This is a genomic window from Nostoc sp. JL31 (assembly GCF_017114965.1).
Taxonomy (GTDB): domain Bacteria; phylum Cyanobacteriota; class Cyanobacteriia; order Cyanobacteriales; family Nostocaceae; genus Nostoc; species Nostoc punctiforme_A.
In genome coordinates, this window is sequence record NZ_JABXKO010000087.1 from 1 (window position 1) to 43,895 (window position 43,895).

The 43,895-nt window shown below is 42.0% G+C and carries 23 protein-coding genes and 1 pseudogene; 11 read left to right on the forward strand and 13 right to left on the reverse strand.

The window, feature by feature from the left end:
- Positions 1 to 345 precede the first annotated feature (345 nt).
- Positions 346 to 1,092, reverse strand: coding sequence for a response regulator transcription factor (locus HWQ43_RS19955; RefSeq protein ID WP_094347548.1), 747 nt, complete (start codon positions 1,090 to 1,092; stop codon positions 346 to 348).
- A gap of 157 nt (positions 1,093 to 1,249) precedes the next feature.
- Here HWQ43_RS19955 and HWQ43_RS19960 point away from each other — a divergent pair, with 157 nt between their 5' ends.
- Positions 1,250 to 2,314 (forward strand): alpha/beta fold hydrolase, encoded by a 1,065-nt coding sequence (locus tag HWQ43_RS19960; RefSeq protein WP_292737270.1) that lies wholly within the window; start codon positions 1,250 to 1,252, stop codon positions 2,312 to 2,314.
- A 93-nt stretch (positions 2,315 to 2,407) separates the two neighbouring features.
- Here HWQ43_RS19960 and HWQ43_RS19965 read toward each other — a convergent pair whose 3' ends face one another.
- Entirely contained in the window at positions 2,408 to 2,575 is a 168-nt protein-coding gene (locus tag HWQ43_RS19965) for a hypothetical protein (protein ID WP_292737272.1), read from the reverse strand.
- Positions 2,576 to 3,070: 495 nt separating this feature from the next.
- Here HWQ43_RS19965 and hetI point away from each other — a divergent pair, with 495 nt between their 5' ends.
- Positions 3,071 to 3,790 (forward strand): 4'-phosphopantetheinyl transferase HetI, encoded by a 720-nt coding sequence (gene hetI / locus HWQ43_RS19970; RefSeq protein WP_292737274.1) that lies wholly within the window; start codon positions 3,071 to 3,073, stop codon positions 3,788 to 3,790.
- A gap of 83 nt (positions 3,791 to 3,873) precedes the next feature.
- Here the strand turns inward: hetI and HWQ43_RS19975 are convergent, their stop codons facing one another.
- The 7 genes and pseudogenes from HWQ43_RS19975 to HWQ43_RS20005 form a co-directional block, all read right to left on the reverse strand.
- Positions 3,874 to 4,677: an SDR family oxidoreductase gene (locus HWQ43_RS19975; RefSeq protein ID WP_292737275.1), complete on the reverse strand. Its 804-nt coding sequence runs from the start codon at positions 4,675 to 4,677 to the stop codon at positions 3,874 to 3,876.
- 562 nt (positions 4,678 to 5,239) lie between these two features.
- Positions 5,240 to 6,754, reverse strand: a complete 1,515-nt coding sequence (locus HWQ43_RS19980; RefSeq protein WP_292737277.1) for a thioester reductase domain-containing protein — start codon at positions 6,752 to 6,754, stop codon at positions 5,240 to 5,242.
- A 2-nt stretch (positions 6,755 to 6,756) separates the two neighbouring features.
- A complete protein-coding gene (locus HWQ43_RS19985; protein ID WP_292737279.1) occupies positions 6,757 to 8,433 on the reverse strand; it encodes a PfaD family polyunsaturated fatty acid/polyketide biosynthesis protein in 1,677 nt (558 codons plus the stop codon).
- A gap of 301 nt (positions 8,434 to 8,734) precedes the next feature.
- Positions 8,735 to 13,486 carry a PfaB family protein gene (locus HWQ43_RS19990; RefSeq protein WP_292737281.1) on the reverse strand — a complete coding sequence of 1,584 codons (4,752 nt, stop codon included), beginning with the start codon at positions 13,484 to 13,486 and terminating at the stop codon, positions 8,735 to 8,737.
- Between the two features lie 158 nt (positions 13,487 to 13,644).
- On the reverse strand, positions 13,645 to 15,372 hold the full coding sequence (locus tag HWQ43_RS19995) for an SDR family NAD(P)-dependent oxidoreductase (RefSeq protein ID WP_292737283.1): 1,728 nt from the start codon (positions 15,370 to 15,372) through the stop codon (positions 13,645 to 13,647).
- A gap of 138 nt (positions 15,373 to 15,510) precedes the next feature.
- On the reverse strand, positions 15,511 to 20,973 hold the full coding sequence (locus HWQ43_RS20000) for a type I polyketide synthase (protein ID WP_292737285.1): 5,463 nt from the start codon (positions 20,971 to 20,973) through the stop codon (positions 15,511 to 15,513).
- A gap of 411 nt (positions 20,974 to 21,384) precedes the next feature.
- Positions 21,385 to 21,648: pseudogene (locus HWQ43_RS20005) on the reverse strand (hypothetical protein).
- A gap of 1,479 nt (positions 21,649 to 23,127) precedes the next feature.
- Between HWQ43_RS20005 and HWQ43_RS20010 the strand changes: the two are divergent.
- The 8 genes from HWQ43_RS20010 (at position 23,128) to HWQ43_RS20045 (ending at position 32,718) form a co-directional block, all read left to right on the forward strand.
- The gene (locus HWQ43_RS20010) at positions 23,128 to 24,336 is read left to right on the forward strand and encodes an ABC exporter membrane fusion protein (RefSeq protein ID WP_292737287.1); all 1,209 of its coding nucleotides are present in this window, start codon (positions 23,128 to 23,130) and stop codon (positions 24,334 to 24,336) included.
- A 67-nt stretch (positions 24,337 to 24,403) separates the two neighbouring features.
- Positions 24,404 to 25,582: an ABC transporter permease DevC gene (devC, locus tag HWQ43_RS20015; RefSeq protein WP_292737290.1), complete on the forward strand. Its 1,179-nt coding sequence runs from the start codon at positions 24,404 to 24,406 to the stop codon at positions 25,580 to 25,582.
- 206 nt (positions 25,583 to 25,788) lie between these two features.
- A complete protein-coding gene (locus tag HWQ43_RS20020; protein WP_292737292.1) occupies positions 25,789 to 26,793 on the forward strand; it encodes an NAD(P)-dependent oxidoreductase in 1,005 nt (334 codons plus the stop codon).
- A gap of 252 nt (positions 26,794 to 27,045) precedes the next feature.
- Positions 27,046 to 28,053, forward strand: coding sequence for a glycosyltransferase family 2 protein (locus HWQ43_RS20025; protein ID WP_292737293.1), 1,008 nt, complete (start codon positions 27,046 to 27,048; stop codon positions 28,051 to 28,053).
- Positions 28,054 to 28,063: 10 nt separating this feature from the next.
- Positions 28,064 to 28,531, forward strand: coding sequence for a DUF2141 domain-containing protein (locus tag HWQ43_RS20030; protein WP_292737295.1), 468 nt, complete (start codon positions 28,064 to 28,066; stop codon positions 28,529 to 28,531).
- 165 nt (positions 28,532 to 28,696) lie between these two features.
- Positions 28,697 to 29,956 carry a glycosyltransferase family 2 protein gene (locus HWQ43_RS20035; protein WP_292737297.1) on the forward strand — a complete coding sequence of 420 codons (1,260 nt, stop codon included), beginning with the start codon at positions 28,697 to 28,699 and terminating at the stop codon, positions 29,954 to 29,956.
- Between the two features lie 587 nt (positions 29,957 to 30,543).
- Positions 30,544 to 31,821, forward strand: coding sequence for a glycosyltransferase (locus HWQ43_RS20040; protein WP_292737299.1), 1,278 nt, complete (start codon positions 30,544 to 30,546; stop codon positions 31,819 to 31,821).
- A gap of 225 nt (positions 31,822 to 32,046) precedes the next feature.
- Positions 32,047 to 32,718 carry a hypothetical protein gene (locus HWQ43_RS20045; RefSeq protein ID WP_292737301.1) on the forward strand — a complete coding sequence of 224 codons (672 nt, stop codon included), beginning with the start codon at positions 32,047 to 32,049 and terminating at the stop codon, positions 32,716 to 32,718.
- A 76-nt stretch (positions 32,719 to 32,794) separates the two neighbouring features.
- On the opposite strand, the gene HWQ43_RS20050 is transcribed toward HWQ43_RS20045, so the two are convergent.
- The 4 genes from HWQ43_RS20050 to HWQ43_RS20065 all read right to left on the reverse strand — a co-directional run bounded on the left by HWQ43_RS20050 (position 32,795) and on the right by HWQ43_RS20065 (position 41,247).
- Positions 32,795 to 33,313, reverse strand: a complete 519-nt coding sequence (locus HWQ43_RS20050) for a DUF2085 domain-containing protein (protein WP_292737303.1) — start codon at positions 33,311 to 33,313, stop codon at positions 32,795 to 32,797.
- A 42-nt stretch (positions 33,314 to 33,355) separates the two neighbouring features.
- On the reverse strand, positions 33,356 to 35,467 hold the full coding sequence (locus HWQ43_RS20055; RefSeq protein WP_292737305.1) for a TIGR00300 family protein: 2,112 nt from the start codon (positions 35,465 to 35,467) through the stop codon (positions 33,356 to 33,358).
- Between the two features lie 458 nt (positions 35,468 to 35,925).
- On the reverse strand, positions 35,926 to 37,533 hold the full coding sequence (locus HWQ43_RS20060) for a DUF1565 domain-containing protein (RefSeq protein WP_292737308.1): 1,608 nt from the start codon (positions 37,531 to 37,533) through the stop codon (positions 35,926 to 35,928).
- Positions 37,534 to 37,926: 393 nt separating this feature from the next.
- Positions 37,927 to 41,247, reverse strand: a complete 3,321-nt coding sequence (locus HWQ43_RS20065) for a DUF4347 domain-containing protein (protein ID WP_366932867.1) — start codon at positions 41,245 to 41,247, stop codon at positions 37,927 to 37,929.
- Between HWQ43_RS20065 and HWQ43_RS20070 the strand changes: the two genes are divergently transcribed.
- Complete coding sequence (locus HWQ43_RS20070; protein WP_292737312.1) at positions 41,228 to 43,834, forward strand: DUF4915 domain-containing protein; 2,607 nt, start codon at positions 41,228 to 41,230, stop codon at positions 43,832 to 43,834. The two genes, HWQ43_RS20065 and HWQ43_RS20070, sit on opposite strands and share 20 nt — an antisense overlap.
- Positions 43,835 to 43,895: the final 61 nt, after the last annotated feature.

Here is a 43,895-nt window from a genome sequence, read left to right on the forward strand (position 1 = left end):
GTGCCCCTTGTCGAAAATATTATCTTCTTTTTTAACACGCCCTGCGGAATGTGGGTTTGAAAATAATGATAATCAAAAAGAGGCAGAGGAGTGTGACTGAAAATCACATCCTCTTCCTCTCCATCACACGATTATCATTTTCACTAAGCTTAATTTGAGTATTTTAACTCATTGAAAAAAAATGCTTTTATTAAAATCTTACGGATGCGCTTGTAGAGACGTTGTATTGCAACATCTCTACATACTACTAAATCCTACCAATAACCTTAACTAAGCGGTAAGGAATAAGAGTTACAGGGAGTTCTTGCCTAAGTGATAGCTTAGATAAGGGAATTTAGCGTGATTTTATTCAACAACTGTTACCGAAGCCCCTTCATTAGAAGATGGAGGTATACCGGGTAATTCAAGACAGTATCCAGCACCATAGACTGTCTTGATATAGCGGGGATGGCGAGGATCTGGTTCTAGCTTGGTTCTCAGGTGGCGAATATGCACTCGAATCGTTTCTATGTCATCATCAGGATCGTAGCCCCAAACTTCTCTGAGGATTTCGCTGGGAGAAACTGTTTGACCGTGGCGTTGCAGTAAGCAGTGAAGTAACTCAAATTCCAAGTGAGTCAATTTCACCGTCTCATTGAACCATATTGCCTCAAATCTTTCGGGAACGAGGGTCAATGAGCCATAGTTGAGAATCTCACTATGCTTTGCGGCTTGGGGAATCCGGTCAGTACGCCGCAAAAGTGCCCGCACCCGCGCCAGCAGTTCTTCAACTTCAAAAGGTTTGGTGAGGTAGTCATCTGCGCCAGCATTGAAGCCTTCCACCTTATCCTGAGTTTGGCTCAAAGCCGTCAACATTAACACGGGAATCTCAGAGGTGCGATCGTCGCGGCGCAGGCGTTGACAAACGGTAAACCCATCTACCCTGGGCAACATTAAATCGAGCATGATCAAGTCTGGTTGTAGCTGGAGAGCCAGTGCTTGACCTTTGATGCCGTCTTCAGCTTGACTAACATCGTAGCCAGCCATTTCCAAGTTGACGGCAACTAGTTCTGAAATCGCTGGGTCATCGTCTATGACAAGAATCCTCGGCATTCTTAAAAAATTATTACTACTTATTAAGGATAATTAACAACCTTTGATAGATACAAAGATTTTGGAATCGATTCTAAAAAAGTTTTTAAATCTTACATAAATATTAAGATTAAATGACTGTGAAATCAAGACTCAATTACATGAAATCTTATAGTCTATGATGTGTTATACTCCCCCCTACAATCCGTCTTGGTTTTTACAAAACGGTGTAATGATGACTGTATACACCGCTTTGTGGGGAAAACGTAACTGGCAAAGTACTACTAAAGACCCAGAACCGTCTTATCACGAAGAAATCTTTATTGGCGGCCAAGGTGTGCCAATTTTTGGCTTGGTTGCCATTCCGAAAAATGCTCACAGCACGATTATCGGGACTTATGGCATTACCGGAGAATTAAAAACAGAATGGTTTTTGAGAGTGCTAGGACGTAAAGCCTATGCTCAAGGATATGCTGTGGTGTTGTTTGATTGGCGGGCCCACGGGAAAACTGCCGAATTGTCGCCAACTCTCACTTCTGATGGTTTGTATGAGGGGGAAGATTTTGTTCGCATCGCTGCCGCTGCGAAGGCAATGGGATGTCCGGGGAAATTTTGGTTTACAGGGTTTTCTTTAGGGGGGCAATTGGCGCTATGGGCAGTGAAGGTGGCTGGTGAGGTGATTAGGGAGTATGGAGATTTAGGGCTAGAAGATAGCGATATTGGCGGTGGTATGGTGATTTGTCCAAGCTTGGATTCACAGCGATCGCTATCTTATCTGGTTACAAAGCCCTTTGGCAGATATTTGGAAGCAGGGATTGCCCAAAATTTAAAAAAACTGGCATGGCGGATTCATGATGCCCATCCTGGAAGCCTTGACCCAGAAGCGATTGAACGGGCGAATAGCATTTGGGGTTTTGACAATGAACTTGTAATTAAGCAACTAGGTTTTCCTTCTGTGGAAGCATATTACCAAGCTAGTAGTGCTTTACAAATATTGCCGCAAATCTCAAAACCGACTTTGATTTTATATGCTGCCGATGACCCACTTTTTGACCCAAGTATCATACCGGAATTAGAAGAAGCGTGCGATCGCAATTCCGCAATAGATTTGTTACTCACTCAATACGGCGGTCATGTTGGCTATTTGAGTAGTAAAGAGTGTCAGCGTCAAGTAAAGGATTCTGATCTTTGGTGGGCATGGAATCGGGTTTTACAATGGTTAGAGCAACAGCGAACAGAGTAATAAGCGAGACGATATTCTAGTTGTAGGATACTCAACGGATGGAGTCGTATTGCTTGGAAGCCCAAAATAGAGAGGATGGCATTGACCCAGACGCTACCACAATATCATTGGTAAACCAGCAAGAACAGAAGCAATACCTGTCCAGAGAGTAAAACGCGCAATATCTAACTCATCCAAAGCAACGCTCATTTGCCTAATTGCTAATAGCAGCGCTGCTAGTAGCAGTATAAAGAAGGCAAAGTACCCCAAATTAATAATCATTCATCCTCACTATGTTCTACAAAAAAGTAGTTGTAATAGGTTTTTAACAAGCATTGGCAAGGGTTTTTTGTTCCAGATTTAACACTTTCTGAAAAAAACTATTTACTACTAAAGAGATATCTACTTCAGAACACTTGCAGACATTGGTTGTAGTCCCTTTGAGTAATGCTGTAATAGCTAATGTTGTAAGCCAAAATAAAATTTGCGATTCTCTGTCAATAATTTTAAAGTATTCTCTCTCAGGGGATTTAACGTGTAGTTGAGGAGCATACATCTAGAGTAATAAATTATAATATTTAGCTGGCAAAAGCAATCGCGGCTACCTGTATTTATGTTTACAGCTAGAGTTAATATCTAACAATACCTATGGCAGATTCTAGGAAAAACACGCGCAGTTGTATATAGTAATGCTAAAGCGTTAAACCAGATCCAACCATAATAATCGTCGTAATTAAACAAACTATTAAAGTACAACTCCCTTGACTTTTTAACTCAATGACCGCTTCTAATGATATTTGGCTACCTGCACCGACAGATTTAACTTTGCTACCGGATGAGATTCATGTCTGGCGCATAGACCTTGACCAACCGGAAACAAAACTGCAAAGTTTAGCAGCAACTCTTTCCAGTGACGAAACGGCTCGTGCTGAACGGTTCTATTTTCAGGAACATCGGCAGCGTTTTATCGCTGGTCGTGGTATTCTGCGAACTATATTAGGTAGCTATTTGGGTATCCAGCCTTTACAAGTTCAGTTTAATTATCAGCAGCGTGGCAAACCAGTATTAGCAGATACATTTGCCGATAGTGGACTGGCGTTTAACTTGTCTCACTCCCAAGGTTTGGGTTTGTGTGCGGTGAATTGTACTCGCCCAATTGGTGTAGACCTAGAATATATTCGCCCGATGTCTGATATTGAAGCTCTTGCCAAACGGTTCTTTTTACCGAGAGAATATGAGATGTTGCGATCGCTATCTCCCAACCAACAGCAGGAGATATTTTTCCGTTATTGGACTTGTAAGGAAGCTTATTTAAAAGCAACTGGAGACGGACTATCCCAGTTAGAGCAAGTTGAAGTATCGCTGACTCCCACAGAACCAGCCAAGTTAGAGATAACTGAAGACTGGAGTCTTTTTGAACTAGTACCCGCTAACAATTATGTTGCTGCTGTTGCTGTAGAGAATTTTGGCTGGGATTTGAAGTGTTGGCAATACTGATGTTGACTAAGCTCATCTCCTGGGTGAAACAAGAGAGATATTGCGGACAAATGACCAATGACTAATGACAAATGACAACCAGCTTACTTATCCTCCTGCATATTTCGCACAATTTTTGTCACTAAGTTTCTAGGTACAAATCTGACGCTTTTTGCAAGTATTGCATTGAGTAAACCAGGAATGACAATGGTTTGACCCTTCATTAAGGCACGAAAACCAACTTCAGCTACTGTTCGTGCATCCATCATCCTCTTACCCTTGAGCAACTTAGAGTCAGCCATTCCCGTTCTTTCATGAAAGGCAGATGCGGTTGAGCCTGGGCAAAGAACTGTCACAGTGACACCAGTACCTTCTAATTCATTAGCGATCGCTTCCGAAAAAGATAAGATATAAGCTTTAGTAGCAAAATAAACCGCCATCAAAGGCCCAGGTTGAAAGGCAGCAGCCGAGGCGACGTTTAATATCTTACCTTCACCTTGCTTGACCATGTGCTTCACGAATAGCTTAGTTAAATGGGTGAGACACACCAAATTTACCTGTAGCATTTCCAATTCAGTAGCTAGGTCTGTTTCGTGAAATAATCCATAGATACCAAATCCAGCATTATTTACCAGCACATCAACATTAATATCGGCTTTTTGCAACTCCGTGAAAATTTCTTCAGGAGCAGTTGATATAGATAAATCCTTAACAATAGTTTTGACAAAAATTCCAAACTTTTTTTGGAATTGAACTGCAATTTCTACAAGCTTTGGCCCGTTCCTGTCTACTAATACCAAATTGTAATCATGAGCAGCAAAAATACATGCTAATTCGTAGCCAATTCCACCGGCTGCCCCGGTAATAAGAGCAGTTTGTTTGCTCTGTCTTTGATGTGTTGTGTTCATTTAAGAATATTGGTGAATTCAATTTGATGAAGTTGCGTTGCATTTACAGTGATTCTCGCTCTACAATTAAGTACGCGTAATATCTCAACCTACAAGAAATATCTTGAGTTATTACCCTTTCAAATGCTTATGTGATGCATTGGATACATATAGCAGTCCAAACGCAAATTTAGGACTTATGCATCGAAGAAGTTAGGACTTAAAGGAGTTCGGTTATTTCAGACTGCTAGCATTTGGCTTTTGATCACTCACAAAAGCCAGCGGGTAAAATCAAACTTTTATGCCCGACATTAACCATTCTATCCTCAATTGCTTCTGTCAAGGGGTGAATACTAAAAATTTACATGATTGAGCATAAAAAAACAGGGCAATTAGATTGCCGCTGTTAGTGTATGAGTTGTTGCTGGCATCTGAAATATTCGCTGTTCAGTAGTACTGAGTTTTAAAAAACATGGACTAAATAAAATTATTTTGTAGGCTGTGTTACGGCTTCCGTAACGTACCGAAAGTATCCGGTACGGTGCGTTACGCTCCTAACACATCCTACGCAAATTGTGAATTACTAAGCGATATTTAAGAAGCCGCTTTGAATCAAGTAGGCAGTATAAGTCATAAACAATTGAGAGTCAATGGGAGGACAAGCAATAGAACTACCTGCCAATGCATGAAGAGTATCTTGGCAGCTAATATGGGGTCTTCTAGCTTGTAAATACAAATCAGGAATAGTCAGTTGTTCATCAGACCAACGTTCCAGTAAAAATGGTCGCAGAGTGTATAAAGGATTGTCAGAAGAAGTGACATTATTGATTAACTCTGATTGCCATTTTTCATAGGGAATCATTTCAACTGAATAACCAAAAGAGCGTATCCACTCAACTAGCATTTTTAAAGCAGCAGGTTGGGGATGTTGTAAATTGAAAGCTTTACCTATGGATTCTTTTTGGCGTGATAGATAAACAATGGCTTTACTTACATAGTCTACAGGTGACATATCCAACATATAATCTACATCAGGGAAATATCCCATTTGTAGACAGCCCTTGGTCATCAAGTTGATAAAGTCATGTGTGTTACAAATGCCTGTTTTGCTATCACCTGAAATCAGTGGTGGTCTGTGAATAGTTACAGGAAGTCCACGGTCACGGGCAATTTTGACTAACTTTTCAGCTACCCATTTTGTTTGTGAGTAACCAAGATAAATGCCTTCCCAATGATTGAATTCATCCTGCTCTTTGACAACCTTGCCAGCATAAGCAGTGGATTCAAAAACAGCAACACTGGAAACGTAATGTACAGGCTTGACTTTAATTAGACAAGCTAATCTCAAAACTTCTTGAGTGCCTAAAACATTGGCTGCTTTCAGTGCTGAGTATGGAAAAACATAATTCAACAAAGCAGCACTATGATAGATGGTATCAATATTGGCAGCTAAGACTTGAAACTTTTCCGAACCAATACCTAACAATGGTTGCGATAAATCGCCGACAATCGGAATAATTCTAGAGGTAAATTCTTCCTGCCAAATTGCATACTGTTCCAGATTCTTTTGGAGTTTGCTTTTGCCTTCTTCAGCATTAGCAGCACGTACTAAGCAATAGATATCCGCATTAGTTTCTTGTAGCAATTCCCGGATGATAAAAGCTCCTAAAAAGCCTGTTCCTCCAGTTAAAAAGATGTTCTTGGGTTCACCTATAGCTACATTAGATGCAGCGCCAGGATGGATGGTGGGGTCAAGAACAGCCTCAGCACCTAAATCTAGAACAGAGGGTGCAGCGTTGGCATTAGAGGATGCTGCCCCTGTTTCTTGAATCGGTGAACCTTCTTGCACTTCTTCAGCTAAACGCTGTGAAAGAGCTTCAATATTTGGGTAATGCCACAGAAGCAATGGAGAGGGTTGAAATCCGAGCAACTTTTCTAAGTTACTTACTAGAATCATTGCTTGGGCTGAATCCAACCCATAGTTTTCTAAATGTTCTTTGACATCTATTTCATCAGTTGCTACTCCTAGCAACTTAGCTAAGTTAGATACCAAAAATATTTGAATATCTTCTGCTGTGAAAGACTGTTTTATAGTCATTTTTAAATCTCCAACAATGATGTAGAACGAACAGGGTGATACTGACTGTAATAATCGGAAGCTTGCAGCCCTTGAATTTTCAAATTTTGGACACGGTACAAAAAGGCTGCACCAGTCATAATTTGATTAGCAACATCAACTACACCACGATTATTTGGTTCAGACAGGTAAGAACCGCGTACCCAGTCATTGAAACCGCCCATTGCCGGGCCACACCAAATTTGATAATCGACTTCTCTACCTTTTTCACCAGAACTAGACCAGCGAGAAGATAATCCTAAATACCAGCGGAAAATCAACGCCATTTTCAGTTTAGGATTATTGACTGCTTTCCCAAGCTTCTCAGGATTCTTTTGGGACAAATAAGCCGCAGTTCCTTCCCATACTTCGGCAATAGTTTTGCGAAAAACTTGTTTTTCTAATTTCTCTCTTTCTGCAAGGGGGATGCTTTCAATGGAATCATAAGCGCGATAGAGTTCAAATAATTTCTGCGCTCGCATGGGGAACATCGTACCCCGTTTGAGAACTTGCAATTTGACTCCCATTTCAAACATATCTGCTGCTGGGGCCATAATCATATCAGCCATTTCTGCTTGGGCTAATAACTTTTTGGTATGTTCACAAGCCCCAGATTCAACACATGACTGATTAATTGAGCCAGTCATTATATAAGCAGCACCCATCATAAAGGCTGCTAATGCTGATTGTGGTGTGCCAATTCCCCCTGCTACTCCGATTCTAATCGGTGTTTGGTAATGATATTGTGCTTGAATTTCATCCCGCAAGGCAATAATAGAAGGTAACACACAAACCAGGGGACGATTATCTGTATGTCCTCCAGAATCAGCCTCGACGGTAATATCATCAGCCATTGGAACTTTGGCTGCAAGGGTTGCTTGTAACTCAGTAATTAACCCTTGTTCAAGAAGTTCTTTGACTATTCTGGCTGGTGCTGGTTGCAGAAATTTCGTAGCAACTTCTCGGCGAGAAATTTTGGCAATGATTTTATTTTTGATTTCAATTTGATTGGCGTTATTTAATGCCAATCCAGCAACACGGTAATAAACAATGTTGGGGGTCAAGTCGAGAAATGCAGAGGCTTCTACTGTTCTCACTTGATATTTGAGATATAAATCTACAGCCCGGCGTTCAGTCGCAGGTTCGTTGGGGCTGTGGATTAGATTAAATGCGTAGGGCCCTTGAGGTAAAGCTTGTTGAATGCGATTTATGGCTGCTTCCAAACGTTCTGGAGTTAAACCACCTGCACCAAAAGAACTTAAAATTTGCTCTTTTCCGAGTGCAATGACCATTTCTTCAGAAGCAATTCCGCCAGCCATTGCGCCGGTAACGTAGGCATATTTTACTCCATGAGAGGAGAGAAAATTGGGATCTCCAAATTGTTGAATGCGGATTGGTGCTGCAAATGTTAGCAGTTCTACTTGTGCTGTTGTGCCATTATCACCAGGGGATAAATAACCCTCATTAGTGACACCGATTTTTCCGGCAACTTTCACGATGTAGCAGGGTTTATTTAACACCATCAATTTATCTTTGATGGTTTGTTTTTCGAAAGATACTGTTTCTAAAGAACCTTTCCAAACTTGGTTTTTGTTATGAGACCAAGTGGAGAAGTTAAGACCATTATCGTGTTTACTTAGTACCGTATCTACGGTTGTCACGGTAGTTATCCCTCGGATTACAAACAATGGATGATTAAAGTTGAAGGGTGTAGATTCTTTATATAGCAATCCTAAATCGTATGTGAAAACTTCTCTCTTCCTTGGCGCTCTTAGCGTCTTGGCGGTTCGTTCATTTCCAAAACTTAGATAGAATTGCTATACAAATCTAAATTTTCATACCAATTCTCCATGAAGATGCACGTAATAATTTTTAAACGAACCGCCAAGACGCCAAGGACACCAAGGAAGAGAGGAGTTAAGAATTAATCGGTGCAAGTTGAGAGAGAATTGGTATGAGATATTAAGATTCTTCGTTAAGCAAGTTTTGGGCGCAAGCTAGTTGCAATTGAATGATTTCGCTCATTTGCTGACTGTAATCTTGTCTAGCTTGTAAGAAGGCAGTGTGTGCTTTAGTTATCTTTGAATTATTAGCATTGAGCTTTTGATACTGGGTCTTATTTAAATCGAACATGCTGATGATGCTACTAATTTTTCGAGTTATGACGGGTCGGGAAGAAAGAGAAATTGGCTGTCTAATTGCACTTGACTCAGAAGATTGTAATTGTTCTCTCGTTTCAAAAACGTTATCAATGATATTTTTCGGTTTTACTTCTTCTGGCTGAGGCAAGATGTTAGGGGAGTAATTTTCTTCTTGGGTTATTTGGTTGGAAGTGTTAAGATAATCTGTGATGTCAGATTGTTGGACATTAGGTATATCTGGATGCTGTATTTTAAAGCGATCGCTTCTAAGATCCCCAGCGAAATATTCAACAAGTTTGCGATTTTCTTCGCTCAAAATTGTAGCTGCGATCGCTTTCCCACCCAAGGTAACTGTTCTCAATGTTGCTTTATTTGAATTAGTAGTGTCTTGGGCTTTGCTATACAGTGGTGATAAATCTACCTTCACCTGATGACTGAGTAGTTTTGCTAATGCTTTGACCATCGAAGCATGGTCATCCATCCCTCTACGATTTAGAGAGACTGTGATATGTTCTTTGTTGCCGAGAATTTTGTCAATCCATCGTGAACAGACGCTACCAGCGCCCGCTTCTAAAAATATTCTGACTCCATCACCGTAGACACGATTAACTAATTGCGGAAAATCAAGTTCTTGGCACAATCCTTTGGCAATATTGTGGGCAATGGTATCACTATCAAGTGTAATTGGTTGATAATTGGCGGCAGAATAAAAAACAATACCGGGAAGATTTTGAGATGGTAAGGTGTTTACCTTCTTGATTTCCTCGTACTGCGATCGCATCGCCTCACAATGTATCACATGGTCGAAGGGAGCGGGGAAAAAATTGCAATTTAGAGTTTGAATCACTCGCTTACAGGCGGCATCTTCACCAGCAATTAATACTTCTTCTGGTGTGTTGATTTGAGTTAAGTAGACGCGATTCTCTTGTTTCAGGCATTCTCTAACTTGCGATGGAGTCGCCATGAGAACATAGGTATTCCAAAAATTGTTGTTTGGTGAATCGGTTAATCCCCAATATTCACGCACAGCATTTTTCGGCCCAGATAATTTATCACCAAATAGAGGCGATGAATTTAAGGTATTACTTCCACCCTCAAAATCACTCCAAACTCCTTGGGCAACCATCATGCTAGTTTCACCCAAGCTATACCCAAATACAGATTGCGGCTTGACTTTAAAATCATCTCGGAAAATTGCCGTCATGTATCTAGCAAAAGCGATTTCACTTTCAAACATTGCCAGTGAATCATCTAACAATTGCTTTTCGAGTGTTTCTAGTTGCCTGGTTGTCAATTTAGGTAAACTTCTGGGATAAACCAATTTTTCAACATCGGCAGCGCGGTTGTAGAGATTGTTACTTTTTAAGTCCTCGAAGACTTTCGGAAATAAACGAAAAACAGTCCGACCAATGCCAATATAAGAATTGACTGCTGCGGGATAAACATAAGCAACCGCTCCAGTTTTACCCAATGGTTTCGCTGTGAAATAACTGCCGAGTGGTGTTTGCCAATCTGTGCCGTTTTCAAAAGCATTATTTACACCTTTGCGGGCAGATTCAATTTCTTTGAGTAAATCTTTTGTGTTACGTCCTGTGATTGATAAGACGTATTTTGCATCAGATTGCTGCTCAAAGGTGGCAAATGTCTCGCTAGCGGTAGCTGATAAAGAAGAACTAGCTTCGATGGATTTCTGGAGATTGTTTAGGATATCGGGTATAGTGGAGCGATCGCTAACTGCGATGGGAAACAGATGAAAAGGCATTTGTTGCAAATATCTGTTGTCGCGCTCCTCTTGGCTGGGTTCCTCCGATAAGATTAAATGGGCGTAACTGCCATCTATACCCATGCTATTAATTGCTGCTATTCTGCGTGTGCCGCCTTTATCGACAAACCAAGGTCTTGATTCCATCGCCACATAGAAAGGGCTACCTTCCCATACTTGCGGTGTTTTGACACCAGACCATTTGGGGGTGGCGGGAATATACCTGTAATAAAGACAGAGAGCGGTTTTGATTAAGCTAGCAATTCCCGATGCTGTATAGGTGTGGCCGATATTGGATTTAACGCTACCTAATGCACAGTGCAAACCATTGCCCACTTTCGGATAAGCTTGGAGTAAACCTGTGATTTCGGCTTCATCCTCTTGAGGAATGCCACTACCGAAGACTTCCACATAGTTAACCTCTGTGGGTTGAATCTCCGCCATCTCGAAAGCTTGTTTGCAGACATTGCTGATAGCTGAAGCATCAGGTTTTACCAAAGCGTCACTCGAAGTAGAATTACCTTGTGCGAAACTCATGGCATCAATTACTGCATAGATGCGTTCATTATCTTCCTTAGCAGCTTCGTAACGCTTGAGGACAACTGCACCCGCACCTTCGCCAACTGTCCAGCCATTAGCTTGCTGGTCATAACCCAAGGTATTAACACCCGTATTAATCGGGGCAAATTGGCTGCGGAACAAGACATTTTCCACACCACCAGCTAAATCTACTGCACCCACAACCACCGCATCGACTTCTCCCGTAGCAAGTAGCATTTGGGCAACTTCCAAGGCTTTGAGGGCAGAATTTTCGCCAGCGCTGACAGTGAATGCAGGGCCAGTGAAATTCCACAAAGCCGAAATCCGACTCGCCATGATGTTGGCGATGTGACTTACATATTCGCCGATTTCTACTGGTTGGTGAATGCTATCTTTGACAATGGTTTCCAGTTGTGCAAGTTGTTCAGCAGGTAGGGAAATTCCTTGGTTGAGTAAGCCGTCCTTAACTTGCCAAGATAGATTCCATCTTTGCTGTAGCTGATGCACAGAGAATTCTGTCTCGGCAGCAACAATCACTGCGACATTACCACCCTCCTGTAGTTTCGCATCTTTGACGGCGCGATCGCTAACCTTCAGGAGCAACAATTGTTGTGGGTTTAACTTCTCGATTTCATTCGGTGGGATTTTGCAGGATAAAGTATCGATTTCAAAATCTTTGATATATGCCCCTATTGGTGCTTTTCCATCTGTTAAACCGTACTCTTTCAGGACATTTTCTTGATTTTCTATACCGTGCCATCTTTGAGGCGGTAGGGAAGTAAAATGCTGTGTTCCATCATAAATGCTGCGTTCAAAAGCATCTAAACCATTGCAGTTACCAAAAAAGGCATCCATGCCGACGATGGCGACTTTGGTAGGTGGAACAGGTGGAGTTGATTCAACTGATTCTGCTATAGTTCCTTGTTCTAAAATCAGATGAGAATTAGTGCCGCCAAAACCAAAAGCGCTAATAGCTGCCCGTTTAATTGATGCATTATTATTAGGCCATGCTGTAGCTGTTCTAACAATTTTATCGGCAGAAATTGTACCATTTTCTGAAATTAAAGGTTCCGAAACATTCATGGTTGCTGGAATTACACCATGAGACATACTCAAAATCACTTTAGTCAAGCCAACCATGCCGGCAGCAGTTAACAAGTGACCTGTATTTGCCTTAGCAGAACCCACCAGAGGCACAGCTTTATTTTGACCAAAGAATGTTTCTATGGAAGTGAATTCGGTTGTATCTCCTAGCAATGTGCCAGTGGCGTGACACTCTAAATAATCAATGGTTTTGGGACTAAACTTTGCCTCATTATAGGCTCGCTCAAAAGCTAAAACTTGCCCTTTAGGATTCGGACTCAATAAATGTTTACCTTTACCATCATTCGAGAGTCCGTTACCGCAGATAGTGGCAAGAATATTATCGCCATCTCTAACGGCATCAGAATATCTCTTCAGCATTACCATCCCAACACCATCGGCGGGAATTAGCCCTCTAGAGGATTTATCTAAGGGAAGGCTGATACCGTTTTCTGGATACCCTTGAACACCAGAAAATAACATCCGCACGAAGAGGGAATCTGCACAACTGATGGCTCCAGCTAACATGACATCAGCTTTGTGTGACCATAAGTAATGAGATGCTAGTTTAATCGCATAAAATGATGACGCACAAGCAGCATCCAGACATAAATTAATCTGGGATAAGGATAGAGCTTGAGCAATGATAGATGCTGGTAAGCCAGATATCAGGGCATTGTACAAAGACGCTTTAGTTGCAGTTGAGAGAGTAGCTAAATCAAAGTCTTCATCCTGCAAAAGTTCTCTGACAGCAGGATTAATAGCTTGCTGGTAAATTGGAGAGAATAATTGATTAGATAATTTCGTCGGAAGCGAAAGATTACCTAAAATTACACCACATTTTGAGAGAACAGTTTGATTACCCCAATAACCACTATGCACAATTGCTTGTTTAGCAGCATACAACGACCATTTAAAGGTATTATCTAAACCACCAACAATTTCTAATGGGAGATTGTATTCAGCAGGGTCAAACTGAAAGTTACGGATGTATCCGCCTTTGAGAGAATAGGTTTTATCTAGTGTACCTTTAACTGAATTGTGAAAAATTGTTGGGTCTACTCCGATTTCCTCGACAGTTGCAGACGATCTTGAATCTTTTTGAGCAACAATATTTTGCCAAAATTCTTCAGGGTTTTTCGCATCTGGAAATAGACATGATAATCCGATAATGGCTATTTTTTCCACTACTTGTATCCTCAATGTTTGGGTATTAGGCAAGAGATAATTAAAAGGCAGGATTTACGCTGTTCCCCAAACTTTAAAAGAGGCAATTTAGCTGTTGAGTGGTAAATAAAAAGCTCACGCCAAAACGCAAAATAGAAATGACAATTTCTGGAAAACTATTAGCTTCTGAGTAATTTCATCGACCAAATAATTGCGTGGGCACCGAGCATCCGCGAATATATTTGTCCTTGACGGTCATGTATGATAAAATCAGCAATTACACTAGTTGCTGTTTTCGCTTTCACTTCACACGAAACGTAAAAAGGTTTGTTATGTGGTGTAGCTACAAACTGTTCATATTTTTCTACCCTACCAGGTAAACAAGCTTCTTGATGAAAGTGCTGTGTCCAAATCCATAATGCGTGCATACTCAAGTCAATTGTATAAGGATTGATCCATTGCACTGGAAATTGTCCTTGTTGCTTGTCGCTAATTTCTTGCCAAAGACATTCTGTAGTGATTTTTTCAGGGCTGATGTTTAAGACTTTTGTGACTTCCTGAAAAGCAGGGCCATGAAATAATGTAGCTCCTCCATTTTGGTAAAAAGCTTTTCCTGTAGTGGTGATGATGTTATCTTCTTCAAGATTAATTGATTCATAAGGACAAGCAATGGGGATTTTTTGCTGGAGATTGAGTTGAGCGCTAAAATGATAATGAATTTTTCCTTCTGGGTTTTTACTCAAGATTGTTGCTTTAACTTCGACGTTTTCAAAGCTAATCTTGGAAATTTCTTCTATTTCTAAAATATGTTCCTTTGCTAAGGATTCATTGAAAGTAATCCCCTTCAAAATTTTAAAATTTTGGTGATGGAACAATTTGTAACCTGGATAAAGTTGTTCACAGGTATTGATCATCCATGTCATTGCACAAGTTGCTGGTAAAACTGGAGAACCAGCAATAGTATGATCGTGTAAAAAGGGATTAGCCTCCAATGTCATTTGGCGACGGATACGATAGGTTCGTAGTTCTGAATCTAACTCTGTAGCCTGTGGAACTAGTGGACTACCAATAACAACTTGTGCGGTTGCGTGATTGGTATTATCCATTTCTTTCACGAGCATTTGTGCCCCAACTGCAACGGGAATTATTTCGATTTTTCGCTCTTGAAACACTTTCTTTAATTCTGCTGTCACCATTCCACTATCCCAAGCGCCCCAGTTGATAGCGACTACATGACATGAAGGATAACTTTGCTTAAATATATGGGCCGATTTGTTCAGAATTTCATTTGCGATCGCATAATCAGATTGTCCGGGATTTCCGTAAAAGCCTGTTACGGAAGAAAACAAAACTAAATGCTGAAGTTGATTAGGGTTAACGCAATTTAGAAGGTTTTCTAAGCCTTGAACTTTGGCGGTGTAAACTTTTTCAAAATCTTGTTCTGTTTTCTTTTCAATTAACTTATCAGCTAAGTTTCCAGCGCCGTGGATGATTCCGGTAATTGGGCCAAGATGTTGCACAGCAGTGGCAAGTTTTTCTTGTAAAGCTGGCGTATCTGTGACATCAACGCTGATATATTCGGCTTTAGCTCCGGTTTTTTCAATTGCTGCTAGTGTCTTTTTAATCTCGCGGCTGGAGGTAATTTTGTTATATATTTTTTGCACGTTCATGGGTGTAGGCTTCTCTCCTTGAGAAAGAAGATTTTCCATGATGCATTTTTTCAATGCGGATTCATCAGAATTTTGAGCATAATCTGGCTCAGTTTCTAACAGTTCGGAGCGACCGAGGAGGATGAATTTGCAGGGTTGCTGTTGGGCTAATCTGATAGTACACTCAGCTGTAATCCCTTTTGCACCGCCGCTCACAACAAATACAGATGATGGACTAAGCTGGGATGTTTGTGTCATAAATCCTCTGATATTAATTCGTAATTCGTAATTCGTAATTAAGAGATGTTGTTTCTTATCTCTTTCTCTGTATCCTCTGCGCCTCTGCGGTTTTTTTTAAACGAACCACAGAGACGCAGAGAACGCAGAGAGAGGAGATTAATCGGCGATAATGGTGACTCGTCCTTGTGAGCCGTAGCCAACTTCACTTATATAAAGGTTGGGGTCGTGAAGTTCGGCGATGATGTTTTGTACTGACTGTTTAGCATCAAGTCTGGGACTTAAGTCGATCGCACGAGTAAATACTTTTGGCCATTCCCATCTCAGAGTTTTGGTTAATCCGAACAAACCAGCGCCGATCACACCGAAGTTGACTTTGTACTCTAAACCGAAGGCTCCATCAAGGTGAGCAACAGTGCAGAAGCAACTACGTCCATGTTTTGCGGCTTCGTTGAGGGAGGGTTTGAGGTGTTTCGCCATCAAAAATACGTGCTTGACGATCGCCTTTTCTGATTCGTTATAAGAAATACTCCCGGTGTGATTTCCTACAAACATTGGATGGAGATGGATGAAGGCCCCAATCGTTCCGCAGTGAGATGCGATCGCTTGCAATTGTTGTTGGAGATGTTCTTCACTCAAGTTTGCTAAGGTGACGCGGGTTACTCCTGTGGGTAAGGGCGCTTGTTGGGCGATAAGCGATTGGGGAAAGCTGATAACTACTACTTTCCAGCCTTTCTCGATTAGGGATTCAGTTAATTTGTAAGTGGTGAGGGAACCATCATCGGTGATTAAACCGATGTGTCCCTCTGGTAACGTGAAATCCAAGTAATCGGGCTGTGGTAGACTTCTGAGTTTGACGAGATGGCGCTGGATATTATGCTCTAATTCCGGTGGCTGCTGTTGGACAAACTCAGGTTCAGACTTTTTTTTTTCACCTCCAGCCAACTGCTGTAGGTAATCAACTATTTGACCGATGGTGCGGAGATCGCCGAGTTCTTCGATATTTGGTTTGGGTAAGTTGGGGTACATTTCTTGCATCGCCCCTAAGATTTCTACCCGTTTGATGGAGTCAATCCCTAAGTCGGCTTCCATGTCCATTTCCAGTTCCAGCATCTCTACTGGATAGCCGGTTTTATCGCTGGTGATGGCTAACAGGGTTTCACCTAAGTTTGCAAATTCATCACTTGTAGCGGGAGCAACTTCTGGTTCTGGAGTGAATGCGACAACTAAGGTTGGTTCAGGTGAAGTTACTACCTCAACTACTGGTGCAACCTCTACTGAAATCTCAGTTCCCTGTTGTACTTCGTGAACTGCAATTTCTACAGTAATACTTTTGGAAGCGTGAGATTGCAGATACTCTACAACTTGACCGATGGTGCGTTTTTCTGACAGTTCTTCTAAATTTGGCTTGGGTAGGTTGGGGTACATCTCTTGTAGCGCCCCTAAGATTTCCACCCGTTTGATGGAGTCAATTCCTAAATCCGCCTCCATGTCCATGTCCATTTCCAGCATTTCGACTGGGTAGCCGGTCTTGTCGCTGGTGATGGCTAACAGGTTTTTATCCAAGTCAACAATATCGATGGTTGCGCCAGATACAGGTGCAGCAGTTGTGGGTGCTGGTTCTGCAACAACGTCGTTGACTGGAGGTGAGCTAATTTTGACTACAACCTCAGCTTGGGGTTCTTCTACTACTGGGACAGGTGGCGCGACTACAGGCTCTACTGTCTCGACAGTGGCGAAATGGGGTGTGGGTAGTAGAGACGCGATCGCTCGTGTCTCTGAGGATACAGGAGTTTCAACTACAGGCTCTACAGCAGCCGGCAGAGGTGCTTGGATAACATTTAAGCCATTTTTAGCTACAGGCTCAGTTACAGGCAAAGGCTGGCTTTCTACTATCTTGGTAGTGACGGGTACGGGTGCATCAGTAAGCGTTGTTTCTGTGGTGAAGGGAGTGAAATTGCTGAGTTTCTCTGTTAGTTGAGTTGCTCCGTCACCAGAGATGATTTGAGAATATTCTTGCTGGATGAGTTGGAAAAAGCTCTTAGTATATTCCAACTGCTCTTGAAGATATTGCTCATGGATGCGTAGAGTTTCACCTTGTTGGGAATGAAACTGCATCATGCTACGCTCTAAGCTTTCCATGACAACTAGCTTCATTTTGGCAGTTTCGGCTGTTGATTTACTTTCACTCAACAAGGAATTCTGCTGCTGCATCAGTTGGAAAAACGCTTTAGCGTATTCCATTTGATGGTTGAGATAAGTACCGTGAACTTGTAAATTCTCGGCTTGATTTTCCTGGAACTGTGTCAGAAGATATTCTAAACTTGCTAAAAGTTGTTCGTAATTTGTAAGTTTTTCTGGCGTTGGTTGCATCTTAGATTCCTGGACTGGTTGTGACAGGGTAACAGGATTCATCTGTTGCTCTGGCTGGGCGATGATATTAGCAGTCACACCGTTCATTGCTGGGGTAAGTTTTTTATGTCCGTTAGTCTCTATCACTGCTACAGGTGGAGTCACACCTGGGCTGCTAAATAAAGGAGCCGCAGTTTCAGAATATTCGGGGGCGGGTAATGTGACTTTATGCCCATCCTGCAAAGCAAGAGCGAAGGCATTTTTCGTTTTTTCGGATCTGTAGTTGATGCCGTTTAAACGGACATTTAATGTCTTCTTCGTCTCAATTGGGGGGATAGTTTGGGGAAGTTGGTAAGGATCAAGGTTATTCAAAGCCAAACCAATTACTCGCAATTGCACAACTGCTTCTCGCAAAGAGCGATCGCTATTCTTTTGAGTGCTGGGGTTCAAAGATACGGTAATATGTGGGCGATCGCCAAGAATCTCTTTCACCAAGTTGCTAAGAATTCTCCTCGGTCCAAATTCCACAAAGCAAGTACCACCCGCCGCATAGATATTTTCAATTTCCTGCTTAAACAGCACTGAATTAGAAAGGTGCGTTTCCAGAATCTTTTGAATACCTTGGGCTTCCTTGGGATACTGCTTACTGGTAACGTTGCTGTAAACAGGGATTTTCGGACTTTGGAATTTGACAGACTTGGTGGCGATCGCAAAGGATTTCTGAGCAAAGGCGATTAGCGGTGTATGGAACGCTGCTGAAACAGGTAGCAATACAGCTGTATATCCTTTCTCGTGTAAAATCTCTCTGACTTTCGCTATTTCTGCGGTCGGCCCAGCCAAGACAAATTGCGTCGGGGAATTTTGATTAGCGATCGCAACTTGCGGAAAATGTCTGATTACTGCTTCGACTTTGCTGATGTCTTCTTTGACAGCCAACATACTACCCGCATCATGATCTGGGTCTTCGGGTGCAGCCATTGCTTGACCCCTAGCTTTCACCAAAAACAGGTAATCTTCGGTACTCAAAACCCCCGCAGCCCATAGCGCGGTCAGTTCACCAAAGCTATGTCCCGCCACAAAATCTGACTTGAATCCAGCTTGTTGCAATATACTGTACATCCCTGCACTCAACACCCCGATGGCTGGTTGAGCATATTCTGTGCGTTGCAAGGCAGCAATTTGGACATTTTTTTCTGCCTCTCCAAACACAGGATGAGGGAAAACGATTTCTGAAAGCGGCTGCAAATTATCTTTGAGCAACAGGCTATCCATATAACCATGAAGACGGCGCATCAAAGGAAAATTCATCACCAGTTCGCGTCCCATCTCCAAGTATTGCGAGCCTTGACCAGAAAATAGAGAGACAACTTTTCCGCCCAACTCCATACCAGAGGAACGGTAATAAATCCCTTGGGGATGTTCCCAAGATGCGGCTGTTCCTTTGAGTTTCAGCCAGTCAATGCTAGTTTGCAGAAACTTGCAAGCTTCTTCGAGATTTTCAGCTACAAACCCAAATCTGGGAGCAGAAAGGGGAATTTGTTGTGATTTGCACTCGTTGACTAATTGTGCATAATGTGTATGTGCTTCAGGCGATACTCCTGCGGAGTCACTTCGTGAACGCAACTTGCCTAAAATCTCTTCCGATTTACTCAACAATTGCTCTACCGTAGGAGCAAACAACAGCACTTCACTAGCACCACTATGTAAGCGGTAAGCGGCGTTTTGGTCAGCTTCGTATTCTTCCAAAACAACGTGATAATTTGTTCCACCAAATCCAAAGGAACTTACACCTGCGCGTCTTGGTGCTTCACCTTCAGCCCGAATCCAAGGTCTGGTTTCGGTATTGAGATAGAATGACGAATTTTTAATATTGAGCTTGGGATTTGGCTCAGTAATGTTAATTGTCGGCGGTAATACTTTGTGATGTAAAGCCAAAGCAGTTTTAATCAAACTCGCCGCACCCGCAGCCGCTTTTGTGTGTCCGATTTGCGATTTCACACTACCCAAAGCGATGTGCTGCTTTTTGTCATCATGTACATCAAAGAAGTCTTTTAAAGAACCGAATTCTGTCGGATCTCCAGCCATTGTACCTGTGCCATGTGCTTCCATTAAACCAACAGTTGCAGGAGAGAAGCCGGCATCTTCATAAGCACGTTCTAAGGCTTTAACTTGACCTTCTTTGCGCGGAGCATAAATGCTCTTGTAACGCCCATCGCTGGAAGTACCAATACCTTTAATTACGGCATATATTTTATCGTTGTCCCGTTCAGCATCTTCTAACCGTTTGAGGACAATCATCCCGATACCTTCACCCAGCATCATCCCATCAGATTTAGCATCGAAAGGTTTGACATTTTCGCTAGGAGAAACCGCCGGTGTTTTGCTGAACGAGATGTAAGCCATGATGGTGTTATCGGTATCAACACCACCAGTTAGCATCATGTCAGAACGATGCTCAACTAGTTCGCTGATTGCCATTTTCAAAGCACCAAAGGAACTAGCACAAGCCGCATCAACTACACAATTCATTCCGCCAAAATTCAGGCGATTGGCAATTCTACCCGCGACTACGTTAGCTAACATTCCAGGGAAAGCATTCTCATCCCATTTCACGTAAGCGCTTTTGATTTTATCAACAATTTTTTGCGTATCTTCGTCAGATAAACCACTGCTTTTGAGCGCTTTTTCCCAAATCGGATATTCCAACCTGGCAGAAAGTGGCATTCCTAATTGCTTGGCCATAGCCACGCCTAAGATTACGCCAACAGTCTCGCGGCTAAACTCACGTTTTTCGCCATAACCTGCATCTTCCATCGCCTCTTTCGCAACCACTAAACTTAATAGTTGCGATACATCTGTAACTTCTAAAATGCTGGGTGGTATGCCGAATTCCATCGGGTTAAAATCTACCTCTGGAAGAAACCCGCCTCTTTTGCAGTAGGTTTTATCTTCTGTAGTTCTGGGATTCGGATCGTAATAATCTTCGACGCTCCAGTGAGTGGAAGGAACATCAGTAATACAGTCAATTTTGTTTACAATATTTTGCCAGTATTCCCGCAAATTTCTAGCTTGAGGCAATAGAGAAGCCATCCCAACAATGGCGATAGGATTGTGTTGTAATTGTCTGTTAATTTTGTTGATTGACACTGATTTATCTGATTTATCTGACTTCATGTTTTTTTCCTCTATAGACCTCATTACAGCCTTTTCACAATTATTGATAAGGCTCTCTAACTCCGCTAAGGCAGTATCAATTGAATAAGCAGACATAGGGCATAGTTAGTACTGTGGATTGTGTAGCTACAGTAATTTCTGTTGCCTACTAAATAATGAAAATCTCTCGTCTTGTAAAGCAGCTAGCTATCCTATCTGTGCTAAATGCTTTTCTCCAAATTGACACCACACGACACATACTGCCCTCATAAAGCCTTAGATTTATAGGCGAATTTGGCACACTGCGTAGGCGTAGCCCGTCGTAGACATCGCGAAAAATGTTATCCAACGCTAGACTCTTGATATTGTGGCAATAGTTCAACCAATTTTGGATTTTAGATTTGCGTTAGTGAGTAATCCTTCGCGCAGCATCTCGTAGAGAGCGTAGTTACGAGCGTCTTTTAGATTTGTTTCACCCACAATCAGTGGAGGAAGAACCAAAAAAATCTAAAATCTAAAATCTAAAATCTAAAATCTAAAATTGGTATGGTCGATGACGTTGTTAAAACTGGTAAAATACTCTTGGAGTGTAATAGCTGCTTGACCAGTGAATTCAATTCATTTGTAATAGTAGAGATTTTGAGCAATGGTATCCTACTGGAGCGAGGAAAACTGAGGAGTAGCTAAGGAAACAGAAATGTTTTTTTCATCCGAAACCGTTTGATTATCTAGCCTAAACACAGCAACATAGCTGGTGTTAATAACAACGTTCTGTATCTCAATCAATGTCATAGCTAGTTTCAACGTCCGGGATAATATATTTTATGGTATTTGACCCAGTAAAGTTGACAAATTCGTTACAGAAAAGACACCACCTTTAATCCGAGTTTATGCAAGTTGAAAAAGTAATTAAATGATCGCTAGGTAATGACAACGTAGTTATCTTTAGTTATTTTTAATTTAAAAATATCAATTAAATAACTAGTTTGTATAACCACTTTAAAGCATTGAATTACTAAAAACACTAACATACTTTACAGAAACTAAATCATTCCTTTAAAGTTATTTTATAAATAGCCATATACTCTTACTGATATAAATTTTGAATAAAATTTAGCACAAAAGTATAATTTATAACTACAAAAACATGTTAGAAATTTTGTTATCTACGGGTTAAACATAAATATTCTCTTGATTAAGTTAATACTAAAAATTTGTTGTCTAGTAAGTAACAATTCAATGAATACATAGATAAAACCAATAACTATAAGTATTGTTTTTCCAAAAAAATCATAACTGAGTCAAAGTTGTTGGTTATTTTTTAATATAAGTCAAGTTAAGAAGCAAATTGGTTATTTATAAAGCAAATATTAATTTTAAGTATGTTGCTTGATAAACATAATATGGGTTAAATGAATCTTAAGTAAAAAATAAACCGAAGCAAAGTTCAGATTTGGTATCTCATCTACCAACTGACCCGATCGCAATCAATTACAGGGCTAATAGCTTAAGTAAACGTGAGTTCGACAAGTCTTATTTGACCTCTCCCCCAACCCCTCTCCGTGTCGGAGAGGGGAGTAAAAAGCTGAATTTTTCGTTGCTCCTCCCTTTCCGTTTCCCAGAGGCAGGCTGGGAGGGAGAGGTTCATCGAACTCACGTTAAGTAAGGGCAATTCATGAATTGCCACTACTAGAAATCGCTAGAATAATGTCTTATATTACACAACCTTGATAATAATAATCTGTTAGAAATATCAAATCTGCTTAATAACGAACTATTTGTAGGTATTCAATTGCTAGACAAGAGATTAGTGGTCGGTACATTTTTCAGCACATCATCTTACTGTGATGAAATATTTTAGTGAGAGAATCAGGACTTATGTCAATTCAAATAGTTGACAATAGTCAACTTTTAGTCCATACTTAATAACAAGTTTATCCAGGTTTTGATTCCATTTTTTTAGCGCTTCGTTGTTCTTGAAAGTTAAGTTTTCTGACTAGCGCTATTGTATTTTACGCTACTGGATTAGATATCAAATTAGGATATAACTTAGGAAGCTTTGAAGTAACACGCCATTAATTTTCACGCCACAATAGTAAGTTTGGGCGGTAAAAGCGTACAACAATTCATATAAAACCAATTTAGACACATCCACTTAATTAAGGTAGAAAACCTAGAGGAAAAGTCCTTTTGGTAATTTGCGGATGAGTCATTGTAATCGACTAAATATAACCAGGTTATCCCCTAAAAAAGCAGAATTGGAATGAAAATATGGCAGTAAATAAAGAAAGTCGATTATTCACAAAACCCGTAGGTCGATCGCAAGTAATTTTAGCAGCTTCTCTAACTTTAGCGGCTGGATTAATCGCTTTCTATAGTTTGACACCCTATTGGTCTAAACCGAAAGTTGTGACAGCGCCAGCCAACCCTCCAAAAGCTGCCACGCCTGCAAAAGTTGCTGTGACAGCCTTGGGACGTTTGGAGCCAGAAGGTGAAATTACTACTTTGACGGCTCCGGCTTCTAATAATGGGGTGCGAGTAGACAAACTGTTGGTGAAAGAAGGAGATACGGTTAAAGCAGGGCAATTATTAGCCTATCTCGAAAATTATGGTCGTTCTAGAACCGCATTACAACAGACTTTAGACCAACTGCAAGTTGCCAAAGCCAAATTAGCGCAGGTTAAATCTGGAGGTAAAACCGGAGATGTCGATGCTCAAAAGGCTGTAATTGCCCGTTTAGAGCCACAATATAAAGGGGATGTTGCTACCCAACAGGCGACAATCGACCGCATCCAGGCAGAAGTAGACAACGCTCAAGCCGAGAATAATCGCTATCAGCAATTATATAAACAAGGTGCGATCGCGGCTTCTGTAGCAGATACCAAAGCTTTGCAACTAAAGACTACACAACAGCAGCTAACGGAAGCCCAAGCCACCCTCAAGCGCACTCAAGATACATACCAAGAACAACGCAAACAAGCACAAGCGCAACTCACCAGTATTAGCGAAGTGCGTAGCGTAGATGTTCAAGTTGCACAAACCGAAGTCAATAGTGCCACAACTTCTGTTCAACAAGCAAAAGCCGACTTGGATTTAAGTTACATCAAATCTCCCATAAATGGCAAAATTTTGAAAATTCACGCCAAAACCGGAGAAGTTATCAGCACCAGCAGAGGATTTGCTGAGATAGGTAAGACATCTCAAATGTATGTGATTGCAGAGGTGTATCAAACCGATGTTCAAAAAGTGCGTGTAGGACAAAAAGCCACAATTACCAGCACTGCATTTACTGGAACAATAAAAGGAACTGTAAAAGAGATTGGTTGGCAAGTTGACAAACAAAGCATCTTTAGCCTCAACCCTGGTTCAGATACAGACCGCAGAATAGTGGAAGTAAAAATCTCCATCGATAATCCCGCCGATAGTGAAAAGGTCGCTCGTTTAACTAACTTACAAGTCGATGTCGCCATTCATATTTAGTCATAGGGCATAGGTCATTCACAAATGACCAATGACAAATGACAAATGATAAATAATAAATAAATCTATGATTTTCAAAATTCCTTTAGCATGGCTACAGCTAGCCCAGCAAAAAGTTCGTTTATTAGTAGCTGTAGCCGGGATTGGTTTTATTGTGTTGCTAATGTTTGTGCAACTTGGTTTTCAAGATGCCCTCTATTCCAGTGCAACCGCAGTCCATCAGAATCTCAAAGGAGATTTATTTTTAGTTAGTTCGCAATATAAATCTTTGACCTCAAATCAAAGCTTTTCGCGGACTCGTTTATATCAATCTTTGGGGTTTGATGGCGTAGAGTCAGTTAGCCCCATGTATTTGCAATTTGCCAAACTGAAAAATCCGGCGACTGGTGAGAAATATTCAATATATGTTATTGGTTTTGATCCAGGTAGACCTGTGATGAACATCCCAGAAGTTGAGAAAAATTTAGATAAACTCAAAACTCCTGATGTCATGCTTTTTGACCGGGGTTCTCGCCCAGAGTTTGGCCCAATAGCTGAAAAATTTAATGCGGGAGAAACTGCACAGACAATTGAAATATTTCCCTTCAATTCATTAATTGGTTATCGAGTGAGAATTGGTGGCTTATTCACATTAGGCCCTTCCTTTGGTGTAGACGGAAATTTACTTGTTAGTGACTCCACTTTCTTGAGGATAAATCCCAATACTCGTCCGGCAGATATGATCGATATTGGTTTGATTTCCCTCAAACCTGGTACTAATCCAGAAACAGTACTGAAAAATTTGCAAGCAAGTTTGCCTAATGATGTCCAAGTTTTTACCCGCCAAGGCTTCATTGATTTTGAAAAAAAATATTGGGCTGTTAGAACACCCATTGGTTTTATTCTTAACTTGATGTTGACAATGGCTGCGGTGGTTGGCGTGGTTATTGTTTATCAAATTCTTTACAGCAATATTGCTACACAGTTCGTTGCTTACGCCACTTTAAAAGCCATAGGTTATGCCAATAGCTATTTACTAAATGTAGTATTTCAGCAAGCTTTGATTTTGGCAATCTTAGGTTATATTCCAGGATTTATTACTTCTGTTTTGTTATATAGTTTTGCGGCAGAAGCAACTAAACTGCCAATAGTTATGACCACTAATAATGCAGTGATTGTCTTAACTTCAACAGTTTTAATGTGTATAACATCAGGAGCACTTGCTATCAATAAACTTCGCTCCGCAGATCCAGGAGATATTTTCTAGCTGATGCCTAGCAGCAAAATTACTCGATTGTTTTGCCGCGAGATAGACTGATAGCTAAGTATTAGTGCAGCCTCTCCACAGAATTTTTTTCTTATATCAATTTTAGATTTTAGATTAAAAGTATTTACCAATATTCAAACTTGGTATTACTTAAGGTCTTTTATCTAACAACTCAAATTCACTTATTTAACAATAATTACGATTTTATGAACATCAAAGACAAAACTCTCCTAATTACTGGGATTAATGAATTTGTCGGTTTGCGTACAGCCGAGTTAGCCATAGCGCAAGGGATGAAGGTTCGTGGACTACAAAGTTCTACAGAACAGAACAAACAATTACAGAATTTAGGTGTAGAGGTAATTATTGGTAGTATTACCGATTCTACTATTGCTCAAAAGGCTTGTCAGGGAGTAGATATCGTTTTACATACAGAGCAAATTGCCGAAGAAGCTGGTGCAATTAAGCATTTTCGTGATATCAATGTTGGCGGTACTGTCAACATGGCTAAAGCCGCTAAACAAGCTGGTGTCAAAACATTTGTGCATCTCTCCAGTGTAATGGTTTATGGTTTCAATTATCCTGATGGTGTTACAGAATCCGGCCCACTTTCTGGCGAAAATAATCCCTACTGTCAGACGAAAATAGAAGCTGAAACAGCAGTCTTAGAACTGAATAATCCTCCAAATTTTGGCATCATCATTATTCGAGCCGGAGATGTTTACGGCCCAGGAAGTATTCCCTGGATAGTCAGACCAATTCTGATGATGCGCCAAAAATTATTTGCTTGTGCCAATGATGCTAAAGGAGTAATCAATCATGTATATATAGATAACCTAATTGATGGCATCTTTCTCGCGATAGAAAAAGAAATTTACGGTGAAATATTTAATCTCACCGACGGACAAGAAACTTCGTGGAAAGAGTATTTTATGCGTTTAGCAGCAATGGAAGATTTGCAAGCACCCCTTTCATTATCGAAAGATGAAATCAAGTTGTTTCTAAAACTACGTGTTCAAGGACAAAAACTTTTTCGGAAAAAAGTAGATATTTTACCAGAGTCCATAGATTTTATGACTCGTCCTTATGCTTGTTCCATTGCCAAAGCCCAAAATCTGTTAAATTACAAACCAGCAGTTGACCTAGAATTAGGAATGCAGCAAACACATGAATGGCTGCGAAAAACAGATATTCAAAGCTTGATGAAATAATTCACAGATTTTTGAGAATTCAGGAGTCAGGAGTCAGAATGGGCTAAACCTTAGCTATCCGCTAACAGAATGATTGGAAAATGAAAAATCTAGGAGACTCTTGATTTACTTGAAATAATTCAGCTTAGTATCAAAGTATCCTTAATTCTGACTCCTGGATTCTGACTCCTGAATTCTGAATTCTTACGTTGCATCTACCTAACTACGATTAAGCGTAAACTAATCCACAGATTTTCCGAATACTTGTTTTCTATGAGTAGCAATCAGCCACGATTGAGCATCGGATTACCTGTATACAATGGTGAAAAATTTCTCAAAGAAGCCATAGATTCACTGTTGGCACAAACCTTTGAAGATTTTGAGCTAATTATTTCAGATAATGCATCTACAGATAAAACTGAAGAAATCTGTAGAGCTTATGTCGAGCAAGACCAACGTATTTGCTACTACCGCAATGACAAGAATATCGGTTGTGCTGGTAACTTTAATCGCGTCTTGCAACTGTCATCGGGTGAGTATTTTAAATGGGCAGCCCATGACGATCTACATTCTCCAGATTTTATCAAGAAGTGTGTTGAGGTACTTGACCAAGATCCTACTATAATCTTGTGTCATTCCCAGGCATATTTCATTGATGAACAGGGGAATTTTATCCAAAATTACGATATCAAAGTCAAGGCCGATGCACTAAAGCCACAGGAGCGTTTTCACGAATTGCTAACCAAGCATTTATGTTATCAATGTTACGGGGTAATTCGCGCTAGTGTTTTGAAAAAGATACCACCTATGGGTGGTTACGGTAATGCAGATGGAATTCTCTTGTTAAGACTTGGTATTCTCGGTAGGTTTTATGAAATTCCTGAATCCCTGTTTTTCATCAGAAGTCATCCGCAACAATCAATGAGTCTGTTCTTTCCAAATTACTTGCTGTTTGCTGACAAAACCAAAAAACCATTATTGAGTATGCTCCCCGATTTTTATGGGTATGCAGTATGGTTTGATTCAGCAAAGAAAGGACGAATTTTATTGCCTCATTGGAGAATAACCTGGGAGTACATACTCTCTATATGGCGTAGTCCCCTGAGTTTGAATGAGCGGCTGTGCTGTCATATAAGTCTACATCAGCAGTTAAAAGGGACAGAATATCTGTTGCTGAAAGATTTGCTAATAGTGCTGCCAAGACTTTGGAAAGGTTGGCTAAAAGCATCAATAAAAAAACAACAAGCCACACTTGTAACGAATCAAAATCATCTATTCTGACTATAAAATTATGCTGAAACTATCTCAATTATCTCATGTTTTGCTTGCTACTTTAGTAAGCATCAGCTTTGCTAAAACAGTGAACGCAGAGCCAACTGCAACACTTAATGTTGTAGTAAATGGAATACATCACCAAAAAGGTGAGATTTGCTTCCGAGTTTATGCAAATGAAAAAGGATTTCCAATGAGTAGTACTAGTGAAGCTCAAAGTGGCTGCGCTAAGATTAATGGCACTTCTGTAAAAAAAGAATTCTCAGGTTTGAAACCTGGAACTTATGCTGTCGCTGTGGTTGACGATCAAAATGGCGATCGCAAACTCAATAAAGACTTTTTCGGTATTCCCAAAGAAGGTTTTGGGATTTCCAAAAATCCAACTGTGTCTATACAAACAGGTACACCAAAGTTTCGTGATGCCAGTTTTGTTGTAAACAAAAATACAACAGTGACCATCATCATGAAATATTCACTGGATTCGTAAAGGGAATGAGGAGTGGGGAAGAAGCAGGGGAGCAGGGGGCAGGGGGCAGGAGGAGAATAAAAATTACCTCTTTCCCCTCTGCTCCCCGCTCCCTGCCCCTTGTCCTCTTTCCAATGCCCAATCCCCAATGCCCAATCCCTCATTCTGTCGGAGACTAAAAATTTAATGGAAGATTTGGCAATATTTCTGTCTAAGTCTTTGATGGGTTGGCTGGTTATTCAGGTGTGTTTTACGCTTGTCTTTATATGGTATCTGCGCTCTTCTAAAAAAAACTTATTACCAGATGACCAGCTACCCAAAACAGCAGTAATTCTTTGCTTACGCGGAGCCGATCCGTTTTTGCCTAGATGTTTGCGATCGCTCCTAAATCAAAACTATCCACAGTATGATTTAAAGTTGATCGTTGATAGTCACGAAGATCCCGCTTGGAAAATCGCTAGTGAAACCATCACTGAGCAAGAAGCGACTAATGTTCAAATCAGCGCTTTAAGAATAGTACGCAACAATTGTAGTCTCAAATGCAGTTCTTTAATCCAAGCTATCCGTGAGTTGGACAATTCTTATAAGGTGGTTGCTTTAGTAGATGCTGATACTATAGTCCATGTGAATTGGCTGCGAGAATTAGTCAGCCCTCTAGGCGATGCGAAAGTCGGCGCAACAACCGGCAATCGGTGGTACGTACCAACAGGCAGGTATTGGGGTTCTTTAGTGCGGTACGTCGGCAATGTGTCCACAGTAGTGCAAATGTTTATCTTCCAGATTCCTTGGGGTGGAACTTTGGCTGTGAAAACAGAAGTACTTCGCCAAACAGAACTGCTAGATAAGTGGGGACAAGCTTTAGGCGAAGATTTTATGATGCACGACATCTTGAAAAAACATGGTTTTCAGGTAAAGTTTGTGCCTTCGCTGCTAATAGTCAATCGTGAAGAGACTGATTTATTCAACTTAATAGACTATCTCAAGCGCCTTATCCTTTTTTCTCGACTGTATCATCCCCGTTGGTTAGCTCTTGTTAGTGAAGCTGTTTCTAGCATTTTGTTTCCGACTCTACTGAGCGTGTTAGTTCTAGAGTCGCTGTTAGAGGCAAAATGGGAAGCTGCGGCTCTGTTGTTAGTCTGCTATGGAGTTTACACTGTCGGATTACTCTTGATAATGCTGGTGTTGGAATTAGAGATACAGCGAGTGGTTCGCTCTAATGAACAAGCGATCGCCAAATTATCAGCTGCTACAATCATTAAAATGTTGATTGGAATTCCGCTGACACAGTGGGTTTATGGGTTAGCGATGCTATCATCCCTGTGGACATCAACAGTTACCTGGCGCGGTGTCAGTTATCGTGTTCAAGGGCCTTGGAATGTCCGCTTAGTGGAATATCGCCCTTATCAATGGTTGGATCAGCCTATTAATAGCAAGGTTTCTCTTTGAATTAAATTGCTAAATATCAACTAGGGCATGAAAGTTATTACACTAAACATTCCCTAGTCTTCAAATTATATTATCTTATATTTAGTAGAAATATATTAGCTATAACTCTTGAGAAAATACGTTTTTACTTGTTGATTACCAAAACGCATTTACATTTTTTGCAAGGGTTATAGACAAATATATTAAGGGGAATTTTGACTTAGCATTTTGGATGTTTTTAGAACTTAAAATCCAGTTTTATATAAGGGTTTGCAATTGAGTCTACCTAATCTCCAACTTTTCCTCTACCTCTCTCTAACCATCTGTTATTAAGAGAGAAAAATGGAAAAACTTTTGTTACTGTCAGGGAACTAAACCTCAAAGCATTTCTTCTATAAGGAGAGAGCAGACTCTATTACACACAAACTAGAAGCACTATAAACATCCACTTCAAAATCGAAAACTTCAGCTATTTGACAATGCGTAAATCCTTAGTCTAACTGTATTAGTGGGAATTTCTGAGCCAGATAATCAGGATGTTCATGAAACATAAGCTGCGTAAATCCTAAGTTAAAAACCAGCAATTTTGTGAAATATTCCCCTTTATTATGACTAAGCAAAAACTTCGCATTGCACTGTTTACAGGATTGTATGCTCCTTTCTTAACTGGTGTTTCCGTTGCAGTTCACCAACGAGTTCGTTGGTTGCTAGAGCAGGGACATGAGGTTTTTCTAATCCATCCGCAAATTAACGATCGCTACCCCAAAAATGTCGGCGATCGCCCCATGCCAGGTTTAGAGGAAATTCAGTCTTTCCCCAACTTCTCTGCTTACGCATTCCCCACAGAACCGCTGCTATTCTACAAGTCTCTTCCTCAACCATTGAACTATCGACATTGGAGCGATACCAAGTTGCTGGAGAAATTCAAACCCGATATTATCGTGGTTGAAGAAGCAGCGCAAATGAGAGGTTTGTACTCATTTTTCTTGCAAGGTTATGGTCGTCCAATCGGTACTCAATACGCAAAACGAACAGGCACGCCAATAATATCACTCTTCCATACAGATATCGTTGCGTATATCAAATATTACTTTGGAGACCGATTCTTCAATTTGGTTCGTCCCATCGTTCCCGTTTTAGTTAAGCAATTTAGTGAGTCTTATGACTTCAATTACTTCTCTTCTAAAGAGCAACTGACTAAATACGAAGAACTGAAATGCCAACGCGCTGAATACGTCGCTTATCAAGGTATCGATTGCGAAAAATTTCACCCGCGAAACATTTGTTACGACCCAATTCCCAATGATAACCGACCAACTCTGTTGTTTGTCGGACGCATCACACCCGAAAAGAATGTCAACCAACTGCTTGATATCTTTCCAGTCATAGCAGCCAAAATTCCTGATGTTCATCTAGTGATTGTTGGTAGTGGCCCCTTGGATGAAGAGATTCGCGAGCGTGCTAAAAAGTTTGGATCGGGTATTACCGTATGGGGTGAGTCTCACGGTACAGAACTTCTAGGTTGGTTTGCCAGAGCGGATATTTTTGTTAACCCCTCCGTTACCGAGAACTTCTGCACGACAAATAACGAAGCATTAGCGTCTGGAACCCCTCTGGTTGCTGTTGTTGCACCGTCAACCTCAGAACAAGTATCTTCTGGTCGTAACGGCTTCCTTGCCCAACCTAACAACCCTACAGACTTCGCTCAAAAGGTAATTGCGATTCTGGAAAATCCTGATTTGAAAGCAGATATGACTAGACACGCTCGCCCCTCTATACTCGAATTTGATTGGTCGGCATGTATGCAGAAATTGGAAGACAAACTTTACCAGATTGTTGAAGGAGCGCAGAAGGTTGAGGTAGGTACAACCAGTATAAGACGATAACAATTAGCGATCGCTAGTATTTACATTATTAGCGATCGCTAATTAGTGACTTTGACTCAGGCTGTTAGTTAAAGAATGCGATTGCATATCCTCAGTAGTACAATATTTGTTAAAAATTATGTAAACTCATCATAAATTTTCAGTGAAATTACTGTGATAAATTTTAGCTAATATGTTATTTACTGTATTATCTTAATGTCATACTAAGGTTAAAAAGTAATTTTTATGACATACGCACAAAAGTTACCAATGTCTCTCCTTGGAGCAGCTTTAATAGCTTTAGGCACAGGGCAAATAGCGCAAGCAGCACTATTCGTTGAATCAGAGTCAGCATTAGTAAATCTTGATGCCAAAGAAGTGTTATTTACTATAAATTTTAATAAAGCGCCGGACTTTTTCACAGTTGATGAATTTGATAGACAAGCCGACTCTTTTCAATACTTTATCGATCCAAGTGGGGAATTACCTATTTTTAGACCCCCCTCTGCCTATAGTAACCTTTCTTCAATTATTCGCGGAGAAGAAATTCACGTTTCAGGTGACGTTCGGATACGTGATGTTTTCTCCGTTGATCCATCGGAACCAAATTCAGGAGGTTGGGGTAAGATTCGGGGTTCAGCACCATACAGCCTCGATGGCACTGTGCTGAAATTTTCAGCACCTCTGCAATTTATTGGTGATTCAGACGGTTTGTTTAGCTATCGGTTAGAGTTGTACGAGTTTGGCGGCTGGAATGGTCTTACAAACGAAAATAAATCTACTATTGCCAGTGTTCCCGAACCTAATTTTGCATTGGGTGCATTAACTTTTGGAGCCTTAAGTGTGGGTTTACGACAAAAACGTAAACATAAATCAGCTCGCAGTTTGGTAAATCAATGCCCTTGGTTTAAGGCTTAATCCCTCGTAACCTATTAAAAAAGGAGGGAACTATACTAATAATCTTCAGAGACGTTGCAATGCAACGTCTCTACAATTAACTGAAGCTACTTTTAGCACTATGCCACTTATGCAAAATAGGCATGGTAAACAATCCCCATGCTAAACCCGTAATCAACCCAAAAGGCGTAACCAGATAGTTATTAAAACTCCACAAACCAAAAACTTGTGCTGCCAATTCCAAAGGATAAGCCATCATTAGCACACTAGCTAGCGTTGCACCACTCCAGCCATACTGAGTTAACCAGTAAAATCCCTTACCACCAGTTACCCCATACAACAGACGAGTAATTAGCAAACCCGTGACAGTGCCGTAACAGCGCATACACACAGCCATAATAAACGGTGGTGCTAAATCTAACCCCATATCTGGTTGCGGACAGACATGATTACCCATGAAATAAATGATGTCCGCAATTCCAGGAAGCAAAGACACTCCAGACGCAGCCAAAAAGGGAGCGATAGGCGGGCCAAAAACCATCCCTACCAACAAGAAATCAGCAATCAAACTGACCCAATTAACCTGCAAATCTTCACTGAAAGCTACTCTTGTCATCTCCCTTTCTCTGCGCCCTCTGCGCCTCTGCGGTTCGTTCTCTTAACCTACCTTATTCACATAAGGACTTGTCAACTTATCCAACTGCTGAATCAACAGACTAAGGAATAATCCCACATCTGTCACCACACCCACCGATTCTACAGAACCGCGATCGCTTAACTTAGTCACCACAGCTGGATTAATATCCACACACACCATTTTCACACCAGCCGGAGTCATATTCCCCACGCCAATCGAGTGCAGCATCGATGACAGCATTAAAATCATCTCTGCACCTTCTAGGTGTTTAGCATATTCCTCCTGTGCTTGAATCAAATCCATTACGGTATCAGGTAAAGGCCCGTCATCCCGAATCGATCCCGCAAGCACAAAAGGTACATTATTGTGGACGCACTCATACATCACGCCACTTTTAATTGCCCCCGCCTCCACAGCTTTCGGAATGCTGCCATAACGGCGGATACTATTAATTACCTTCAGGTGATGGCGGTGTCCACCACGGACGGCGACACCCCGCTTCATGTCCACACCTAAGGAAGTGCCCATGATATTCTGCTCAATGTCGTGAACTGCGATCGCATTACCACCCAGCAACGCCTGTACATATCCTTCCCGAACCAGTTGCGCCAAGTGTTCGCCGCCACCAGTGTGAATCACCACCGGGCCAGCCGTGACAACTACTTTACCACCAGCATCGCGGATTTTACGCAATTCCCAAGCCACTTGCTCAACGACCAATTCCACGCGCCGTTCGCTGGAAACACCCGCCGACATAAAGCTGAATTCTTGGGTGCTGCGGAGTTCCCGCGATTCAGTTTTGCGGATGGTGCGGATACCTAAAACGTCTACAATTACCTGTTCGCCAACTTTTAAATCGCGGAGTATTTTACACCGAGCAACTAAACCTGTAGGAGTTTGAGTAATAGCGATCGCACCATCCATCCGTTGATTTTCTACCTTCACCCACTGACCACTAATCCGCACCTCGGTGGGATAAATTGTACTGACGTAGAAATCATCAGGTGCAACACCATCTTGGATTACCGGCTCCAAGATAGCATCTCGCTCATCATGGGGTAAATCTACAGCACCCAAATCAATCAACATTGAGATGATTTCTTCCATCACCTCATGGGATGGTGCTGATACCTTCACCTCTGCGGCTGAGGTACTTTGGCGCTGTTCTCCCAAGTTGAAATTCAGGACTTGGAAACTTCCCCCGGCATCTATAATCAAATCCAAAGCGCGGTTAATTAACCCAGCATCGAGCAAATGCCCTTCCATGCGAATGACGCGGCTTTCTACCGAGACATTGGCATGAATTTCATCTCTAACTGGTTCTGTAACCCGCAGAGTTAAGCATTTAGCCGCGCCACCAGCTTTGAGAAATTCTGTCAGCGGTGTTTCCAGCACTCGGAAACCTACATCTGCAAGGCGGGTTTTCAAAGCATCACTCGCCTTGTTCATGATGACGATGCTATCAACATTCACCGTATTACAAGCGAAGTTGACTGCATCGGCTTCTTCAATTGCGATTAGCTTTTCTGGTGCGACTCGCATTTCAATTAAGCGGTTGGAGTAAGAATCAAAAGCACCGGGATAGTACAGCAAATAGCCATTTGTTAGGGGACAAAAGCAGGTATCCAGGTGATAGAAACGTTCGTCAATGAGTCGTAGGGATAGCACCTCAATATCTAGCCATTTAGCTAGATAAGGGTGAGAATCTAATTCCGAGCGGAAACCGTATCCTGCCCATAACCAGCGTCCTTCCCGATCTAGCAGTGCGTCTCCTGCTCCCTCAAAGGGTAAATCTTTGGGAAGTTCATTGACTGTATAACCATTTGCCTCAAACCATTGCTTGAAGAAAGGTTCCTCTCCCTGACGTTCTTTGTGCAAAAAGCGACTGAGGACGACATTATCGCCTAGAACTAAGCCAGCGTTGGCGGTAAAAACCAAATCAGGCCAGCCTTTTTCAGGTGGTACTAAATCTACAATGGCGTGTTGTTTGAGGATTTGATGTAGTCCCTGCCACTGTTCCACGGCGCGATCGCGCGATGACTTGTGAATATTCCCTTCCATCCAAGGATTAATCACATAGTCCACGTCATAGTGGTCAGGAGGACACATTAAAAAGCGAATCCGGGAAGTCATAAAAATCTTACAAGCGTTTTATATGCTACAAGCTTACTTTGAATACAGATTTTCGATTTTCTACAATTCGTAAAATCTGCTACTAAAGCTTCTATCTTTTGATAGTTGAAGACTTTACCAAGCCTTCGTTATCAATTCTATTACTGGAACATGGTAATAATACCAATTCAAAATTCAAAATTAAGAAAGCCTGATTTAATCTGGTTTCCAGGAAAGTGGGGCAGGTGAAAACACTGTTAAAAGCAGTCAGTAGTAAATATTGGTAGCGATCGCTAAATACACTTGCATTAAAGCTTAACTTTTTATCAAAGTCAATTTTTTTAACGTAGACGCAAAACTACCGTAGGCTAACGCAAAGAATGCATACCCCGCATTTCTCACAAGCTTGAGGTCAGAGGTGCAGAGGGGAAAGAACTTGGTATTTGAACTCTCTCCTGCTCCCCTGCTCCCTGCCTCCCTCAAGCAGTCACAATATAAGATGAGTTGATCGCTGCTACACGCCCAGCATCTACCAATGCTTGATACACGATCGCCGCTACCTCACCGCGTGTAGCATCGCGGGTAGGATTGAGTTGTTTCAGGTTTGGGTAATTGACGATAATTTCTTTGTTTATAGCTTTTACTACCTCATCCTTGGCATATTCAGGAATCTTGGCTTGGTCATCGAAAACTTTGATAGTTGCCGTACCATCGCTAGATAGCCCCAATCCATTCACCAGGGAGACAATCACTTGCACGCGCTGGATATTTTTGTTGGGACTAAAGGTATTGTCGGGAAAACCAGAGAGAAATAAACCCTGATATGCCTGCTGAATTACCTTGGATGCCCAGAAGTCTGCTGGTACATCTTTGAATTTGATCGCTGCACGGCTTGGTGGCGGGTTGAAAGCTTTTACCAGTATTGCCGCGAATTGTGCCCGTGTCATTGTCGCATCGGGTTTAAATGTGCGATCGGGAAAACCATTAACTATCCCCAATTTGACTAATTCCCGAATAAACTCACTTGCCCAATGATTCGCAATATCGGTTAATTCGATTGTTGGAGTTGGAGTTGGAGTTGGAGTTGGGGTTGGTGTTGGTGTTGGGGTTGGTGTTGGAGTTGGGGTTGGTGTTGGTGTTGGTGTGGGAGTTGGTGTGGGTGTTGGTGTTGGTGTGGGAGTTGGTGTTGGTGTGGGAGTTGGTGTTGGCGTTGGAACCGAACTATCTGCAAACTCTATGTTTCCGGCGACTTTAGACGCATCTATTTTATTTCCTAGAGAAATCAGCTTGTTGGAACTGACATTTTGCAAATCAAATTTACCGTTATTGCGTAGAGTATTGCCTCCTGGATTATTGGTACTGCCGATATCCGGTAGAGCAGTTCCAATTACTGTAAGCCCATCATCAGTATTATTTTCGCTGACATTATTACGTAATACGGGACGGGCACTACCAGAGATGACAATGCCAGAACGGTTTTCATAGATTCTGTTATCTCGAAGAATGGGTGATGCAGTATCACTAATGGCAATACCAAAACCTGTTTTGAAGTAGGTATTATTTTCAATTTGACCTTTAGAATTTTTAGCGATCGCAATTCCATTAGCTGCATTCTCACTGAACACATTACCTAGAATCACTGGATTAGCATCGCCTGTAGCAAATATTCCCTCCCGCTTATTGTTGATGAAGGTGCTATTGGCAACAGTAGGGGCAGTTGATTCAATCCAGACACCACTACCACGGCTAGCCAAATTTGTCACAGTCACGCCCCTGAGTTGCGCTTTATCCAGCAGCACAAAAGTGACATTCTGACCAGCAAAAGTACGGCTCAGGTAACTACCACTTCCTTCAATTAAAATACCATTGCCTTTATTGGCTTCATTACCCACCACTGTTACGCCAGATGGAATCGTTAACGGAAAGACTTCACCACTAGCAGCATTGTAATTACCATCTGCCAGTTGAATCTTAGTATCAACAGTAGCTACCTTGAGAGCTTGCGTAATAGTTTTGAAGGGGGCTTGTTGGCTACCAGGATTGGTATTGCTGCCGGATACTGGATTTACGTAAAAAGTTTGAGCCATATTTATACTTTCATAAAATACATAGCTATCCTAGCGCTAACCGTAAAAGTGGGTAGCGTTTGATGCATTAAGTAACTTTAAGTACTTCTCACTACAAAGTTAAAAACTTATGCAAAAGCATTTGCATATCTATGAATGCATTCCCAGCCTCCGACTGGGAACAAAGAAAAACCAGGAAAGTCTTATCAAGCTAGGTTTTTAGGACTTGTGTGTATACCGTAGCCGATGCTTTGGGGTGGGAACTGGATTTCTTGTTTCCTACCAATGCATCGGGTGGATTAAGGGGGTAATTTGACTTGTGTATATCACGGTAGCTCCTAAAAGGAGAGAGGCTTTGAATCTTGCTCCCCTTCCCTTGTAGGGAAGGGGCTGGGGGTTAGGTCTGTATTAGACTCAAGCGAGACCCGCCATAGCAGTAGTCAAATTAACTTTGATAATCAGATCATTGAAATCCTTGTCGCCACCACCAGACAAATCCTCAAAGCCAAAAGTATTACTAGCTAACAAGCTAATGTGATCCGTATGATCAGAATTAGCACCCAAGAACGGGAAATAAACCGCCGGATCGTTACTAGAATTGTCATCTAAAATCGCATCAGGAGTAGCATTCACAATAATGAAGGGAGCAAAAATCGCACCAGGTTGGAACACACCATTGTAAGTAGCAGAACCTTGGTTACTCACAGACAAATCAATACCTGCAATTTTGCCACGGACAGCAGCTTGAGTATAACCAGCCTGTCCCGTGAGAACATCGGCTATGCCATCGCCATTGGTATCAATTCCCCCATTTTCATCAGTCACCTGATAAAAGCCGACATAATTGTTATAAGACGCCTCTCTGTAAACATTAAATTCCGCTTGAACTGATTGTTGGACATCTCGCAAATCAATCAATTCACCTTGAAATTGACCTTGGAGATTTGTACCCAAAGGTAAAGCTTGATCAGTCTGGTTAATTTTCACCACCAGATCATTAAAATCTGTAGAACTATTACCAGAAGCATCCTTCCAGCCTAAAGAGAAACTATTATCACCCAAGTCGGTAATTTTTTGGGTTGAGACACTAGAAAACAGTAACTTGCCAATGGAATTAGGATCATTGCGTACAGCATCAAGCGTACCGTCTTGAACTAACAAAAATCTAAAATTCTGACCAGAATTCAATTGCAGCAGCCTGGTGAGATTATTAGTATCAAACCCATTGGGAGTATTAGCGATCGCAGATAAAATTACTTCTGAGCGAAGTATTGCAGCTTGGGCATAACCTTCAGCACTAGGAGCAATACCGTTAATTGTACCTTGAGGATCATCAACAGTAAATAAACCCAGTTCATTCACCTGTTGAGAATTGTGTCCAGTCAGTTGGACTTCCAGTGTGGCTTTGGCATCCTGACCTGTAATGTTGAAGACATCATCATCGGGGTTAGTTAGACGGCTGGGTATTTCGTCATTAACATTAATAGTCAACACCTTCTCAAAGTTGAGATTACCGTTATCAGTAGTGCGGACGCGGATTTTGTAAGTAGGCTTAGTTTGAAAGTCTGGAGAATTGTTGATTTTGAGGGTATTGCCATCAATGGTGAAGGCATTATTATCAGTATCGTCAATTTCCGAAACTAAGCTGTAGGTGAAATTATCGTTTTGATCTGGGTCGGTGCTGTTGAATGTACCGATGACGGTGTTGGCTGCGGCTTCATCATTGACGGTGTTGGCACTCAACTCCAAATCTGTGGGTGCATCATTAACGGCAGTGAGATTAATGTCGCGGGTAACAGGGTTGCTATTTAAGCTGCCATCATTGACGACAAAGCTGATGGTGCGGGGAGTGGTGCTGGGGTTATCGCTACTGTTTTGATAGGTAACAGAACGCAGGGCAGTTTGATATTGGGCGACGGTGGCAGTGCCAGTTAAGGTTAAAACACCGTTGGTATAAGTGCCAGTAATGCCGTTTTGGTTGGTGAAAGCGAGGGTGTCTTCTGTGGCGACGAAACCGCTGGTAAATTTGACGGTGGCGCTGCTGAGGTTGGTGGAGTCGACATCGCTGACGGTGATACCAGGGTCGATGGCTGTGGCGGGGTTGTTTTCGGTGTAGGTGAGGGCGGTGTTGGTGGCGGTGGTGACTGGGGCATCATTAATGGCAGTCAGATTAATGTCGCGGGTAGTAGGACTGCTATCTAAGCTGCCATCATTGACAACAAAGCTGATGGTGCGGGAAATGGCGCTGGGGTTGTCACTGCTGTTTTGATAGGTAACAGAACGCAGGGCAGTTTGATATTGGGCGACGGTGGCAGTGCCACTTAAGGTTAAGACACCGTTGGTATAAGTGCCAGTAATGCCGTTTTGGTTGGTGAAGGACAGGGAGTCTTCTGTGGCGGCGAAACCGTTGGTAATGCTGACGGTGGCGCTGCTGAGGTTGGTGGAGTCGACATCGCTGACGGTGATGCCAGGGTCGATGCCTGTGGCGGGGTTGTTTTCGGTGTAGGGGAGGGCGGTGTTGGTGGCGGTGGTGACTGGGGCATCGTTGACAGCAGTGAGATTAATGTTGCGGGTTTTAGCGGTACTATTTAAGCTGCCATCATTGACAACAAAGCTGATGGTGCGGGGAGTGGTGCTGGGGTTGTCGCTGCTGTTTTGATAGGTAATAGAACGCAGGGCAGTTTGATATTGGGCGACGGTGGCAGTGCCAGTTAAGGTTAAGACACCGTTGGTATAACTGCCAGTAATGGGGTTTTGGTTGGTGAAGGACAGGGTGTCTTCTGTGGCGGCGAAACCGCTGGTAATGCTGACGGTGGCACTGCTGAGGTTGGTGGAGTCGGCATCGGTGACGGTGATGCCAGGGTCGATGATTGTGGCGGCGGCGTTTTCGGTGTAGGTGAGGGCGGTGTAGGTGGGGGTGGTGACTGGGGCAACAGTTTCGGTAATTGTTAAAGTGGCACTGACATTTAGCAGTACAGAGATGGTGTTGCTGGTGGTGTTACCGGCAGCCAAGTCCAGCTTGCCGTCGCCGTTGAAGTCTGCCACTGTGACTGACCTGGGACCAGTCCCGACGGAGAAGTTGGTGGCAGTGGCAAAGCCGCCTGTGCCTAACCCTAGCAGCACGGAGACGTTGTTGCTTGTAACGTTAGCAGTAGCCAAATCCAGCTTGCCGTCGCCGTTGAAGTCTCCCACTATTACTGATTGGGGATTAGTCCCGACGGAGAAGTTGGTGGCAGTGTCAAAAGTGGCAAACACTTCAGGGTAGGCTTCCCTAATTTCTGGTTGCAAGGCCAGGGTGGAGGTGATTTGCCCGATGTTCACCTCTAGTTCCCAGGTTCCCCCTTGTTGAATGTTGCCGATTTTTTGGGTTGAGGCGGCGATGTTTGCCCCGGTGAGTTGGTGTAGCTGTTCTATGAAGGTTTTTCCGGTTTCTGTGGCGGCGACTTCACACCCATAAATCAGGATTTCCCTGACTTGCCATTGTTGTAGTTGCTGGCGATAGGTGTGGAGGTTGGCTAAGTTTAGTTGGCTATTACCTAGTTGCAAGTTGCCGGGGCTACCGTGGGCAATTATCTGGATGCCGACTGCGGGATGGTTTTTGCAGAGGGCGCTGATTTGGGCGATGCCGTCTTGGTGTTTGTTGAGGACAATTACTTCGGCTGTGGGTAAAATCCCTTGAGCAAGTATTTGATGGTCATCTATTGCTGAATCGATGATGACTAGGGGTTTATCTATGCCCCACGCCCCACGATTTTATCAGGGTAAGTTGTGGTTGCTGAATGCTGGCACGGGGGAATTTGGCTATATCGATGCTGATGGAGTATTTCAGCCTGTGGCTTTTTGTCCCGGTTTTCTACGTGGTTTGGCATTTAGTGGCGATTATGCCATTGTCGGCTTATCTAAGCCCCGCGACAAAACTTTTTCTGGTTTAAAGCTGGATGAGAATTTAGCCAGTAAAAATACTGAACCCCGCTGTGGATTGATGGTCATTGATTTGAAAACTGGCCAAGTTGTCCACTGGTTGCGTCTAGAAGGAGAAGTGACGGAACTTTATGATGTGCAGGTGTTATCAGGAGTCTCTCGCCCGCAGGCGCTGGGATTCCATACTGAAGAGATTCAGCAGCTGATTACCCTTGATCCACGTTCGCCGCTAATTGGGGGAAATGTGCTATCGCCTATACAAGAATTTACTAACAACGCAGATCAGGACAACATCTCTGCAATCACACCTCAAAGTCGAGACTGGTCTAATTCTGATTGGTTATGGTCAACCCAATCGCAGCAATTTCCAGTTGTAGAACAGCTTTATCAACAAGCATTAGCCTTACAAACACAACTACAATTGACAGAGGCGATCGCTTTATACGAACAAATAATTAGCCAATATCCCCAATATGCTCCCGCTTGGTATCAATTGGGGGTAATTATGGACAGTCAAGGACAAACTGACCAAGCTGTTTTGGCTTACCAACAGGCATTGACAATTAGCCCTAAATATGCAGAGGCAGACAATAATTTGGGTATTATCTGCGTAGCCCAGAAAAATTTAGAAAAAGCGATCGCTTATTTTCAATCTGCAATTCTCAGTAACCCGAACTATGCTTTTGCTCACAATAACCTGGGTCTAGCTTGGCAAATGCAAGGTAAGCTATCAGCAGCAGCAGCTAAGTTTCAGGAGGCTTTACAAAAAAATCCCGGTTATGCCGAAGCCTATCTGAATTTGGGGATTGTATTAGAGGCGCAAGAGAATTTAGCAGGGGCGATCGCTTGTTATCGTGCGGCTGTTGACCACAAACCAGATTATATTAAAGCTTACAACCGTTTGGGGTCAGCGCTGATATCTTTGGCGATGACTACTCAAGGTGAAGTAGATGAAGCTAGGGTAATATTTGAAAAGGTTTTAGAACTGCAACCAGACTCGGCTGAAGCCTTCAATTACCTGTTTTACCTCAAAGAAATGAGTTGCGATTGGCGTAGTCGTCAATCTGATTTAACCCGCATTTGGGAACAAACTCTCTCTGAGGTTGAGAAAGCAAAACCGACAACAATCGGCCCTTTTGACACCATATACAAGCCTTGGGACAGGAATTTTTTGCTAAAAATAGCTCGGACTCATGGAGAAAATATCCAGAAACAATGGGTACAAAAATCTCTCAATTTTACTCATTGTCATTCCTTGACTGGGCGGCTACGCATTGGCTATTTATCCAATGATTTTCGCAACCATGCTACCAGTCATTTGATAAAAAGCTTATTTAACCTGCACGATCAAGCTAATTTTGAGATATTTGCTTACTCTTTCAGTGCAGACGATAACAGCGAATACCGCCAACACATCGCTGCTAACTGCGAACACTTCCGAGATATTACTACTTTATCTATAGAAGAAAGCGCCCGCCAGATTTATGATGATGGCATTCATATATTAATCGATCTCAAAGGTTACACTGCTGGTTCTCGCAGCGCTATTTTAGCTTTACGACCTGCTCCGATTCAGGTCAGCTATTTGGGCTATCCTGGAACGATGGGCGCTGAATTTATCGACTATATAATTAGCGATCCAGTAGTCACACCACCAGAATTTGCTGATGCTTTCAGCGAGAAGTTAGTCACCTTACCCCACAGCTATCAAGTTAACGATCATCAACAGGCGATCGCTTCTACCTCTATGACTCGTTCTGAGTATGGTTTACCAGAGTCGGGTTTTGTCTTTTGCTGCTTCAATAACAACTATAAAATTGAACCGCAGATTTTCGATGTTTGGATGAGGATTCTCGCCGCAGTTCCAGGAAGTGTGCTGTGGTTACTTGTCAGATTTCCGGCTGCTGAGGATAACCTCAAACGAGAAGCCCAAGCATGGGGAATTAATGGCGATCGCTTAATTTTTGCCCAATATCACCCCAAAGCAGAACATTTAGCAAGACATCAATTAGCAGACTTATTTCTAGATACCTTTTATTACAATGCTCACACTACTGCTAGTGATGCTTTATGGACAGGTTTACCAGTCGTCACTTGTATAGGAAAAACCTTTGCTTCTCGTGTTGGGGCTAGTTTGCTGACAGCAGTTGGTTTACCAGAGTTAATCACTAATAACTTAGAGCAATATGAGCAATTAGCCATACATTTAGCACATTCCCCTACAGCATTGCAGGAAATCAAAGAGAAATTAGCACAAAATCGTACCACTTACCCACTGTTTGATACACCACGTTTCACTCGCAATCTTGAACTTGCCTACCGTGTTATGTGGGATATCTACGCTGTTGGGAAATCACCGCAAGCCATAGAGGTGAGCGATATAAAAGAACGGCGTTGCTGAGTGCGGTATGAATTAATTGAACACCAGGATAAAACGATACTTCAAGTAGTGAAGTAATAAT

Coding starts and splice junctions, on each gene's coding strand:
- HWQ43_RS19955 (WP_094347548.1), bottom strand. CDS start 1,092: ATGCCGAGGATTCTTGTCATAGACGATGACCCAGCGATTTCAGAACTA.
- HWQ43_RS19960 (WP_292737270.1), top strand. CDS start 1,250: ATGATGTGTTATACTCCCCCCTACAATCCGTCTTGGTTTTTACAAAAC.
- HWQ43_RS19965 (WP_292737272.1), bottom strand. CDS start 2,575: ATGATTATTAATTTGGGGTACTTTGCCTTCTTTATACTGCTACTAGCA.
- hetI (WP_292737274.1), top strand. CDS start 3,071: ATGACCGCTTCTAATGATATTTGGCTACCTGCACCGACAGATTTAACT.
- HWQ43_RS19975 (WP_292737275.1), bottom strand. CDS start 4,677: ATGAACACAACACATCAAAGACAGAGCAAACAAACTGCTCTTATTACC.
- HWQ43_RS19980 (WP_292737277.1), bottom strand. CDS start 6,754: ATGACTATAAAACAGTCTTTCACAGCAGAAGATATTCAAATATTTTTG.
- HWQ43_RS19995 (WP_292737283.1), bottom strand. CDS start 15,372: ATGACACAAACATCCCAGCTTAGTCCATCATCTGTATTTGTTGTGAGC.
- HWQ43_RS20000 (WP_292737285.1), bottom strand. CDS start 20,973: ATGTCTGCTTATTCAATTGATACTGCCTTAGCGGAGTTAGAGAGCCTT.
- HWQ43_RS20010 (WP_292737287.1), top strand. CDS start 23,128: ATGGCAGTAAATAAAGAAAGTCGATTATTCACAAAACCCGTAGGTCGA.
- devC (WP_292737290.1), top strand. CDS start 24,404: ATGATTTTCAAAATTCCTTTAGCATGGCTACAGCTAGCCCAGCAAAAA.
- HWQ43_RS20020 (WP_292737292.1), top strand. CDS start 25,789: ATGAACATCAAAGACAAAACTCTCCTAATTACTGGGATTAATGAATTT.
- HWQ43_RS20025 (WP_292737293.1), top strand. CDS start 27,046: ATGAGTAGCAATCAGCCACGATTGAGCATCGGATTACCTGTATACAAT.
- HWQ43_RS20030 (WP_292737295.1), top strand. CDS start 28,064: ATGCTGAAACTATCTCAATTATCTCATGTTTTGCTTGCTACTTTAGTA.
- HWQ43_RS20035 (WP_292737297.1), top strand. CDS start 28,697: ATGGAAGATTTGGCAATATTTCTGTCTAAGTCTTTGATGGGTTGGCTG.
- HWQ43_RS20040 (WP_292737299.1), top strand. CDS start 30,544: ATGACTAAGCAAAAACTTCGCATTGCACTGTTTACAGGATTGTATGCT.
- HWQ43_RS20045 (WP_292737301.1), top strand. CDS start 32,047: ATGACATACGCACAAAAGTTACCAATGTCTCTCCTTGGAGCAGCTTTA.
- HWQ43_RS20050 (WP_292737303.1), bottom strand. CDS start 33,313: ATGACAAGAGTAGCTTTCAGTGAAGATTTGCAGGTTAATTGGGTCAGT.
- HWQ43_RS20055 (WP_292737305.1), bottom strand. CDS start 35,467: ATGACTTCCCGGATTCGCTTTTTAATGTGTCCTCCTGACCACTATGAC.
- HWQ43_RS20060 (WP_292737308.1), bottom strand. CDS start 37,533: ATGGCTCAAACTTTTTACGTAAATCCAGTATCCGGCAGCAATACCAAT.
- HWQ43_RS20070 (WP_292737312.1), top strand. CDS start 41,228: ATGACTAGGGGTTTATCTATGCCCCACGCCCCACGATTTTATCAGGGT.